The following is a 55,539-nucleotide window of genomic DNA, read 5'->3' on the forward strand; positions in this document are numbered from 1 at the left end:
CGGCCCGCTGGGTGAGGTTGCCGTCCACGCTGAGGGTGTAGGCGTGGTCGTAGGCGTTGGCGCCGGTGCCGGGGGTGCCGGTCGCGCAGGTGCCCTGGACCAGCTTGTCGCCGAGGGGTACCTGGAGTCGAAGCCGAGGTCGGGCATTTGCGTGGCTCTGTGGCCGGCCGCCTCGGCCGCAGAGGTCCCGCAGCCGGAACACCTCACCCTGCCGCCCGTACGGGGGTTCGATCTGAGGTCGGGTTTCCCCGACCTGGCCGCGTTCCCGCGCCAGGAGTGGCTCGCCGCCACCCGGCATGTGCTGCAGCGTGTACCCAACAGCGCGCTGGGCTACCGGGACCGGGCAGGCGCCTTGGAGCTGCGCGAGGCCCTGGCCGGATACCTCGGACGGGTCCGCGGTGTCGTCACCACACCCGGCCACGTCGTCGTGTGCGCCGGCTTTGCTCATGCGCTGCGGTTGGTGTGCCAGATTCTCCATCACCACAGCACTTCGCCGGGCTCGATCGCCTTCGAAGATCCCGCCGAGCCCGACTATCCCGCCATGGTCGAACAGACAGGACTACGGGCGCGCCGCATCCCCGTCGACCGGGACGGGCTGATCGTCGATGAGCTCACCAACGAGTCCGCCGTCGTCGTCACCCCCGCCCACCAGTATCCGCTCGGAGTGACGCTCAGTCCCGTCCGGCGCGTTGGCCTGGTGTCCTGGGCCAGGCGAGCCGGCGGGTTCATCGTGGAGGACGACTACGACGGCGAGTTCCGTTACGACCGCCAGCCGGTCGGTGCGCTGCAGGGGATGGCTCCTGACCGGGTCCTCTATGTGGGCACCGCCAGCAAGATCCTCGCCCCCGGTTTGCGTCTGGCCTGGCTCGTCCTGCCCACCGGCCTCCTCACCTCGCTGTGGGAGGTCACGCGCCAGGACGAGTCATACGTCAGCGTCATCGACCAGCTCATCTTCGCCCGGTTCCTGGAAACTGGTGCTCTTGACCGCCACGTGCGCCGCTGCCGGACCCGCTACCGTCGGCGCCGGGACCTGCTCGGCGAGGCCGTCACCCGGCAACTGCCGCACGCACGGCTCTCCGGCATCGCGGCCGGTCTGCACGCGGTACTCCGTCTTCCCCAGGATTGGGACCAGGAGTCCGCACTGCTCGGCTTCCTGGCCGGACGAGGCATCCACGTCGAGGGCATCTCGCCCTTCTACCACCAGCCCGCACAGGCACCCCTCGCCCTCGTCATCGGCTACGCGACCCCGGCCGATCACGCCTACAGCGGTGCTCTCGGCGCACTGATCACCGCCTTGCGGGAACGCAGCAGACGGCTGCCCGCGGCCAGGACCGAGCGGCCCTAGCCGATCCACTGGTCCCCACAGAGCATCCTTCGGCAGGCCGTATCGGTGACGGTCAACTCCGCGCGGCTGACTTACCCGATCGGGCCCAGGGATCGCTTCAGTGGGACGTGGCCCGCTCCGGAGCCAGCTCGTATCCGCGCCAAAAGTTGGGGGGCTCCGGGTGACATCCGGCCTCGCCGCGACACCTATCGAGTAGGCAGTGCGGCCTCGTACTGCCCGATAGGAGGCGGAGCTTGAGCGACCAGACCGGCTTTACTGGCCTGTTCGAGGAGTATTACGAGGTGGTGCTGCGATATGCATGGCGGCGGGTCGGCCCAGCGGACGCACCGGACATTGCTGCCGAAACGTTCCGCATTGCCTGGGAGAAGTACGACCGGATCCCCCACGACCAACCCTTGCCCTGGCTCTACACGACGACCCGCCATGTGGTTTCGAACCACATCAGGAGTAGCAAACGGCGTGACGGCCTGGTCGCTTCACTAGCAGAGGGGCTTCCCCAACAGGGTGACGAGAGCGACCACGCGGCTATCGTGGCCGCCCGCCATGCCGCATTGAAGGCCCTCGACGATTTAAGCGAGGACGATCGTGAACTCGTGCTTCTTCTGACATGGGAAGGGCTGGACCTTCACCAGGCGGCAAAGGCGGTCGGCTGCTCGTGGCCAACTGCCAGAATGCGGCTCCATCGTGTTCGAAAACGGCTACACCGGCTGCTAGCAGACGATGATCAGGTTACCGCTACCCGTAGCTATCTGGAGGGGCTTACGTGAACAGCGACCTAAGGCAGCTCAAAGCCATGGTCGGAAAGTACGACCCGGCCAGAAGCGTAGTCGCCGATTCGCAGGTGCGATCGGTGACCTTGGAGAAAATCATCGGCACACCTCCTCCCGCACGCGGCCCTGCGCGTCCCGGCCGCCGTTGGAGACTGACTACGGCGCTGAGCGTGTGCGCCGCAGCGGCCGCCATAACCATCGGATTGCCGACGATCACCGGATCCGACGGTCCTCGCGCGAACGCGGTTGAGCGAGATGCGGACGGTTCCATCAAGATCTACGTCAGAGAGTTCAACGACGCCAAGGGGTTGGAGCAGAAGCTACGAGCCCTCGATGTGAACGCGGTGGTGGATTTCCTTCCCGCCAGCATGCGCTGCGCCGAGCCCCGAGCCCGCTACGCGCCCCATGATCCGTATCTGATGACTTCTGAGCCCCCCCGCGACGGCGCGAGCGGATTCATGCGGCTCCGCCCGGATCGCATCAAGCCCGGCCAGACGTTGGTCTACGAGGTGGGCTACTCCACAGGCCCGGAGGCCCACTACAGCTTCGACCATGCCCGGCTGGCCATAGGACCGGTGGCGGCCTGCCGCCCCGTACCGGGTGGCGGATTTCGCGTTGAGCCCAGATCTCAGGACTGAAAAAGGCCTCGCGCGAGGGTTTGTGCGGTGCTGATCGGGCCCACGGACGAGGTGGCCCCCGTGGCTTGCAGGAGGTCAGGCCGCTACGCCTGACCTCCATGCTGCGAAACCCGGCGATAGTGACAGCCTGCACCTTGAGCACCCTGTCCGCCATCCCACCGAGGCTGGCTCTGGCGTTCCGGCTGGTGTCGGACTCCTACATCGCATTGTTCAGCCACTTCATCCCGTGCGGGGTGTGGGAGGCGGTGTACCTGCTGGACTCGCTGCTGTCCAATGTCTCCGACATCCGGCCCGACACCATCCACGCCGACACCCAAGGCGCGTCGCTGCCTGTTTTCGGGCTCGCGGCCATCCTCGGATTCGCTCTTCTTCCGAGGATCAGGAACGGGCACGACCTGAACTTCTACCGTCCTGATCCCAAGGCCAGGTACAAGCACATCGACTCGCTGTCCGACGACAACGTCATCGATTGGGATCTCATAGAAAAGCACTGGAAGGACCTGCTGCGCACCGGGATCTCGATCCGGGAGGGTCGGGTGTCGTCGGTGACGCTGCTGCGTCGTCTGGGCAACCACTCCCGGCGCAACCGGATCTACAAGGCGCTGCGCGAGCTGGGCCGTGTCGTGCGGACCGTGACGCTGCTCCGGTACTTGTCGGAGCCTCAGCTCAGAGACCAGATCACGGCGATCACCAACCGCACCGAGGCGTTTCACGGCTTCGCCGCGCACCTGATGATCGGCGGGCGGCTGATTGGCCACAACGACCCTGACTACCATGAGCGGGTGGTGAAGTTCAACGAGCTGATCGCCCACTGCGCGATCTACTCCACCGCCCTGGACATCACCGATGCCGCCAACGCCCTGGCCGCCGAAGGCCACGTCGTCGACCCCGACGACTTGGCCACCATCTCTCCCCTGATCACGCGCACGAGACGCCGGTTCGGCGACTGGACCGTGGACACCACCCCGCCATAGAACATCGTGGCGACCAGGCTGGACCTCACCCCTCGCGCGCTGTTCCCCGCCGCGCCGGTGTGATACTTCCTCCGCCCCGAGACATGTCGCCGCAGGCCGGCCCACGCCCGCGTGCGATGCTGCCGGTCATGTACGACCCCGAAGACGACGAGGACGATCGTGAGCCCACCGCCGAGGAGGAGATGAACGACCTCGGGTTGATCTTGTAGCGCATGAAGCCAGCTAGGAGCAGTACGAGAGAAAGGGTCAGTCATGTCGCTGACCAGGGCGATCACGCAGCTCCGCCCAGTGTGCCGCACGGCAACGATGGTGTGCTCCGGAGCTGACGATGGCCCGATGCGATGCGCGGGCCATCGTCGTGGTGGTGGGTTGGGGCGCCTCACTCGGTTAATCTCGATGGCCAGCACGCCGAGTGCCTCCCAGTGCCTCCCATCTTTCGAGGCTCGCTCCTCGAACACGTTGCGGCTCGTTTCGACGACCACCGGAGATCGGGCGCGTAGCCGGGCGCATCGCCACAGGCTCGCTCCTGTAGGGAGCAGAAGCACACGTCACCCGGGCGGGAGCTGGTCCGTCCACTCGGCGTCGATCGTCCACATGCCACCGTCCGGGTCATGGGCCATTCCGCCTGTGAGGGGAGCCCATACGGAGGTTTCGCGGATCCGCCCGGTGTCCGGGTCGACGATCATGGTGCCCTTGCCGGAAGCTACAGGGACCTGCAGGCGTCGCCCGCCATCGGTCTCGCCGAGATCGACGACTCCGGGTCGTGAGGCGAGCGCCCGGTAGGCGGCGGCACGGACCTGGGGCGAGACCGGTGCCTCACTGATCAGCGAGAGCAGCGCCTGCATGGCGAGGCCGTCCTGTTCAGCAGCCGTGATCGGTCCCCCGCTGGGGCGGACACCGCTTTCGGGGACAGCGGACCAGAGCCGGGTGTACAGGGCGTTCTCGTCGGCGGCCAGCGACCGCAGCTCTTCGAAGGTCATGCGCAACGGTCCCACCGCGAAAGGCTGTGGCTTCATCGGCCACTCCAGAAGCTTGCCTTCGCCCTTTAGCCCCTTGCCTTTGATCCAGAAATGACCGTCGCGCCGATACCAGTACTCCTGGGTCGCAGCTCCCTCTTTCGTGATGGTGATGTGCCAGTACGTTCCGTCGCCCTCGGGGGTGCGCTCCGCCGTGTCGGCGGCGACGAGCAGGACGTCGCGCGAACTCATGATCGGCGGCCGGGAGTCGCCGACACGGCCCGGCACGATCACGAGCGCGGCAGCGATGGCCGCCGCGACCGCTGGGATCAGGATCCATCGCGCCCGCCGCCAGGGGGTGCGTCGGCGCGCCGTGGGCGACGGGCTGGCGGCGCGTTCCAGCAGGGCCGCGCGGGCGGCCGTATAGGCGGCGTGTGCGGGGGCGTCGGGCTGCGGGCGCACTGCGTGCAGCATCTCGATGTCGTCCATGGTCAACCGTCCTTTCCGATCGTTGTCGGCTCGGCGCCGTTAAGCGAGGCGCGCAGGGTCTTGCGGGCCCGGTGCAGCCGGGTTCGGACGGCGGCGCTGGTGAGGCCGAGTGCCTCGGCCGCCTCCTCGGAGCTCAGCCCGCCCCAGGCGATGAGCAGGAGCACCTCCCGGTGGGAACGAGGGATTTTCGCGAGCGCCGCCATCAGGGGCACCCGTTGCACCTGGGCGTCGACGCGGCCCGCAACCTGGTCGGCGTGGCCGTCGTCGGCCTGCGCGAGAGGTGTCCGGGCAAGCGCCCGATACCGCCTGGCCTCCGCCCGATGATGCCGGGCGATCAGGTTGGCGACGATCCCGTACAGCCAGGGCCGGGCATCCTCACGCGACAGGTCGTAGCCGTCACGCCGGTCGAACGCGACCAGGAACGTCTCTGCGGCCACGTCGTCCGCGAGGCTCGACCCCAACCGCTGTGCGGCGAACCCGTGGATCTGGAAGTAGTAGCGGTCGAAGACCGTGGCGAAGCGTTCCGGGTCTCGCCATGATTGCTCGATGATCGCCGCGTCACTGACCTCCTGGTCCGGAAGCGCTCGGGTCATTGCGGCCATATCCCTATCTTTCGTGTCATCGTCGGCCTTCCGTAGCTTGAACGGGTTGCCCTCCTTCGCCGATGGACGGACAAGTGTTTCACCAGTTGTCGTGGAGGACGTTGCGACATCCCTTCAGACGAAGCGGTGCCAGGAAGGGCAATGGGCCGAACTGCGCGTCGTCAAGCGGGGGGAGCGGCAGGCTGTGGTTGTGATAGCGACCCGAGCGGGCCGTTGAGACCGTCGACAATTGGTCTACGGGGAGCGGGCATCGTCGCAGCTGGGCTCAGCGACGTGTGTGACCGCGCGCCTATCGCGCAAGCGGGCCAACGTAAGGCTCGTACAGACTCTACGGATTGCGCCGTGAGGAGCTGAGCGTTCATAAGCGACCACCTATGAAATGCCGCCTCCAGCCGGATGCGTTCAGGGCGAACGCGGTTTCATAAGTCGGTGCAAACGGGTGACTGTCTGAAACACTCCTATGAAACGATCTCGGGGTGCACGGCGACGACTTCCTCCGCGTGGAGGCTCACGACTGCCCGATGACCTCCTGCGCCGCCCCCGCCGGATCACCCTGCCGCACCGGCCGGGGCAAGGTCGCCGCCCATTACCACACCGCCCGCCGACGGTCTGAGAGAAGGCATCCCCTACGCCTGCAACGGCGGCAGTTACGGCGGTCCACCGCTCGACCGGGATGAACTCCAGAAGCTTGCCAAGTACGGCAACGAGTTCGACAGACTTTTGCCCCCTGTCACAGGGGGAAACTTCCCATCCCCCTGAGGGCTTCCCGGGCAGCGGCAAGAGACCCAGCATATGTGGACACGGACGGGACCGTTCGGGATCACATGAGGGCCTGAGTCAAGCGGAGCGCGCGAGCCCTCCAGTTGCAGGGCCTGTTCGACGTGCCGCTTCGGGAGAAGCCGGCCAGCTTGTGGAGCGTCAACCCGCCGATCGAAGATCAGCCGTGGAACGCCGGCCTGCTGGTCGGCCCGTCCGGTGCGGGCAGGGCCACACTCCAGTCTTGCCGTCGTTCGTGCTGAAGCATCCGGCGGGACCGACCGTGCCGGCCGGCTGCCCGTCGCGTGAGGTGCCGGCGGCCTGAGCGGCGTCCTCGACGACCGCGAGCCCGTGCTCGGATGCGAACGCCGCCAGGGCTGCCGGGTCGCCCATCCGGCCCCACAGGTGCACCGGGATGATTGCCTCGGTGCGCGCGGTGGCCGTGCGGGCCGCAATCGACGAACACCCGGCGTTGCCCAGACGGCGTGAGCGGCGCCGAAGGCCTCGGCCGGCTCACGTTTCAGCTGCCGAGCGACAGGGCCGCCGCTCGGGTCGTCATCTGCCCGGGAAGCGATCTTCTCGACCTCTTGTGAGCCGCAGGCCAGCCTTACTCGTGAACAGCCCCTCGCTGACTGGGCGGTCGAGCGTCATCCCGAGCTCGCCGCGGCCGAGGGATCCTCCTCTGGGACGACGCGGTCGCGACCTCCGGAGGAGCCGGCCGAGACCCGGTGACGATGTGCGGGGCACTCCGGGGCGGCAGATTGGGCCGGGTGAACACCTCTCCTCCAGGAAACCGCCGTACGATCGTGCCGGTCCTGATCATCCTCGTCTGGTCGGTGTGCTATCTGGCCCTCGGCCTGCTCTGGGCTTTCGGCGGGCCCGGATATCCGTTCGACGCCGGCCGTGCGGGCGCGGGCAGCACCCTGCTCGATCCGCTTCCGGCGGCGGTCGGCGGGGGCGTGCTCGAGGTGACGGCGCTGGTGGCCGGCGTCGTCGCCGTGCTCGCCGTCAGGGGTCCGCTCAACCGGGCCCCCGCCGTCGTGGCTGTCGTGGTCGGCATCGGCCTGGCGGTGCTCCTGCCTGACGTGCGCATCATGATGACCGCCGGGTATCTGCCGGTGATGCTGGTAGCCGCGCTCGCCGGCCTGGCCGAGTTCTCGATGATCGCGACCATGCTCACGTGGCCGAGCGTCAACCTGCTCATCCTGATGGCGGCCGGCGTCAGCCTGATGGTCCTGGGGACGCGCGCGCTGGTCGCAGGGGCCGGTCGGTCCGGCGGCGCCGTCGGCGCGCTACGGATCGGAAGGTATGCGACCGCTATCGCGGTCGCCGTCCCCGTCGTCTACGCCGTCACCCGCTTCGGCTGGCTGCTGGGCGTGCCTGTCGGGATCAGCGACCGTTTCCTGGCCTACATCGCCGAGATCACCCCGATCGGCGCCGGTCTCGGCACGCTCGGTCTCGTCGGCGCGGTTCTGACCGTCGGCCTGGTCCGGCCGTGGGGCGAGATCTGGCCGCGCTGGGTGCCGTTCCTGCGCGGGCGGCCGGTTCCGGCGTGGTTGCCGGCCTATTCGGCTCTGGCCGCCTCCCTCCCCATCACCTCCGCCGGACTGATGTACGTCCGTAAGAAGCTCACCGGCGAGCAGGTCGGCCCGCCGGGGGCGGACGACGAGTTGGGCGCCTGGCTGCCGGAGATGTTGTGGCCGCTGTGGGGTGTGGCCCTGGCGGTGGCGGCGCTGGCCTACCTCTCCCGCCGCCGGCATCTCGTTCACGCACGTCGACCATAATGATGGGTGTGCGAGAGTCCCCGTCAGCTTCCGACGCCGCGGTGGACTCGTTTCTCGACCGGCATCAGGTGGGCACCGATGCCCTGCTCGCGGTCCTGCTCGGCCTGCCGCTCGGCCTGGTCTCGTTGAGCCTGCTGCGGGCCTCGGACAGTTCTCTGTCGCTCCGCCTGCTCGCGGGTCTCGCCCTGCTCGTGCTGCACGGGTGCGTCGTTCCGCGCCGGCTGCGCCCGCTGGTGGCGTACGGCCTGGCCGCCGCGGCGATGCTGCTGCTGGTGGCACTGCCGCCCCTGCATGACCCGGGCGGGGCCTACTATCCGGCGGTGCTGCTGCCGAGCACGCTGGTCTTCGGGCTGCTGCTCTACACGGTCTCCGGCCGGCTCGGCCTGCTGCCCAGCCTGGTCTGTCTGGCCGTCGCCCTGACGGGTGTGGCTCTGGTCCTGGCGCGTGTGTGGAATCCGGCCTCGTGGGGCGGCTCGTCGGGCTCCTACGAGGAGGTTGCCTGGCGGATCGGTCTGTCGGTCGGCCTGGTCGCCGCGGCGGCGTGTCTCTGGTCGCTGGGCCGCCTCAGCCGGATCCGGATGTTGTTCCTGTCCGAGCTCAGAGCGAAGGCCGAGCGCGCCGAGGCCGACCGTGCGCGGGAGCGGGACGAGGCGGCGCGGGCGGAGCGCGACCGCATCAGCCGCGAGATGCACGACGTGGTGTCCCACTCGCTGGCCGTCATGGTCAGCCAGGCCGAAGGTGGCAGGCTATCCGACCCTGGCTCGCCCGGCGCGGGCGTGTTCGCCACCATCGCCGAGGTCGGGCGTGAGGCCCTGCGCGACATGCGCGGGCTCCTGGGCGTGCTACGCGCCGACGGCGGCACCACTCCGCAACCGGGCCTCGGTGATCTCTCCGACCTGCTCGACCAGGTGCGCGACACAGGCGTACGGCTCGCCGTACAGGAGGTCGGGGACGCCCGGCCGCTGCGCCCCACCGTCGACCTGACCGCCTACCGCGTCATCCAAGAGGGGCTGACCAACGTGATCAAACACGCGGGGGCGACGGCCGCCGCCGGCATGACGCTGGCCTGGCGCGCGGACAGCCTGCACATCACCATCACGAACGACGGCGCCGGGCCGCCCGCCGGAGAGGCCGGCGTCGGGCTGACCGGGATGCGCGAACGTCTCAGCATGGTGGGAGGCACCCTGGAGGCCGGCAGACGTCCCGGCGCCGGCTTCGAACTGTCGGCCACCCTGCCTTATGAGCCGAGGAGTCTCCCATCATCCGGATCATGATCGTCGACGATCAGGAGCTGCTACGTAACGGCCTGACCATGGTCGTCAGGTCCCAGCCCGACATGGGGGTGGTCGCCGAGGCTGCTGACGGCCTGGCGGCCTTGAAGGCGCTGGAGTCGCGGCGTGTCGACGTGGTGGTGATGGACATCCGTATGCCCCGAATGGACGGTGTCACCGCCACCAGGGAGATCCAGCGGCTGGACGACCCGCCGAAGGTGCTGGTGTTGACCACGTTCGACCTCGACGAGCACGCTCTGGCCGCGCTGCGCGCCGGTGCGAGCGGGTTCATGCTGAAGGACGCGCCAGGTGAGGAGATCATCGCTGCGATCCGGCACGTGCACCGGGGTGACTCGATCATCGCGCCCGCCACGACCCGCCGGCTCATCGGGCGGCTCGTGGCGAAGGCCGACACCGATCCGGACGCCGTGCTCAGGGTGCTCACGGAGCGTGAGCGTGAAGTCTTCCTCGGCCTGGCCCGAGGCGCGTCCAACGCCGAGATCGGGGCCGAGTTGTTCTTGTCGGAGACCACGGTCAAGACCCACGTGGGGCGCATCCTGACCAAGCTCGGGCTGCGCGACCGGGTCCAGGCGGTGGTGCTGGCGTACGAATCCGGCGTTGTCACTCCGGGCGAGCATCAAGGCCACGCTCCCCATCATGGAGCCGCCACCCAGCAAGCAGGGAGGGCGTTCCCCCTCCGGAACGCTAACGACCGTCCAATGAACGACCGTTGCCGGGATGACGGTGACCCCTTCCCCGGCTGATCACCTTCCGTCATGGAAGCGTCATCGGCTGCCTGTTGGGATGCCGGGCATCGGCTCTCACGAGTGCGCGGCCGCGGTTCGCGCTGAACGAAGACGAGTGATCCCGCGTCGCCGGCCCGGTTGCATTGCCGGGGACCTGGAGCGTCTTGTTGGCCCCCTGCCGCTCCAAGGCCGACGGCTTTGTCGAGTCGGCCGGAGTGGAGGGTGTAGATGTTCCGGGTTCGCTCGAGGTCGAAGGCGTCGGAGGTGGCCGGGTTGCGGTTGGCGGTGATCAGGCCGGTCCTCGCCGGCGAAGGCGGACAGCTGCCCTGGGCGGGCTGGGATGGCTACTGATCCGCAGCAGGCCCTCGCCCCGCCACCGCATGCCCGGTGCAGGTCGCCCAGCCGGCGGCCGTCCCCGCACCCGACCGGCCACACTGATCGGTGACAAGGGCCACTCCACCCGCAAGACCCGTCTCGACCTGCGCCGACGCGGCACCAAGGCGACTGTTCCCGAGCGTCGCGACCAGATCGCCAACCGCAAGCCCGGGGCCGCCGCGGGGGCCGTCCCTTCGCCTTCGACGCCCGCACCTGCAAGCAACGCAACCTGGTCGAACGCTGCGTCGACTCCGGCGGGCAGAATTGTCAGACCCTCGAACGCTGCGCCCCCGAAACCCGCGACTAGCTGGCCGCTTCGGCTCACGCCGCCATCCCTGTGCGCCGTGCCCAGCAGGCTTGCGGCGACTCTGAGCTGCTCACCTCCTGCATCACCGGTATCGCCGTTCACAAATGTTGCTGACCGAGGCACCACCTCTACCTACCTTCCGAGGCCTCTGAATAGGTATTTTCCCGGTTACCCGCCGTAGCCCTGGGGGCGACGATGGATGCATGGGGGACATCCATAAAGCTCAGAGGGAGCGAGGTGGGAGCGAGGTGGGCGCCATGTGTCAGCATCGGCCCCGATGCCCGTCAGCGACGAGCCGCAGGCGAGACGCGGCCCGGCTGGTGGCCTTCCAGCCGGAACAGGGCTGGGGACTGCTCTGCAACGGCGTGGTGATCTTCGAGGACTACGGTGAGCTGCTGCCGGACGGACGAATCGTTCCCGCTCACCGTCAGCTTGCAGGGAGGGCGGCATGAACACACTCAGCTGCGCGCCTGGTCGCCGGGTCAAGAGACACCGGCGCCGGCCCACCGCGCCCACGCATCACGCGGACGCCTTCTGCCTGAGCATCTGTGTCAGCGCCGTCTCTGGCGGCCGTGCCAGGCGGGTGTCGTGGATCTTCGACCCGGTCGTCTCCTCCGTGCCCGCGGCACGGCATCGAGTCGGTGCGCAGGCACGGCAGTGGGGGTTCTCCGACGAGACGGACACCGTTGAGCTTCTGGTCACCGAGGTGATCGCCAACGCAGTCGAGCACAGCGAGGAGGCGATCGGCGTGCAGTTGACCGCCGACGACGGGTCGCTGCGGGTGGAGGTCGAAGACCACGGGGCGCGGGCGCCGCTGCCGCCGGCCAGGCTCGCCGGCTCCGACGAGGAGAGCGGCCGTGGGCTGTTCCTGCTGCAATCGCTCGCGCACGAGTGGGGGGCCGACGAAACGGCGACGGGGAAGGTTGTCTGGTTCGAGCTGGCCCGAGATCTCGCCGCGGCGGACAGCGCTGCGTGACGAGACATCACCGGTCCCGGCGGTTCGGCCGGTCCGTGAACACGTACGCGCCCCTGCCGAGGCGCGTCCGAAACGGGCCACGCCACGTCGGCCGACCAGCGAGTTCAGGGAAAGGGACCCTCATGACCACAGTTCGTGACTGCGGCGAGATCGCCACCCTCGTCGCTCGAATGGAACACCTTGTGGAGCATCTGTGCACGCAGCGGCGGCAGCTCGTCGCTGACGCGTCGCATGAGCTCGGTACGCCTCCGGCCGGTCTGCGGCTGCGGCTGGAGGAGGCGCGCATGAATCCCGGCCAGATCACCTCGCGGAGCTCCTCCACCAAGCCCTGCGGGAGGTGGACCGCATCCAGGACATCATCAGTGACCTGCTGAGCCTCGCCTGGTTGGAGACCGGGCACGACGACCGGCTTCTACCTGTCGACGTGGCCGAACTCGTGACGCAGGAGATCGGCGAGCGCGCCCCCGGCCTGCCCATCCATCTGGATCTCCAGGAGGGCCTCGTCGTGGGCGGCGCCACCGGCGCGCTGGCCCGTCTGCTCGGCAATCTGCTGGACAACGCCGAGCGACACGGCAGGTCGGCGGTGCGGGTGACGGTGAGCGGCATGAAGGACGAGGCCGTGCTCACGGTCGACGACGACGGCCAGGGTATCCCGCTCCCGCACCGCGAGCTGGTCTTCGAGCATTTCACCCGCCTCGACAGCGCCCGCGACCGCGGCCACGGGGGAGCCGGGCTCGGCCTACCCATCGCCCGGGCCATCGCTCAGGCTCACGGCGGCACGCTGACCGCAGGGACATCCGACATGGGAGGGGGCCCAGCTCGTCTTGCGGCTGCCGTTGCTGCGACTGGACGTGGCGGACGGCAGGGCGGCTTGAGGCCGTCCGCCGTGCCGTCTTCGCGTGCCGCTCTACGAGTCGCGCCAGCAGGCGTCTGAGCTGCGTTGATAGCATGAAGTGTGGCTCCAGGGGTGGTGTCGAAGCAGGCGGGCGACAACCTTCCGGCCGACAGCAAGGAGATCGTTGGGCGTCGGCGCGAGGCAGCCGACGTCAGGCGGTTGTTGTCGTCCGCGCGAGTGCTGACGCTCACCGGCCCCGGAGGGGTGGGCAAGACGCGCCTTGCCGTCTACGTGGCGGCAACCGTGCGGCGAGCGTTCTCCGACGGCGTATGGCTGGTGCAACTGGCCTCTCTGCAGGACGGGAAGCTGCTGGGCCGCGCGGTGGTCGAAACGCTGGGTGTGCGTGCCGGTGCGTCGCGTTCCTCCATGGAGACACTGATTGACCATCTGAGGGGCAAGCAGGCGCTGCTGGTGCTGGACAACTGCGAGCATCTGATCGACGCCTGCGCCGCCTTCGCCGACGCGCTCATCCGAGCCGTTCCCGAGGTGCGGATCCTGGCCACCAGCCGGGAATCGCTGGGTGTCCAGGCCGAGATCCGGTACGTCGTGCCGCCGTTGTCGCTGCCACCGGCCGGGGTGGACCTGACAGCCGATGACCTGCACCGGCACGAGGCGGTTGCCCTGTTCTTCGAACGGGCCAAGGCCATCGATCCGACGTTCGACCTGGCCGCCAACTACCGCGGCACGGCCGAGCTGTGCCGGCTGGTCGACGGCATTCCGCTGGCCATCGAGCTGGCCGCGGTGTGGTTGCGTGTCCTCTCCCTCGATCAGATCATCGACAGGCTCGGCGATCACCTGCATCTCCTGACACAGGGATACCGCACCGCCACGCCCCGGCATCAGACGTTGCGAGCCCTGGTCGGCTGGAGTTTCAACCTCTGTTCGCCTCAGGAGCAGGTGCTCTGGCAGCGGCTGTCGGTTTTCGCCGGTGGCTTCGACCTGGGCGCGGCCGAGGAGGTGTGCTCTGGCGACGGGCTGACCCGCGAGGATCTCCTGCCGCTGCTCGCGTCACTCATCGACAAATCCGTCCTGATGTTCGATCACAGCGGCGCCCCCGCGCGCTACGGGATGCTGGAGATGCTGCGCCAGTACGGTGCTGAGCGGCTGGCCGACAGCGGTTCGCAGGGCGCCGTACGCGACCGCCACCTCGATCACTTTCGGCGGCTGGCCGAACGGACGCAGGCGGGCTGGTTCACCCCTTCGCAGGCCGACCACTACACCAGCGTGGTCCACGAGATGCCGAACTTCAGGGTGGCGCTCGAGCACGCCCTCGGTGATCCGGCTCGTACCGAGGCGGGCCTGAAGATCATCATCCGGCTGTACGGATACTGGGTGTACTCCGGCGGCTTCAGCGAGGCCCGCTATTGGCTCGATCGTGCGCTTCAACTGGTGCGGAGCAGGAATCCGGTGCGGTTCAGGGCACTGGCGACGGAGTCGCTGTTCGCCCTGATGCAAGGGGAGGTCGACGCGGCGAAGCCGCTCATCGCCGAATGCGCCGCCCTGGCCCGTGACCAGCACGACGGCAGCGCGGAGGCGATGGTCAAGTTCCTGTCCGGCAGGCTCGCCCTGCTGGTCGGCGACTACGGCAGCGCGGTCGACCAGATGGAGGCCGCCGTCGGCTGGTACGAGGCGAACGCAGGCACGCTCACCGAGGACGACGTGCTGCAGGGGCCATTCCTGCCCGCCTTCTACCTGGCGTTGGCGGCCGCGTTCGGCCGTGACCCGCGCGCCGCCGCGTTCGCGGCCCGATGCCGCAAGACGGCCGAGGACGCCGGCGCACAGGGCGAGATCTCCATGGGGGTGTGGGCCAGCGGCATGGAGCATTGGATGGCGGGGGAGACGACGCGATCGGTCGAGCTGTTCCGTACCAGTTTGCGCATCGGCCGCTCCATCGGCTACCGCTACAGCCCGGCCTGGACGATCGAGTCCCTGGCGTGGGCGACGGCCGCGCAAGGGCGGGACGAACGGGCCGCGCGCCTGCTCGGCGCGGCCGCGTCGATCCGGCGGATCCTGGGGCTGTCACTGCCTGGTTTCCAGCCCTACGCCGACGCGCACCGGGACTGCGAGGCACTGTTGCGTGCCAGGCTGGGCGAAGCGGCGTTCGACGAGGCCGTCGAGCAGGGCGCCGGGCTCGACATCGACGAGGCCGTCGCCTACGCCCTGGAGGATCCCGGGCGCCCGGCCGAGGCCGAATCCGCCGCCGAGCCGGAGCAGCGTCCCGAGGCGGCGGAGCTGACCCGGCGCGAGTTGGAGGTGGCCGGCCTCATCGCTCAGGGGGCGCGTAACAAGGAGATCGCCGCCCGGCTCGTCATATCGCAGCGCACGGCCGAGGCGCACGTGGAGCACATCCTGACCAAGCTGGGCTTCACCTCACGCGCGCAGATCGCCGCCTGGTACGTCGACCACGTCGCTCCATCGCCGCAGGAGTAGGCGCGCCGGCGCCGGTGGGGTCGCGGTCGGAACGCCTCGGAGATGTCCAGGAGAGATGGTCGTCCGTGACCTCGACGATTGCGCGGCGGGCGTCGGGCCGGGAGCGCCGACCTCGAGCACGAGGTCGCCCGCGCACAGGATCAGCCGGGACGCCCCGCCGCGCGGGTGTGCAGATCCATCATCTCCTTGTCGAAGGGCGGTTCCGGCCCTACGACAGGGATGTCGGGTGTGACCTCGGGCGTCGGGTTGGGTCGGACCGCGGCGCCCTGCCGTGATTGCTCACAGTGGGTTTCCCCCGTCCCGCCCGCCGCACCCGGCGTGCGTGTCTCCACGCACCGGGCGCTCCACGTGCCTTGCCCGCTGGTCAGCCGCTCGCAGCGGCTGCCAGGTTCGGGGTCCAGGGGGTTGCGATGTTGCCGCCGCGATAGCGGTAGCGCTCCACCTTGACGCTGGATGCGCCGGTGAAGGCAACTCCTTGATGGGCGATCCTCCAGCCCTTGTCGCAGAGGCGGCGTTTGAACTCGGTCATCCCGAGCCGGGCCTTGCCCGCGTATTTCCGGCGGATCCACCGCAGCAACCGGCCCCACGCATGGGAGTCGATCGCGCCGAGCCGTTCTCCCACCGCACGGTGGCCAGCTCTGATGTCAGCCTTGAGGTGTCGACGAGCGCGATCTCGTCGGATGTCTGCCGGCCAGTCAGGAGGCGGTCGCCGTAGGCGAGCAGGTTGGCCAGTTCGGTGATGGCCGGGCCGAACCGGTATTGGGTGGTGAGTGTGACACAGCCGGGCACGGGGCGTTGCCCGTCGATGCCGAGGGTGGTGAAGGCGTCATGGGTGAGCCAGGTCGTGACCGCATCGGGGTGCGGCTCGGGCAGGTCCACGATGGGCAGGCTCTGCATGGGGTCGCCGAGCAGCGTGGCACCGGAGGTGGCCTTGCTGATGGCGTACAGCACTTCGGCCGGATAGCTCGCGGCGGCCTCGTCGATGATCACGTGGTCGTAGGAGCGCTTGTGCAGGGCCGGCCGCATGCGAAGCATGGCATGTGTCGTCGCGACCACCTGTGCCGCATCAATGAGCTCCTGCTCGGCGTCGTGCTGAAGCCGCCGGAGCTTGTCGAGGACCTTCTCGTGCTGCCGCTCCAGATCGGTGAGCTGCCGCATCGGTTCCTGCGGGGCGGCGCGCAGCCTGCTCATGCGGGCATGCACGGTGAGCAGCCCGGCCTCGTCGGCCTGCGCTGTCAGCCGCAAGTCGCTGGCTGAAGGCTCGGGCGCGCGCTGCGTGGTGTGCAGGGCGTGCTCGGCTTGACGGAGTTCCGCCTCCGCCTGGTGAAGCAACTGACGTGCTGCCACGGCCTCGGCACTCAGCAGGGCGAACTCGGCGTCGAGGCGGTCGATGTCGCTCACCGAGCAGGAAGCGGCCTGGTTGTAGGCGGCGATGCGTTGCTGCAGTTCGGGGCCCGTATGTGCCAGGGCTTCGTTAACCTGCTCAAGCCGTCCACGGCTGGCTGCGAGGGTCTCCTGAGCGTCAGCGATGTCACCGCGCAAAGCCGTGAGCCCGGCTCGGCGCAGCCGCTTCTGTGAACGATCTCGATATTCCCCACCCCTGGCTCTGCGTAATTCCCCAGGGTCTGGCCGTGTTCTTTTCTAGATGATTGATGCCAAGGCGTAGCTGCGGAACGAGGGTGCCCAAGCTCGATGTGTGACGAAAGAGTTAGACACCCTCGCAACCGCACTGTGCGTGCGGATCGACGATGTGTTGAAGGCCCAGAAAACCCACAGCTGGCTCCGTGGCGGCCGAAGGTCGGCATCGCGCCCAGGCTCGGCGATGCCGAGCTGGTGACCCTGGCCGTGCTGTCGGCGCTGCTGGGCTTCACCTCCGAGCGCCGCTGGCTGCGGCACGCCCGCGCCGAGCTGGGCGCGATGTTCCCGCACCTGCCGGGCCAGAGCGGCTACAACCGGCGGCTACGCAACGCCTGCGAGCTGGTCAGGCACATGATCCGGATCCTGGCCGCCGACACCTCGCTGTGGAGTGACGACGTCTGGGTGGCCGATTCCACGCCGATCGAGTGCGGCAGCTCCCGGGAGACGGCCCGCCGCTCGGCGCTGGCCGGGTGGGCGGAGTACGGCTACTGCGCCTCCCACTCCCGCTACTTCTCGGGGGCTGCGGCCGCACCTGCTGTGCACGCTGGGCGGGCTCCCGGTGCTGTGCGCCCTCAGCGGCGCCAAGGCCGATGAGCGCGAGGTACTGCCCGGCATGCTGCAGGCCGCACCCGATGTGCTGGCCGCTCATCCGGAGCAGACGATCATCGCCGATCGGCACTCCTACGGTCGCCTCTTCGAGGCCGAGCTCACCGAGCGTGAACTGCACCTGCTGCGCCCGGCCCGCCAGGGCGAGCCCGAACGGCCCGGCGCAGCGCTGTTCAAACCGTTGCGCCAGAGCATCGAGTCGATCAACCAGACCCTCAAGAGCCAGCTGGACCTGGAACGCCACGGCGGCCGCTCCGCCGTCGCTCATCCGCACGGCCCCGCGCCGGGATCGGGCTTTTGGTGGTCAAGGTTTGCTGTTCCCCAGCGTAGAAGCCGCCCGCAGCACCCGCAGAGAGGCGCAGAAACGGTGACGTCCGGCGCGAGATGGCTGAAGAAATTCGCTTGAAGCAAGCAGCATGAGGGGCTCGGGAGCGTCTCTGTTACGTGGAAGCCGAACTACTCACACACCAAGAGGCCTTGATGCGACAACGGGGCATGGACGTGGCCTCGCTTTTCGCCGAGCATCATGTGGGCCTCGTCCGGTTGGCGCTCATCATGGTCGGAGACCACGCCACTGCCGAAGACGTCGTCCAGAACGCCTTCATCCGCGTTCACGCGGGCCGGGCGAAGCTGCGCGACGTCGACAAGGCGCTGGCCTACGTACGGTCGGCGGTGCTCAACTGCTGCCGGTCCGTGCTACGCAAGCGGGCACTAACGTTCCGGCGCGCCACGCCGTACGAGCCGCCGGTCTGGTCTGCCGAGAGCGCGGCGCTTGTGGGAGAGGAGCGGCGCGAGGTGCTGACCGCCCTTCAGGGCCTGCCACGCCGGCAGCGCGAGGCGTTGACGCTGCGCTACTACTGCGATCTGGCCGACCAGGAGATCGCCGACTGTATGGGGATCGGCGCGAGCACAGCCAGATCCACGATCGCACGAGGGCTGGCCGCGCTGGCCCGAACACTTGGGGAGAGTTCATGAACGATGCGACGAGCCAGGTGGAGAGGCGACTGCGTGAGGCGCTCACCGAGGCAGGGGCGACGATCGACACCAGCATGCTTCGGCCGCTGCAGGCCCCGGAGCGGCATCGGCGGTTCCACAGCAAGCCGCGGTTGGTCACCGCGACAGCCGCCGCAGCGGTCGTGGCGCTGGCGACGGCCATCATCCTGAGCGACGGCCGCTTGGGCGGGGCCAAGGACATCGTGGCGAGCAGCCCCGAACTGGCGCAGAGCGACAAGGCCGATTTGCTCCTGTTCTTCTGCTCCAGCACCGCGCAACCGCAGGAACCCAAGTGCCAGGGGCGCGACGCCACGCAGGACGATTTTCGGCGCATCGAAGAAGCCGTGTGGCAGACTCCGGGCGTCGTGGACGTGCTCTTCGTCAGCCAGGCTCTCGCCCTTGACAATTTCCGCAGCGATTTCGCCCGCAACACGGCGCTGCTCAGAAAGATCAAGGTCGCCGACATGCAGCCGATTCTCCGGGTGAAACTCGCCGAGGGCTTCGACCCCATGCAGGTGATACAGCACCTACAGGCGACGCCCGGCGTCGCGGGTCTTCATCCCCCAGCCGCCAAGCAGACCCCTGCGTACAAGCAGGAGTCGTCGCAGGTCAGGGTCTCTGTGTGTGCGCAAGGCTCACCGTTGCCAGCGTGCGGCGGCACGATGCCCTCCGCCGACGGGCCCGTCTCCACCGACGATGAAGGCAAGCATGGCAAGAAGATTACACAGGCGCAGAAGAACGTCCTGCGCAAGATGATCAACTCGATGCCCGAGGTGGAGTCATTCGTCTTCGAGACCCAGCAAGCGGCGTATGAGAAATTCCGGATCGCGTATGCGAAGAACAAGAAGCTGCTTGAGGCGACCAAGGTGTCGGACATGCCGGAGAGCTTTCTAGTGACGCTGAAGGTGGGCGCCAGTGGGGAGGAGGTGGGCAACAGGCTGAGGCAGCAGCCGGGAGTTGCCCAAGTCGTCAACCAGTCATGTATGTTCGAACAGCTCAAGCTGCTCATCGACTACAGGCTGTCCATACCTGACGGCCAGGCATGCGCGCACCTGTAGTTGTCCGATGGCATGGCAGCAGCGCCCACCTCCGGCATCCTTGCGGCGGGATCCCGAAGGCCATCCTCGGTGTGCCTTTACGGCGAACGTTGCAAGCAATGGGGACTGATCCGTGGAGAAACCTCTGCGCGGGCGTCACATGCAGCGTCTGACGGAGGTCTCATGCCCTCCGTAAGGCCAGGCTTGCCCTGCTCGGGTAGCGTCTGCTGCTTCATCGCGTCCCGCCGGGGCACACCATGGCGGTCGATCCGTCGGTCCAGACGTGATCGTCTTTGATCGCCGCGTGGGGCCGCCGTCCTGGCGATGTCGTGGCCAGCAAGCGAACGCTGCGGAGGGACACGAGGTGGGTGTCCGGCGGAGAGGGCGCCGAGCAGGTGTGCATTGTCCACCGCCGGCAGCACGCCGCCGCTCGGGTGTCAGCGGCCATCGGTCCCTCCCCCGGCCGACGCTACGAGCCGTCTGGGTAAGCGAGGGCGATGTCACAGCGCCGTCTGGTTCACGCCGTCAGGTCAACCACGTACTCGAACGCGGCGGCGTACGAAGGTTCGTTCCTCCTGGTCGCATCCAAGGGAGAACGCCTTGCGCTGTCAGGGGAGAACTGAACTTCCACACGACCGCTCTGCGTCTCATCCTGTTCGCTCCGGCAGCTGGCACGAGTGCAGCGCCCGAGGCCAGCACCAACGCCTTGAGACCCGTCCTCATCACTCAGCCCCATCAACGAAGATGTTTTCGTTCAGGACGTCGCCCCGGAGTCGGTGGAGACGGTGGTGTGCCTGTCTTGCTAGAACACTTGGCATGGCGGATCGCAACATCGTCGTGGTTGGCGCTGGCATCATCGGGGCGTCACTGGCGTACCACCTGGCCGGGCGCGGCCGGCCTGTCACGTTGATCGATGCAGGCATGCCTGCATCGGGCGCCACACGCGCTTCTTTCGCCTGGATCAGACGATCGGTCGTCAGCGACTTGCCCTCAGCGCCGCTGCGTTACCTCGCCCTGGAGGAGTACCGGCGGCTGGAAAGGGAGCTCCCCGAATTGTCGATCCGCTGGTCAGGTTCGCTGAGCTGGGACGGCTTCGACGAGGCCCCTGGGCCGCGTACAGACGATGTCGGAGCGCTGGAACCGCGACTGCTCGATCCCCCGGCCGTGGCCATCCATCGCCAGGAAGATGCAGCGTTCGACCCGGTCGCGGCGACCGATCTGCTGGTCGCCGCCGCGCGCGATCGCGGCGCGCGGTTGCTGACGGGGGTGCTGGCGACTGCCCTCTGCCACCAGGCGGGTACGGTGAGCGGTGTCCAGACGACCGCCGGGGTTATTCCTGCTGAGACCGTCGTCTTGGCCGCCGGTACCGGCACGGTGGCGTTGTGCTCTGGGATCGGCATCACCCTGCCCGTCGAGCCGTCGCCCGCTGTCCTTGTCCGGTTGCGCGCAGCGCCGGGCCTGGTCCGAACGATCATCGCGACGCCGTCGCTGGAGGCCCGACAGCTCGACGACGGTACTGTCCTGGCCCCCACGGCCTACACCGGTGAGACGGACCAGGCCGCGCTGCTCAGGACTGCCCGGAGGGTCCGCGATCGGTTCGCTGCTTCCTTCATCGGAGCCAGCGACACGAAGATTGTCTCCGTCGAGATCGGCTGGCGCCCGATGCCTACCGACGGGGAACCGATCATAGGTCGGCCTGCCGGCACCCGGGGACTGTACGTCGCCGTCATGCACTCGGCGATCACCCTGGCCGCCGCCGCTGGCCGCCTTGCCGCTACCGAGGTCCTCACCGGGTCACCAGCCCCCGAACTCAGCGGTTGCCGTCCGGACCGGTTCCACTGATTCCCTTGGCGACGACCTGACCGTGCGAACGTTGCACTTGGCTGCCACCTGACACGCTGAGGATCCGGAGTCTGAGGCACATCGATGCTCTGAACCGGCTGGTCGCCGAAACGCGGCTTCCACGTCGTGGTCGTCAGTAGCCGGGGAACCTGCGGATCGGGAGGGACGCTCACCCCCTTCGTCTCCGAGCGCGACGACGGTCTGGCCGTCCTGGAGTGGCTGCGCCGGCAGCCGTGGTTCACCGGCGAGCTGGGCACTGTGGGACAGAGTTACAACGGCTACACGCAGTGGGCGATCGCCGCCGGCGCCGGGCCCGAGCTGCGGGCCATGAGCACCTCGCTGATCGGATCCAACGCCTACGACCTGGTCTACCCGGGCGGCGCACTGGCTCTCGAGCTCTTCCTCGGCTGGATCAGCATGGTCGCCAACCAGGAGAAGCCGCTGCCCGTCTACCTGTCCACCGTGGCGTTAGGCGGCAAGAGGCGGGCACGGGCCGCTCGCCTTCTCCCGCTCACCGAGGCCGACTCCATCGCCATCGGCGCCGTGGCCCCGCACTGGCGGGACTGGCTCGCACACCCCAACGCCGATGACCCGTGGTGGTCGCCCGGCGACCACAGCCAGGCGGCCCCGGCGGTGACCGCCCCCAACCACCTGGCCAGCGGCTGGGACGACTTCGCGCTGCCCGGCCTGGTCCGCGATTACCAGGCACTGCGCAAGGCGGGGCGCCAGCCGTACCTCACCATCGGGCCGTGGCGGCACTGGGACGCCGAGCTGTCGATGACCGCCCTGCGCGAAAGCCTCACCTGGCTCCGCGCCCACCTGCTCAAAGAGCGGAACGGGCTGCGCACAACACCGGTGCGCATCTACGTCAGGGGTGCCGAGGAGTGGCGCGACCTGCCGGCCTACCCGCCCGACGAGGTACGGCCGCAGCGCTTCTACCTGCACATGAACGGCGGTCTGGGAGGCGATCTGCCGACTGACTCCGCACCCGGCCGCTACCGCTGCCTATCCGCGCTGGGACCGCAACCTCGGTACCGGTGAGCCGCCCGCCACCGCGAGCGCGATGCGCGTGGCCGACCAGCAGGTTCATCACGACCCCCGCCGGCCCTCCGCCCTCATCCTGCCGGTCTGCTGAGCGGAAAGGCGCCATCGTGTCGCACCACCGGCCGCTGCCGCGAGCGTGCGCCCCCTGTCCGCCTCGTTACTGCTCCGGGCGGGTGAGGCCGGTGGCGACGATGTCGATGAGCCTGTCCAAAACCTTCGGGTACAGGTCCGGACGGGCCAGCCGGTCACGGTGCAGCGGCATCATGAGGACGGACTGCAGCACGCCGACGATCACCTCCGGGTCGTCGCCGGCGAGGTCGTCGCTGTGTTCGGCCAGGTAGGCCGCCAGCGCGGTGACCGGGTTGTCCGGTGCGGAGGTCACCCGCTCGGGATCCAGCTTCGTGACCACGGCCTCCATCTCCTCGGGGTGGGTCATCAGCCTGCCGTAGAGGGGGTTGCCGTCCAGCTCGGCCAGCGTGGCGTGCAGGAAGGCGCGCAGCCCGGCGCGGGTGCCGCTCTCCTTACGCAGCGCTCCGTCGATGACCCTGCTCTTGACCTCGGCCATCTGGGCGAGCATCAGCTCCAGGTAGAGCGCTTCCTTGGAGTCGAAGAAGACGTAGAAGGTGCTCTTGGCGATGCCGGTCCCGGCGGTTAGGTCCTCCAGGGAGGTCTTGCGCAGGCCCTGCGTGGTGAACAACTTCAGGCCGTTGTCCAGGAGCAGCCGCGTGATACGCGTCTTCTCCGCGGCCGAGAAGGCGGGAGGCATGAGGTGCACCTTCCGATGGTCGAAACATGTTGATCGAATGTTTTCACGTGGTGCGGCGAGCCCGGACCAGCTCCAGGATGTGCTGTTCCTGCGCCGGGTCGAACCATTGGGCCGGGGACGGGGTATCGGGGCGAGGGGCGGGATCGCCTTCGCGCTGCAGCCAGGCCCAGGTGTCGGCCAGGGTCTCGCGCAGGGGCCGGAGGCTGATCCCGGCCGCCAGGGCGGCGGAGACGTCGGCGTCGTGCAGGCCCGTCGGGCAGGGGTTGCCGGGGTAGCGCAGCCCGAACTCCATGCCGAGCGGGAAGTTCTCCCGCTCCAGCAGCTCGGCGGGCGCCCACACCAGCTCGGCATTTGAGCCGATCACCTGCGAGGCCGTGGTGAGCAGGTCGCCGATCGTGGTGTGCCCGGCCGGTCCGGCGACGTTGAACGCCCCGCCGGTGCCGCGTTCGGCCGCCGCCAGCATCCAGGCCGCCAGGTCGATCGCGTCGATGTACTGCAGGGCCGCGCCGGCCGGTCCCGGGGCGAGCACGGGGCCGCCCCGTTCGAGCCGCCGCAGCCACCAGGGGACCCGCCCGACGTCCTCGTACGGGCCGAGGATCATGCCCGCCCTGGCCAGCAGCGCACGCTCGCCGAACGCCTCCAGCACGGCCAGCTCGCCACCGCGCTTGGCCGCGGCGTAGTCGGTGCCGTCCTGGCTGCCGGGATCACCGACTACGAGCGGCGCGCTCTCGTCGGCTCCGGCCGGCCAGGGCCAGGCGTAGACGGCGCGGCTGGAGACGTAACCGTAGTGCCCCGTCCGGCCGGCCAGCAGCCCGGCACTGTCCCGGACCACGCTCGGCGCCCACGCCCAGGTGTCGATCACGGCGTCCCAGGAACGGCCGCCCAGCGCCTGTCGCACCGCACCTGGGACGGTGCGATCGGCGACCAGCGCTTCCACGCTCGGCGCGGGCGGGCGCGACAGCCCGCGATTGAGCGTGGTGACGGTGTCGCCGCGCCGAAGCGCGACCTCCACCACGGCACGCCCGACGTGGTGGGTGCCGCCCATCACCAGTACGTGCATCGTCAATCCCCTCAATCGGCCAGCTGGAACTTGCGCTCGATCAGCCGGCGCACCGGCCCCCACGACGACAGTCGCAGCGGAAGCTGGGTCAGCTCCAGTACCAGTGGGTTGCGCGGGGCGTAGACCCCTTTCACGCGGCGGCCGAGCTGCTGCTTCTTCTCCGCCTCCGGCCGCAGCTCGGCCTCCCATTCCGCCAGCGCGGTCAGGACGTCGTCGCCGTGGCGTTCCAACGCCGCGCCGAGCCGGTCGGCGCCACCGACGGCCAGCGAGGAGCCGTAGCCGGCGAACAGCGTCACGCACCACGCGGCGTCGCCGAGCAGCACGACCCTGCCCGTGCTCCACCGGTCCACCACCATCTGGCTGATGGTGTCGAAGTAGACCGAGTCGGCCGTCTTGAGCCCTTCCAGAGCCTGAGGGACCAGCCAGCCCATGTCGCCGTAGAGCTCGCCCAGCTCGTCCAGCGACGCCTGCGCCCGGCCGCCGTCGGTGCGGTAGCCGAAGAAGGCGGCCGTGCGGCCGTCGCCGACACTCATCATCGCGAACGTGCGCCCACGCGAGCTGATCGAGCCGGTCGTCTCCGCGGGCAGCCCCTCCGGCCGCTGCTTCAGCATGTAGACCGCCACCCGGTGTCCCAGGTCGAGCCGGTAGGCCTCTTCCGGGCCGAACACCAGCGCCCGCGTCGCCGAGTGCAGCCCGTCGGCGCCGATGAGCAGGTCGGCGTGCTCGGTGGTGCCATCGGCGAGGGTGACGCGCACCGCGTCCGCGTCCTGTTCAACGGCGGTGATCGTGGTGCCGAAGCGGATCATCGCGTGCTCCTTGACGGCCTCGTACAGCACCGCCTCGATGTCGCCGCGCAGGATGTTGAACGCCTTCCTGCCCATGGTGGCGGAGATCGTCTCGCCGCTGAGCGCGAAACGGCGCTCGCCGCTGGGCTTGCGGTAGACCAGCTCGCGCGTCACGAAGGCGCGCCGCCTCAGCTCCGGCAGGACTCCCATCCGCTCGGCCCCGTCATGGCCGATGCCGCCGAACGTCACCCCGTAGCCGCCGCCGCGGCGCTGCGGAGCCCGCTCGACCACCAGCGTCTCCCATCCCGACTGGTGTAGCCGCAGCGCCGCAGCCAGTCCGGCGATTCCCGCTCCGATGATGATGGCCCGCATGTCCGAGCCTCCCTTCCGAAGTATGTGTGTCCATAAAAACATACTGTAAATTTGTTTTCAAGGCGATCGACGGTTCTCTGTGAAGGGGCCGGCCCTGCGGCGGGCGGCTGGCTCGCCCGGTTTTTCATCGCGGTCAGCGGTCGAACCAGCCTGTTGCTGCCGGAAGCAGCAACGCGACCATGACGACCAGCGGAAGATGCAGCCAGATCCAGCGGATGACCGTCGGGTCGCCATCTGCTCGTCCGGCTCCTGGAGGCCATCAGGAACATCCCGTGTGAGCGGCGCGGCGAAGTTGTGCCGAGGCGCGGTGGTGCGGCCCTGCTCTGGTGCGCGAGCTTCGGCGGTGCTAGCGTCCGGAATGGAGCGCCGGGAAGCCTGGTCGGCATTGTTGCGCATGATGCTGGCCTTGGGAAAGCAGGCGCGATGGACCTGATCCGGCTGCCTGACATCGATGGCTCCATGCTCGGCCTCGCGGGCGGTAAGGCCGCCGGACTCGGGGAGATGATCAAGGCGGGGGAGCGAGTTCCCGACGGCTTCTGCCTGACCGTCGAGTCCTGCCGGTCGGGGCGTCTGCCAGAGAAGGAGCTGGTCGAGGCGTACGAGCGGCTCGGCGGCGGCCGGGTCGCGGTTCGCTCCAGCGCCACCGCAGAAGACCTGCCGGAGGCCAGCTTCGCCGGCCAGCAGGACACCTGTCTCAACGTCGAAGGCCCAGGTGAGCTGATCGACGCGGTTCGCCGCTGCTGGGACTCACTGTTCACCGAGCGCGCCGTCGCCTACCGCGCCGCCGCAGGCGTCGATGACGCGGCCATGGCCGTGGTGGTCCAGCGGATGATCGACCCGGTCGCGGCCGGTGTGATGCTCACCGCGGGCTGCCGCCGAATTCGTAAGGCTTGTGAAGAACATGTGATAACCAAACAGAACCTGAATACTGATGTGTATCGGACTCGAAGCTCGCAAATCAGTCAGGGTGGCTCGTGCCCCTCATCGGGTCTTAGGGACGTTCAGCTGGCGCCGCAACAACAGGTTCTCGCCGTGCGCCTGCTCCAACGCTCGGCGTAGCTCACCCACCTGCTGCCGGTGGGCGGTCTTCAGTCGTGCGATCTCCGCGGTCAAGGCAAGCACCACGCTGTCCATCGCGCCGTCCGCGGCGGCTCGCTCGGTCCTGCTGCTGTGGACGGCCGACGACGCCGAGCGTTGGCGCAGTTACTCGATGCGTCGCCGCAGGACAGAATGGCCGTACGGGAACGAATGCGACACGCCGGCCTCTCGCTGCACGGCCTGAAAGTGACCACGGAGCCCTTTTGATCAGATGCCTGATGGCCGCTTCCGCGGCCTTCACCTTGGTCTCCGACTTACGGCGCGCTGCCGTGCTGAGCGTAGCGATGCGGCGCTGCCGCCGCTGCTCGGCGGCCTCGCTAGTGGTCATGGCGTCTTCCTGCAGTGCCGGGTGGTGTCGATCGTGACCGGGGCGGGCCGACCGGTGGGTGCCCCGCCACCCTGAACCGCGCGTCCGGGCGCGGCGGACATCGAGGCCAGAAGCTTGATCAGGGCGTCGCGCTCGGCGGTTCGCTGGGCGAGCCGGACGTTGTCGGCCGGTATGGTCCCGCCGTGACGCGCTTCGAACGCCGTGGTCGTGCGGTCGATGAGCGCGGTGGTCTCGGCCGGTTGCTGCTGCAGGGAAGTGGGTGTGACTGTCGTCGGTGACGAAGACGCCGCAGGTCAAGCAGGCGTTGCCCTTGTCGCACTGCTGGAGCGGCGGCAGGAGGCAAAACCGTTGGGAAGGAAGCGGTCGGCCCGGTTGAACAGGTGCATGCCGTCGTAGTCTTCGCGGGTGAAGGTGGTCAGTGTGCCGTCGGCCTTGAACTTGCGGGTGGCGATCAGCGCCTGTTCAGCGTGCTCGTCGCGCTGGGCAACGTAGTACATCGACATTCCGGGACTGGCGTGGCCGGCGTAGCGTTGCAGCACGTGCACGGGCAGGCCGAGTTCGGCCGGCCGGGTCAGCCGGGTGTGCCGCAAGCGGCGCGCATGGCTCAGATGCACGCGCCGCCCGGTGCTGTCGGTGATCTCGGCCAGATCGCTGAAGGTCGCAAGCGCCTGGCTGTAGGAACCTCGGGAAAGGCCTTGGCGTCTGTCTCGTTGGCCTTGTGCTTGGGAAGCAGGTACTCGGTCGGCTCGCCGAACTGCTCGCGCACCCACTGCTGCTGCTCATGGATGACCACGACGACGTCAGCATCGACAGGATGGTGTCGGGCGCCTTCTCGATCTTGCTCTGGGCGTAAGGAAGGCGCGACCCGCTCTCCCCCGGCCGCCTGGACCGCGCGCCCGGTGGCGGGCGAGAGACAGTCGAACGTGCAGCGCAGGATTTCGCTCGCGCGTCGGCCGGTCAGAATCTGCAGCAGCAGCATCCGTATGACCTGGGGTTCGCCCTGCCCGGACAGGGCGCGCCGCTGACCGTTGGCGATGACGGCCACGGTTTCGGCTGGGGCGACGGCCAGTACAGGCAGGCGGTGATCTCGGCAAGAGCGTGGTCGTCGACGTAGTGGGCCTTGTTGAGGATGGGTGGCCTGGCCGGCCTGCGCTGAACCTAGTGGGCCCAGGCCGAGGGCTGACCCGGGTCGAGATGGCCCCAGGGGCTGGGGCCGAGCAGGCGGTGAGCTTCCTCGCGTTGTCGAGAGGACGGTCATGAACGCCGCGATGGCGAGCAGGTCGTTGTTCACCTTCAGGGGTCCACGCGGTCGGTTCGTATCACGGCAGCGGTTTTCCGGGGACACTGTCCCGCCGACGGAAGGCGGCTGCCGAGCGTGCGGCCTGGCTCAGGTCGGTGGCCACCCCGGTAGGACCAGGCAGAGTCTGTACCAGTGTTCGAGCCGGAGCGGCGCGGACATGCGAGGTAGATGCGTCGTGGTTGGAACGCCCGGTCTCAGCCAGCAGAACGAACAGCATGCGGTCGCGGGGCGTGTATCGAGCATGGAGTCTCAAATCAGATTGAACGCCTTAAACGTTTCATCCCGGCCTCCGTGGGGAAGCTGGCGACGCAGTTCCAGGGTCTCCATGGCCGTTGGCGGTGGCGGGAACCAGTCAGATGACAGATCCGGCGAAAGGCGGTGTCCCTTAGCGTGGCCAGCGAGTGATCAGCCCACTCTCCTGGGAGTAATCATGCAGAGAATCAAGCTGTTCGTCATGGTTTTCGTCATGGGCTTCGCTGTTGCCGTATCCGGCTTGATGGCGTCATCTGCCCACGCCGCTTCCGTCTTGTCTGCCTCCACGGCGTCCTCTCACTCGGCTACGTCCGGTTGGCACTATGCCGCCCAATACGGAACCGCAGATACGTGTGTTGAGGCGGGAAGGTCTTCGGGGCAGAAATGGAAATGTGTCCCGGTGATCTGTGCCTGCCAATATCTGTATCACCTGTATCTCTGGTATTGAGTCAGGTGCTGAACGATGCTGGGCGCGTCCAGGAGAAGGGGCGGGAGGATTCAAGGTCGCGCTTCTCTCAACGCGAGAGTAACGGCTTTGATTCATGCCCCAGCGGTGGCTCTTGGCGCCGCGACAGTCATCCACGCCGCTCGGCCAGTCCCGTGTCCGTCCCGGGGCAGCGATCACCCTCTTGCCGAAGAGTAAGTGCTCAGAACACGGATCGCAGCGGCATCCCGGTGGGTGCAGGATGCGGGAGCTGGAAGCGGGCGGCCGAATTGATTCGGAGGCTAGTGGCGTGAATTTCGCAGCGCCAATCGCCGTAGTATTCGCTCAGGCCGATCTGTTCGTCGCCGAGTTCAACTGGATCGACTGGTTGAGCGAGGGCCGGCTGCAGTAACGAACGTGTCGACCGCTACCGTTTTTCACGACCTGATCGGATCGGGCCTGGCCCATCCCGTGGTGGTCGGCGGTATCCATGAACGTGATCCTGGCGTCAAGCGCGCTGCGAAGCGTGGCGATGTTGCTCGTCGGCGCTGCGTCCGTACGCGCTGGACATGCCTGCACTACCGAGCCCGAATCCGCGCGCACCCGTTGCCGAGGACGGTCACGCGGTCGTTCAGCCCCGCGAAGCCGCCCTGCTTGCGCAGTTCCACGAGCACCCGCTTCGGGGCGACCTCCGCCTGCGCCGGAGCCATGGACGTGCTCAGCAGCGGCAGGAGCACGGGCAGGAGCACGATGCGCCAGATCCTCATGTCCTGTTGGATGTATCCGGGCCCCGATCGGCTCACCTGAGCGCGTTCACCGGCTCCATCCTGGCCCGCGCGCAGCGCCGGGTAGAGCCCGGCCAGCAGCCCGACCAGGGCTCCCGCGACCGGTGCGGCGATCGCCAGCCGCACGTCCAGCAGTGGCGTCCACTGCTGGAGGGCCGAGACCGCGACCACCGCGACCATGCCCAGGCTCGCCCCGATCACGCCGCCGGTCAGGCCGATCAGCGTGGACTCCAGCGGGAACTGCGCGGCGATGTGCCGCCTGGCCGCGCCGAGCGAGCGGCGCAGGCCGACGGCGTCGGCGACCAGCGAGAGCAGGCCGAGGATGAGGAGCGGCGCGTCGACGTCGTCTCCCGCCCTGGTGGGCGGGGGACGATCTGCAGCAGGTCGCCGTTGCCGGGGCTGAGTGCCGCCGGAGCCTGGCCTGCGATCAGGTCCGCGGCGCCCAGGCTGGTGTTGACCAGCAGCCTGGTGACGTCGCGCAGGCCGAACTGCCGGTTCACGGTGGGTGGCACGACCACGGCGGTGCTCAGGTTCTTCTCCTGGCGCAGGCCGCTGTGCACGCCGATCACCGTGTGCGCGTGCTCGCTGATGAAGATCGTCGCCGCGCAGCCTGGTCAGCCGCTTGACCGCGTGCCAGCCCGCCAGCGGCGTGCCGGTCGTGGACCTGGGCACCTCCACGGTGACGGCCGTGGCGGCCAGCTTGTCGGAGTGGCCGACGATCTGGTTGCCCGCGGTAGCGGCCACGCCGAGCGTGACGACCAGCGTGGTGATGCCGAGCACGGTGCCGAGCCGTCCACCACAGGTCCGTGAGATCGGGATCGTCGTCGTCCCTGGTGGCGGTGACCAGCTCCACCGTGCCCGTCCTGTCGACCACGGCGACCTCCACCGCGTACAGGTAGTCGACGGTGAGCCCGTGCTGCCGCGACAGCAGGCCGAAGCCGCCACCGGTCACGTGCCCGCCGAGCGCGACCGTGGACCACGAGCCGCCGGGCAGCGTCTTGCCGGTTCTCTGATACATCTTCTTGTAGAACTGGCCGAGGGTGAGGCCGGCCTCCATGCAGAAGGCCCCCATGCCATCGTCGACGTGGGCGCCGTTTCGCCGAGTGAGTGCGCGGTGAGGGCGTCCTTGGCCTCGCGCGGGGTGGTCTTCCGCTCTCGGACAAGGCCCTGCCGCATCAACGGCAGGGTCGAAATCGTCGGCCAAGGCTAACGGCGGGGCGGCTACCGTACTCGATGATCACAACTTGCCGTCCTGCATCGGGACCAGAACACCCGTCCGGAATGTCATCTGCGCATCACCGATTGAGCTTCTCCAGCGGCACAGCACTGACGGTGAATGGTAGATCGGGATTTTGGGCGTGATAATGGTCGAACTGGGCATTGACCACGAGGAGTCGATCTCCCAGCGCTGCTGAGCTGGCGGCATAGTGGAAGGTCGGGTCGGTGTATGAACGGGTGACAATGGCGCGACTCCCGGCTACATCCAGGATGTCGAGCTGGTCGGGGCTGTAGCGGGTGACGAGCAGCCGACCGCCGAGAAACGTCAGTCCATCCCCACCGTAGAGCGGCCCCTGCTCCACCGGGAGCTCGCTCACCCGACCAGTGCCCAAGTCGATCCTGAACAACTTGCCGGTATTGGACTGGACGGTGAGCAGGGAGCGGCCATGGCGCTCCAGCGCAATCCCGTTGAGGTTGAAACCGTCCTGGTATCGCACGGCTGTGCCGGTCAGATCGACGAAACGCTGAGCATGCCCGGCCACGGCGGAGGGCTTGAGCTCGGTCGCAGGAAGCCTCCAGAGTACGGGCGTGTAGGAATCGGTGAAGTAGGCGTTGCCTTCTCGGTCCAGCGCCACATCATTGATGAAGACGTTGTTGGTGAGCCCGGTGTCGAAACGGCGCACCAGTGAGCGCGTGCGGGTGTCGTACACCCACATCCGCCCGGTCACTCCCCCGGCCACGTAGAGGCGGCCCTTCGCATCGAGGCGCAGGCCCTGGGCCGTGGTCCGGCCATCGCCCGCCGACGGCAGAAAGACCTCCAGTTCGCGCCGGCCTTTCCGGCCCCGATAGATGGCCCCGTCAAAGGCGCTGCTGACGTAGAAGACCTCACGCTCGTGGTCAACGGCCACACTCTCGGGAAACACCCGGTCACCCGGGAGCTCATACAGAAGGGTCGGCCGGTCTGTCGCGGCGGACGCTGGACCGCCGGCGACAGCGGAGAGCGTCAGCAGAGGGATGCACCACCATGCGACCCCGGCTCTCATCACCATCAGCACCTTGTCTTTCGCCTGCCGTGTAGAGAATCTTGCGGGGTCGACGGTACAAAGGCGTGCATTGCGTGGAATCCGTCGAATGACCAGTGCGCAGACGGGACCAAGTCCACGCCAGTCCTATCGGCTGACTTCCCTGAAAAGAACGGCTGTGGCTCACCGGCCAGGGCGCGCGGCGATCACCGAGTCAGACGGCCGGGCAGGTGTCCGGCCGTCAGCGGCCCTGGTCGTTACGATCTCCAAATCTGCAGCGCTGCGCCTGCTGATGCGGCTGCCATCCCTGTGGATCCCGCGCGTCCTGGTGTCAATGACTTCGCGCTCAAGCACCGTCACCGCCGCCGTCACCGCCGCCCTTGACCGACCTGACCCCGCCGGATCAAAACCCACGACCCGGCTCGACATCGAACCCCGCGTGCTGTCTCCGACCTGACCCAGGAGGACGAACACAGAGTGCCCGAGACTGCACCCCTAACCCAAGAGGAGCCAATTGCCTAGAATTCGAGGTGATAAGGACGGTCAGGGCCAGACCGCGGCCACCGTGGGGCTTGGGGTTGCGGGTAGAATGCAAGGTCCTGCTGCGTTCTACGAAGTATCTCCAGGACGTGATCTAACGGACATAATCAATCCGTTGATCACTGAAGAGGAGAGGAATGCTTCATGGCGGATCAGCCGAGCTTCTTGCGGACCGGCCGGGCGATGAACTGGTGATGGGCGGAGCGGCCGCAAGTGTGCTGGTCCCGCTGCCGGTCCGTGTCGCAGCTGACGACCACATCGACACCGACCTGTTCACACAGCGGCTGCTGTCCCTGGTGCTCTACGGGCTCTCTGCGGTCGTCATTATGACGATCATCGCTGCCCCGCTCATCGTGGATCTGACCGTTCCCGGGTTCAGCTCCGTACAGCGAGGTCTGGCCGTCGACTTCACCCGAATCTTCTTGCCCCAGATACTTTTCTACGGCATCAGCGCGACACTGGCCGCAATCTTAAACGCCCGTGGCTGCTTCGCCGCTCCGATGTGGGCCCCGGTGGCCAACAACCTGATCGTCACCGCCACCGCCGGGACATTCCTACTGGTCGGCAGAACCGGCCAGATGGAGACGCTGACCCAGGGCCAGATGCTGCTGCTGTCGATCGGCACCAGCGCCGGAGTCGGCGTCCAGATGGTCGTCCTGGCGGTGGTGACCCGCCGGGCCGGCTTCCCACTTCGGCTACGCGCCAACCCGCGAGGCGTCGCGGTGCGCAGAATCGCGGCGATGGCCGGATGGACCATCGCTTCAGTGACCGCCACACAGATCGCGCTGATCGTGGTCACCCGTCTCGCATCGCAGGCCGGGCCCGGCGCGGTCAGTGTCTTCTCTAACGCGTACACCTTGTTCCAACTGCCGTACGCGGTCATCGCGGTGACCGTGATCACCGGCTTGCTGCCTCGCATGAGCCGGGCGCCAAGCGTACGCGATCTGTCTCAAGTCACCGCCGACCTCTCCCAGAGCCTGCGGCTGACCGGCGTGGCGCTGATTCCCGTAGCCGCCGCACTCGTCGTGCTCGGCCCTCATCTGACCAGCGTGAACACCGCGTACAGCTACGCCAGGCTGTCCACCCGCGACCACGCCAGGACGGCGGCGGTGCCGAGCAGGGACTCGGCGGTCATCAGGGCACGCCCGCCATGGGCGTCCAGCCAGCGGCCGACCAGCGGCGTGCACACGGCGGCGATCAGGATGGACACGGTGAGGGCGGCGACGATCTGCGCGTTGGTGGCGTGCAGGTCACGGGCCATGGTGGCGAGGTAGACGGAGAAGGCGTAGTAGAGCACGCCGTAGCCGATGGTCTGGGTGATGGCCAGTGCGGCCACGACCCGCCATCCATGGCCGGAACGGGCGGACCGCCGCCCCAACGTCGGGCGCGACATCCGGGGGCGGCGGTGTCGGGGCAGGATCTCGTACCGGGCATGCGATCAGTGCGCGGCCGTCGGCAGTGATCACCCACTCACCCGCGCGGGTCTCGGCGATGAGGCCCTGGGCCTGCAGCCGCCAGGCGAGCGTGCCTGCCATCCGGGCGATCGCGCGCGTAGCCGGGGTTGGTGCTGGGCCTGCGGGCGGCGACCAGTTCATCGGCCAGCCGGTAGGCAGGCATCGGCTCATGGCCGCAGATGAGGCGCAGCGCCTCCTTCTGCGCGGCGGTCGGGTAGCCGTCGGACATCGGGGGTTGTTCCTTTTCGGCGGCAGCCGCCGCCATCGCCGGCGGAGACCGTGGCGAGAGGGAGCGGGGTGGACAGCAGGCCGCCGCTGATGCCGGTGGCCAGGCCGACCCGCTGCTCCCGGGCCTCGGCGGAATTGGACGAGCACACGCCGGTCTCGGGCAGGTCGAGCTGCACGTTGCGAGCGGCCTCCCAGTCCCCGGCGATCGCGGCCACGACCTGGTCACGGTCACAAGAAGGACGCCGACGCCCAGATCCGGCTCCTCCTCGCCTATGGCCGCGCCTACGTCACCCCCACACCCTGGAAACCCTGGGACAGGCCGCCGACCTCAGCCCCTCCGGCGCCAGCCGCGCCTTCGAAGCCGACGAGATTGTCGAGGTCGGCGACCGTACCGGCCTGCGCCCGCCCGCCGCCAAGATCGAGGATTACGACCCCCGCGATCCCCGGCTCGGCCAGGCCAGCCGCACTCGCTGCACCTGGGGTGGCGGCGACCGCAACAACCCGTGCCCCGACGCCCCCAAGTACACCGTCACCGACAAGTCCGGCACCCGCTGGTCCTGCTGTAAGGGCCACCTCCCCCGCTACCTCGCTTCTCGGCCCTCGCGCTGAGTCACTGCCTGGGTGGCAGCTGCGGATGGCCGGGGTGGAAGCAAGGACGGCGTGGCCGACCGTCACAAGGTGACCACAACCGTGCTCAGAAAAGGGGCAGCAGCTGCGTTGGGCTGCCTATCGCGGCACGCGCGTGCGCCTGTGCCTCAGACACACAAAGATCTTTTAGGCTGTAGACACCCTCTCACCAGGGGACGGGGCCAGGGCGCCACGATCGCCTGATCGCGTGTCGTCCGACGCGACTCGATCACTTCGCAGTGCTCACCGTCCTGGGCGTCCGGAGCCACAATCGTTCCCCTGACAGTAGCCGTTGCTGACGATCAGCTGACCGCGCAGAACCGTGAAAGCTCCCGCGTCGACGCCAACGATCACTCCCCGGCAAGTGGGGCAGACCAGGGACTCGGCTCCCGGAGGAAGGCTCTTGATCCGGTCATCCTGCGTCAGGCTCGCTCCAGCAGGTGTCCCTTCGGCAGGCGCGATGGAAGGCGTGGGAGTGCCGGGGACCTCGGAGACGATGCTGAGGGCAGGGGAATCGCTCATGGGATCACTGTGCCGCACGGTACCGACAAAATCCTCTGAAACTGCACAAGAAGAGGTGCCTGCGCCGGCTCACGTCAGGTGGGACCCCGACTGGACGTACGGTCCTGCCCCTGCGAAGAAGGCACTGACCCGGGCGGCGAAGTCGTCCGGACCGATGATCTCCACCCGAGCGTCTCGGCCGCGCCTCAGGCGAGCGGCCGCACCTGGCGGCCACCAGCACCGGCCACGGCAACGGGACCGTCGTGGCTGTCAGGGCGATCCGGAAAAGTGCGGGACATGTTCGACGGACTGTACGACATCGACTGGTCGTCCATGGAGCACGCCTACGGCTCGGCCGGCGAGGTGCCGGAGCTGCTGCTGGCGCTGCGTTCGGCGGACGGGCGGGAACGGCATCGGGCGCTGGAGCGGTTCTACAACGCCGTCCACCATCAGGGAAGCGTGTATCCCTGTACGACGGCGAGTCTGCCGTTCCTGTTCGAGCTGGCCGGCGATCCCGCCACCCCTGATCGGGCCGCGGTCGTCGGACTGCTGGTCAGTATCGGCAGGGTGGCCGTGGAGGAAGCCGAGCAGGAGTATGCCGACCTGGTGGACTTCGCCGGCGCCGCGGTGGTGATGCGCGCGCGGGCGCAGGCGTTCGTCGCCTTGGCCGCTGATGCTGACCCTCTGGTGCGCCGGCGCGCGGTGGCGGGGCTGGCCCTGTTCCTCGACGACGCGGACCGAACCCTGGCGCTGCTGCGCGAGCGGCTGACGGCCGAGCCCGACCTCGCCGAGCGGCTGCAGGTCCTGGACGCGGCGGCGCTGCTGGCCACGCGCCTGCCGGCGGCGCGGGCCGCCACGCTGGCGTGGCTGGCCGGCCTGGCCGCCGACCCCGCCACCAACTCCGCCACCGATCCCGGAACCCGCCTCGCCGCCGTGGTGCAACGTGCCCGCTGTGCCCCCGAGCAGATCGGCGAAGACACCGTCCCGGCCGCGATCGAGCTGCTGCGCGAACTGGAACACGAGCTCACGCCGGACGAGACCTGGTGGACAGAACCACCCAGCCGGACGAGCCCGGCGGACGGGACACCGCCGCAGGTCCTGGCCGCCTTCGACGACCTCGACCGGCGCGAGAGCGTGCACGCCCTGACCACGGATCTGCTGCGGACGTTTCACCAGGCACTGGACTCCCGGGTGCCCGAACGGACGGAACTGCTCGCGCAGCGGTTACGCAGCCCCGACCCGGGCGCCTGCCTGGACGCGATCCGGATGAGCGGCGAACTGGTCGACGCCTGGCGCGGCGACCACAGCCGTCTCATCGAGCTGATCATGCCCCACCTCGGACCAGCCGGCCAGGAAGGACCCTGGCTGGAGGTCGCCGCAGAGGCGGCAGCCGTCCTGCAACTGTGCCATCCGATCGCCGAACCCGCCCGAGAGGCGCTGGCCGCCTACGTCCTGGAGCAGCGCACGGCGCACGGGCCGCAGGTGTGAGCCACACCGCGGCCGCGGCTGGCCCGCGCGCACCAGCAGGCGGTTCTCGCGCTCGCCCGGCTCGGCGACGCACGTGCCGCGCCCAGCCTGCTGGCCGCGCTGGACAGCGGCGTCGACGACTGGCGCGTGGTGCAGGTGGCCGGCTGCCTTCCGGCGGCCGCCGGCCAGCTTGTGCCCCGGCTGTGTGAGCGGCTGCGCCGCCGCGATCCCGGCCAGAACGAGCTGCGGATGCACGCAGGACCGGTGCTGTCGGCCCTGGCCGCGCTCGGCGACCCGTTAGCGCTGACGCTGATCACCGACACCCTCGCCGCGATCGTCCGTCATGCACAGTGGCCGACCACCTGCGCGGCCCTGCACGCCCTGGCGGCGTTCGGCCCCGCGGCGGCCCCCGCCCTGAGCCAGATCCGCACACACTCACCACCGCCGCCAACCCTGACGTACGATCCGCCGCGGTGGCCGCGCTGTGGGCCGTCGGCCGCGACACGGCCGAGGTACTGCCCCGGCTGCGTGATCTGCTCGACGGCGATCGCGTCTCCTGGCTGTCGAAGGCCGCGGACGTGCTCGCCCAGATCGGCCCGCCCGCCGCCGCCGCGCTGCCCCGTCTGCGCGAGCTTCTGGATCACGGCGAGTGGGTGGGCGTCCACTGCGCGTCGGCGCTGTGGCAGATCGGCGGTGAGACCGAAGCGCCGGCCGCCCTGGCCGCCCTGCTGCGGGCGTGGCAGCACAACCCGTCGACGGGCACCCACGTGGTGGCCTGCCCGGATCTGATGGGGCAAGCGGCCGAACCGGCTCTGCCGATGCTGCGCATGCAGCTGGCGCTGCCCCGGCGCATCGGCACGTGGAAAGCATCGCCGAGGACGAGGAGCTCTAGCGTGCCGGTCGCGCCATCATCGCACGCTGTACCTAAGCCGAGTACCTGAGCCGAGCACGGGAGCGGGGCGTTCGCGGGCGTTCGGTCACCTCGCAGCGCTCACCGCGGCGACGCTGCCGGCCAGGCGCGGTGTCGGCAGATCCGCCGGTGGCCGCCACGCGGACGCCGTGACCTCCTCCCTCTGCAGCGTGATGGTCGGCTCCCGTGCCCGGACGGCGAATCGGAGTCGGCGTGCAGATGCGCCAGTTCGCCCTTGGCCGGATGCGCGGGGATGGCGTCGACGTCGACGTCTATGGCGATCGCGTCGAGCTCCTGCGGCCCGACCGCGGGCTGCCTGGGCAGTCCGGTCTCCTCCGCCAGTTCACGCAAGGCCGCGCCGTACAGGCTGTGATCCTCAGGCTTCAGGTGCCCGCCCGGCAGCGGCCACCGGCGCAGCGTGCGATGGCGGATCATCAGCACGCGGCCGAGGTCGTCGATCGCCGCGGCGCTCGCAGTCACATGCAGCGGCAGAGTCTGGCGGGAGACGAGGTCCTGCCCGCCGCCGTCGGCCAGGGCCTGGGCCAGCGGCTCGACATCGCCGGCGCGTTCAGGGTGGGCGTCGAGGTAGTGCCCGAGGGCGGCGGCGATCTGCGAGCGGGTGACGGTCATGCCACCCCATGCAAGTGCTTCGGTCACGTTGTCGCAAGGGAGTGCCGGAGTTCGGCGCAAACCTCCCCCATGCGCGGGCTGAACCCACCGCGCACACCGGCCCCGTCGCTTCGAGCTCCTCAAGGGAACGGGCTCCACCGAATTGTCCGGGCGCGGCCTGCGCCTGGCCGCCCAATCTCGTCCGGTGTGTCATCGAACGAACCGAGCCCGCCCATCGCCTCGGCCGGCCGACCTGACCGCCAGCCGGGCCGCTGATGAGGCGGGGCCGGCCCTCACGACCGGCGGCACCGCGAGCGGCAACACCGAACCGAAGCGTCAAGCGCGATCACCGCACCAGATGCGGACGGTCCACTCCCGAGGTTGCATCAGAGGCGGTTCCGCAGGCTGGGGGCATCCGGCCATCCTCCAGGACGGGCGATCCGATGTCACGGCAGATCCGCTGGATCGTCTCCTCCAGCGATGACTCTTGGGGGATCAGGGCTTCCCCGGGCAGGCCGAGCCAGTCGTCTTGGACGTACCACCCGGCCATGTCCTCGGGCGTGAATTCGGCGGCCTGCGGTCGCGTGGCATGCCGGTGGAGGGTCTCGGCGAACTCGACGTCGAGCCAGTAGACCAGGGCGCGCCCGGGGTGCTGGTCGATGAGCCTCTGCAGGGCGGCCTTGTAGCGCGCGCTGGCCATGATGCCCTCGACCAGGACGACGGGCATCTTGTCCAGAAGGTAGGAGGCCATGTGACAGATGAAGTCGGGGGCGATCCCTCCAGGAACGTCCCATTCCTTCAGGATGTCCCTTCTGAGTTGATCTTGGCCGATCCTGGCGACGACTCCCCTTCCCAGCCGGGCCTGGACGGCCTTGGCGATGGTCGTCTTGCCGCTTGCGGAGTTCCCCCGCAGGATGACAAGGGTCGCCGAGTTCGCCTTCGTGTTCGCCACATAGCCGATCCAACCATGCAGCAGTGGCTGGACGGCAACGGGTACGACGTCCAACGCCCCGACGTCCGCGTCCTCGTCACACCGCCCGAGCAGGCGGCCGGGCGGTCAACGTGATCGACTCGCGCGGTGTCACCATCTGACGTAGCAGGCCCCCTGCGGTCCACGCCGCTCACCCCTTGGCGCCTTCGACTCTGAGAAGACATGCCGACGACGTCCTCTGGGCCGCGCCTGACCTCTGGCATGCACCAGCCCTGGATCGGTCCGTATCGCGTGCCTGACGAGACGGAACGATCCGGTACGCAGAAGAAGGACTCCTGCAGGCGCGCTGCTCAGCGTCGGCCTGCACACCCCGGCCTCAGGCGAAGAACGGTGGAAGCTTCTGTTACCACGGCGATCCCCGCTATGCCGTGGCGGTCTTTCCTCGACGGCGATCACGTTGGTGACTGCATGGGCCCCCACCAGTGGAGGATCACATATTGGGTGATCGGCACCGTGGATATGCCGTGATCTTGCTGGATTTCGTCGAAGGCGGCGTCCCACTCCTTCCTGGAGTACCGCAAGATGGTCGTCTGCGGCCCCACCAGGTCCTGCTGCGGGCGAGCACCAGGACGTCATCGGACCCATCGATGTTGATCTCGGTGTCGTCGGGGAAACGCTGTGCTGCCTGAACTACTTCGGCCGCTGCCATCCGCTCTGGCAGCGGCACGACGATGAGGAAGGCGATCATGCTCACGAGCCCCAGGGCCAGGCCCATCCACAGCCAGAACCGAACGCCCGTCACCAGGCAACCGATCAGCGCGCCTGCCGGGATTCCGACGATCGTGCAGGGGAACCTGGTCGCCACCCGCGTCCGGACCGCGATAGATAACCGCATGCGCTACTCCCGTGACCTTACGTAACGCTGCTATCGCAGGAGGAACGCCCACCGCGGATGAGACGCTACGTGCTCTCGACGCCCTGCAAGCAGAGGTCGCCCGCGCTCGAACCCTCGTTCAGCGGCTGGCGGGGCAGGACTGACACACAGCACAGGCGAGCGTTGCCCGGCCACACATCCGCTGCGCCGCCGCCCTGGCCAGGCCGACTTGTCGAGACGGCATCCCGGCGCCGCCACGTCCTGGACCGGCATGGCCGATGACGTTTCTGTGGTCCTGTTGAGCCGACGGTGCCAGCCGAGCAGCTGAAGGACCCGGCCGGCTTGAGGCTGCAGAGTACCGGCGGGGTTGTGCGGTGCGGCCGGGTCCGGCGATATCGAATCGTAACCTGCCGGAGACGCCCGCCAGCGCCGAGGTGTCGTCACCCTCACTCGGTGAGGTGAACCTGCACGGTTCACTGCTTGTTGTGCACCTCGTCAACCTTTCCACTGTTCAGCACCGCCCGGGCGTACGTGTCGTCGCCGTCCTCGGCCAGGAAGACTTGCGCGGTCCACTGCTTGGCTTCCACGCGAAGGCGATGCGGTTGAGGAGACGAGGGCCATGCGACGAGCCCAGGTGATCTCACGGCTCTGGCCGCCGAAGCGATCGTCTCCGCCTCGTCAAGGACACGCGGGACGGCGCCGCGCAGCAGTCGCGGGGAGGTGGGGGGCGGCGGCGAGGGCCGGTAGCGCCTGCCCGATGAGCTCGGGCGGCAGGGCTTGGCGGAGCATGGGGAGATCGAGTCCATCCAGGGGGGGACCGTTACCTGTCACTGGCGTGTCTTCGCAGTTCAAGGGGTAGCTGTCCCGAGTCCGCGCCACCGGCGGAGGTACAGGGAGTGAGCATGATGGGGGCGAGCGGGTCCGGAGACCTCGACGAGGCAGTGGCTGTCTTCGACGAGGTGCGGCCGCGGCTGTTCGGGATCGCGTACCGGATGCTGGGCAGCGCGTCCGAGGCGGAGGACCTCGTACAGGATGTCTGGTTGCGCTGGCAGGCCTACGACCGAGACAAGGTGGACAATCCGGCGCCGTTCCTGGCGACGGTGACCACACGGCTGGCCATCAACGAGGTCAAGTCCGCCCGCGTGCGCCGGGAGACGTACGTCGGGCCGTGGTTGCCCGAACCGGTGGACACCAGCGCGGACCCGTATTTGGGGGCCGAGCGCGGGGAGGCGCTCGAGTTCGCGGTGCTGCTGCTCCTGGAACGGCTCGGGCCCACCGAGCGCGCCGCGTACGTGCTGCGCGAGGCCTTCGACTACCCCTACGCGCAGATCGCCGAGATCATCGGGCACAACGAGGCGTCGGCGCGCCAGCTCGTCAGCCGCGCCCGCAAGCGCGTGCTCGACGGACGACGCACCCCCGTGCCCGCGGCCGATCAGCGCCGGTTGCTCACGGCGTTCGTGGCGGCCGCCCGCTCCGGCGACCTGGCCGCGCTGGAGCAGCTGCTCGCCGAGGACGCGACCAGCTACTCTGACGGCGGCGGCGCCGTACGGGCCGCGAAGTTCCCGGTCGAGGGCGCGGTCCGCGTGGCGAAGTTCATGCGTGCGTTCGCCGGTCATTTCTGGACGGGCGTGGAAGTGACCTGGGCGGACGTCAACGGCCAGGCTGCCGCGTTGCTGAGCCGCGACGGCGTGGTGTTCACGGTCCTCGCGCTCAACACCTCCGATCGTGGCATCGACCAGGTGTTGTGGATGATGAACCCGGCCAAGCTCAGCGCGGTGTCCATCGGCCAGGACCCGCCACCGGATGATCTGTGACGAAGGCTGCTGTCACAGGGTGTAGAAGCCTGCTGTCCTAGCTGGTTGTTCGCCCGCCCATGACCCGCAGCGGAAGGAGTACGAACTGTGACAGCACATCCTGCGCCTCTGTACGACGACGAGGCCGTACGCCCGTCCGGAGCCGGCTCGGCCGTGCCGGCGTTCCGGACGACCGGCGACACGGTCCGCGACCTGAGACGCGAGCTGCGGAAAAGGCGCAGATTCGCGTCCGACGCCTCCCACGAGCTGCGCACGGCGGTCGCGGGGCTGCGCGTTGAGCTGGAGGAGGCAGGCCTGCACCCCGACGAGACCGACCTCGGCGGCCTGCTGGTCCGCGCGCTGCGCGGCATCGACCGGCTGGACGCGATCCTCACCGATCTGCGCGTCCTCGCCGAGATGGAGGGCGGCGCTCCCGTCCGGCCTGAGCAGGTCGACCTCGCCGGCCTGGTTCGTGAGGAGATCGGCCGCAGGACCGATCGCACCGCCGTACGGCTCCGGCTGGAGCCCGGGGTGCACGTCGAGGCCGTCCCGATCCGGATCATCCGGGTGCTCAACAATCTGCTGGACAACGCGCAGCGGCACTGCCGCCGGCTGGTCGAGGTCCGGGTGTGCCGCGAGGACGGCCACGCGGTGCTGACGGTCACCGACGACGGTGAGGGGGTCGCGGAGCCGGACCGGGAGGAGATCTTCCAGCGCTTCACCAGGCTCGAAGCTGCACGCCACCTGGACCGTAGCGGCACCGGGCTGGGGCTGGCGATCGCCCGCGACATCGCCCAGGCTCACGGGGGCAGCCTGCACGCCGCGGTGGCCGAGACCGGCGGCGCCAGCTTCGTCCTCCGCCTGCCCCTCGTCGGCCGCAATGGGGGCCACCGCGGGCCGGAGGCGATGAGCCCATGAACCGCGCCGCCGCCGGCGCGGCCCACGGCGCGAGCGACACCGCCGCTGCCGCCGCTGCCGCGGCCGAGGCCCTGATCGCGGCCGTCGCCCTTCCCTGCCTCGCCATGGTGCCGGAGCTGACGATCGTGGCCGTCAACCAGGCATACCTGACCGCGTCCGGACGGCGGCGCGAGGAATTGCTCGGCTGCCGCGTGGTCGCCGACCCGGTCGCGGAGCCGCTGACGGACCGGCAACGGCAGTTCACCGCCGACGCCTCCCATGAGTTGCGTACCCCGCTCGCCGCGCTCCGCGTCCGGGTCGAGGAAGCGCAATTGCACCCCGGCGACATCGACCTGCCCGACCTGCTGGAGCACGTGTCCGGCGATCTGGACCGGCTGGAGACCGTCGTCGACGACCTGCTCCTGCTGAGGTCTCTCGACGCCGGCCAGGGGCTGGAGCTGCTCGACCTGACGAGCCTGGCTGCCGAGACGGTGGCCGCCCAGCCGCCCGGCGGCCGACGTGACGTACGCCTCGACCTCGAACGCGGGGTGACGGTCAGGGCCGCTCCCAGGCACCTCACGAGGCTGCTGGCGGACCTGCTGGACAACGCCCGGCGGCACGCCGCGCGCGAGGTGACCGTGACCCTGCACCGTACGGCCGGCCACGCCGAGCTGGCCGTCGCCGACGACGGGCTCGCCGTCCCGTCAGGAGAGCGCGAACGTGTCTTCCAGCGCGTCGCCCGCCTGGACACCGTCCGCCGCCGCGACCGCGGAGGTGCCGGTCTCGGCCTGGCCACTGCCCGCGAGATCGCCGCGGCCCACCGCGGCACCCTGGAGGTCGAGGTCCCGCCCGGCGGCGGCGCACGCTTCGTGCTCCGTCTCCCGCTCGCCGGTTGAGTCCCGTTCCCCGGCCACCGGACAGAGGGCCGCGTGAGCACACCCCCGCGGGACCCCGTCGCGATCGGCTACGCCTGGGCCGGCATCGAGCGGCCCTGACCGAGCTGCCCCTGCTCATCAGCGAGCATCCACTGCGGGGACGGCCGGTCCACCTCCTCATGATGGCGCTGCACCGTGACGGCAGGCGCGCCGAGGCGCCGGCCGCCTATCGGGACCCTGCGCCACCGGCTCTTAGCTTGACTCTGTCGGGAATCTTGAAAACATCCGGCATGTCCCGAAGGGCGACTGATCAGTAACTGTGAGGCTTCTGGGGGTCGGCGAGGTCGGTCATGCCCCGAGGTGGTCAGATGTCTCTACCGGTTCGTCCCCGGTCCGCGCTGGAGGTCCCGGAGCTCACCGCCCAGGTGGCACGAGGGAGTAATCCTCGTGGCGCCCCGGCCATGTGGATCCGCGACCGGCTGGACGGGTTATGGAGCGATGAGGACTTCGCGCAGGGGTATCCCCGCGACGGCCGGCCGGGACTCTCACCCGCCCACCTGGCCACGGTGAGCGTGCTGCAATTCGTGCTGGACCTTCCCCGGCCGCGATGCCGCTGAGGCCGTGCGCTGTGGCATCGGCTTCACGTACGCGCTCGGCCTCGAACTGGACGACCCCGGCTTCCACCACAGCGTGCTCGGTGGCTTCCGTGACCGCCTGCTGCGAGGATGGGCGGGCGGACCGGCTTCTCGATCTGGCCCTGGCCCGTCTGAAGGAGGCCGGCCTGGTTCGCGAGCGCACCACCCAGCGCACCGATTCCACTCATGTCCTGGCCACCGTGCGCGACCTGACCCGCCTGGAGCTGGTCACCGAGGCCATGCGCGCGGCCCTGGAGGAACTGGCCCGCACTGCCGCTCACGCGCTGAACGGCTTGGTGGATGAGGACTGGGGACGCCGCTACGGTCGGCAGGCCGCCTGGGCAAGAACCCCACCCGGCCCAAGACCAGGATCAACACCATCGGGGCAGATGCACGCGGCCTGCTGGAACACCTGAGCCGAAACCATCCCGGCCTGCTGGGTGGCCCCCAGGTGCAGGCCCTGCGACAGATGCTGGTGCAGAACTACTCCTGCGACTCCACCGGGCGGCTGCGCTGGCGTGACGATGACGACGATAGCGGTCTGCCGCCCTCGGCCAAGCGGATCATCTCGCCCTACGACCTGACGGCCCGCTATGCGCGTCGGGGCAGGTCACCCGTTGGCAGGGGTTCCTCGCGCACGTGACCGAGACCTGCTCCGGCGACGGCCCCAATGTGATCACGGACGTGGTCACCATGCCCGCGACCAGCGCTGACACTGAGGTCCTGCCCGGCATCCACACCCGGCTGGAACGCCGGGGCCTACGGCCCGAGCAGCACCTGGTCGACGGTGGCTACACCTGCCTGGTCCACCTCGAACAGGCCGAACGTGACCACCAGATCACCGTGGTCGGACCGCTTCCAGGTAACCCCACCCACCAAAACCGCCAGGGTGAGGGTTTCGCCCGCGACGACTTTCGCATCGACTTCGACCGCCAGGAAGTCACCTGCCCGCAGGGCCAGGTCGGCAAGGGCTGGCATGGCCCTTATCCGACATCCTCGCTGACCGCCGCCCCGTTGATCGTGGCCCGCTTCACCAAGAGCCAGGGCCAACCCTGCCCGGTCCGAGCCAAGGGCACCACCTGTCGCGACGGTGCGCGCAACGTGGGCTTTCCTCCGCGAGAACTACACGAACTGCAGCTGCGCACCCGCGCGGAGCGGCGAGAACCGGACTGGCACAAGCGCTACGCGGTGCGTTCCGGCATCGAGGGCACCATCTGCGAGTTCGCCCACGGCCATGGCATGCGCCGCTGCCGCTACCGCGGGCAAGCCAAGGCCCATCTGCAACACGTGCTCACCGCCATCGCCGTCAACGTCGAACGCCTCAGCCGGCACCCTCCTGGAGAAAGGCGCGCCCCCACGACCGCCGACAGCCTTCCAGGACTACCTCGACCAGCAAGGCATCCCGCGCTTGCTTCCTGGCGAGCCGCCAGCTGACCCGACAGCGAACAAGATCCCCGACAGAGTCAAGCTTAATCGTCGAGCTGGGACACCTCGACCACGGTCAGATGCCCGGCCATCTCCCGCACGGCGTCCCGCCACCGGGCCGCGTCCGTGGTCAAAACCGGGCAGTTCCGCAGCAGCGCGTGCAGCGCCGTCTGCGCATCCCACAGCTCGCCCAGCGCCTCGACCTCCACCCGCATCCGGGCCAGGTGGGTGGCATCGTCGAACGCGGTGATCCCGGCGAACCCGGCCGCGTCCAGCCGGCCGACACCCCGGACGACGGCCAGCTGCGCGTCCGTGGCAGCGGCCTCGACGGCGGCGCCGGTGACGGCCAGAGCGGGTACGATCATGCTGATGTTGTCGGCGTCGAACTGCTGCAGCAGCGCGATCACATCGTTGTCGCCGCGGCCGACCTCGGCCAGAACTGTGGCGTCGAGCACATAGCCTGGTTCAGCGAGCATGCAGGATCTCGCGCGCTTTACGCGCCCGGCGCTGGGCGCGCTCGACGACGGCAGGGTCCTCGTGCGCCTTCTCCACGGCTGCTCGCCAAGCCTGATCGGCGTGCCGCTCGGTTTCCATACGATGCAGGGCGGCCTCGTTGAAGAAGGCCGACACTGACCGGGCCCGGCCCTGATCGACCTGCTGGAGGGCGTATTCGTGCACGTGGGGGTCCACCGTGATGGTGATCGGCTTGGTGCTCATATGTTCATCATAGGTTCGCTGTGGCCGCTCGTCGTCAACGATCACACCGTAGGGTGAACTACCTCTCGGCTCACTCCCCCGATCGATATCGCTGCATGCGTGAGCTCTTTCATCCTGACGGCGCTGGTCACGATGGGTGTGCGCGGAGCGGTGGCAGGTGACAGGAGTCTCCCGGTAAGACAATCTGACGCCAGCCCGGCGGAACGCTGACGGGCAGGTCCCAGACGAACGTCTGCCCGTCATGATCACATGGCGACCGGATCGTCAGATGGGAACCCGCGTCCAGTTCCACACGCCAGGACGTGAGCCTCGTCAGCGGGACGGTGAGCAGGTCGCGGAAGTCTGGCAGTAGCTGTAGCCCGCCCTTCAAGGCCAAGGCAAGGGCGATGTTCACCGGGTCGCCGCCGGGTTCGGTCACGTAGGCAGGCGCTGAGTCATCGACTCACAGGAATGCGGCGCGCCCTTGCGGTCGCTGGACGACAGATGCCAGGGCCGAGAGCGCGCGGGGGCGCATCCGGATGGGTCATGGCCTCCTCATGGACCCTGTCACGAACCAGGAGCGCGGCTTTGGCGCGGATCAGTGCCGACAGGCGAGGTGGCTCGGCCTATCAACTGACCAGCGTGGCGTTCCAGGCCAGGCGAGAAGGCGGCTGCATGAGACGGTCGGCCGGAACGGCCTGCGAGCCGGCAAGGGGTCATGGGGAACTGTGCGGGCTACTGCCCGCCGGAGGCGTCCACGAAGTGCACGTCGTAGCGTTCCTGCTCGGGCAGCAAGCTGTCGAAGGGCTCCAGACCATGCTGGATGCGCCCAAGCTGTCGGAAATAGCCGTAACGGTCGACGCCCGGCGTCAAGACGGCCAGCAGGTCGGCCCCTGTGCCCGGTGCCGCGCCGAACGCGTGCGGCAGGTGCGGCGGCACCACGACCAGCCCGCCCTTGGTGAGCGTCACCCTCTCCTCGCCGAGGACGAAGTCCAGCGCCCCGTCCAGTACGTAGAACAGCTCGGTGGAACGCGCGTGGTAGTGCAGCGTGGCGCCGTCGCGGCCCGCCCCCAGCGTGAGCCGGTTGGCGCCGAGCGCGCCCGCGGTGTCGCTGGCGTCGGCGAGCAGGCTGAACGCCCCGCCCGCGGGCAGAGCGACCCTCTCCGCGGACTCGCCGGGGACGACAAAGGCCTTCAACACAGTCATGTTCCGCTCCTTTCGGGTTCGCGGTCCATTCGATCGCAGGAACAAGGTGGGTACCAGAAGCGGTTATGACCTGCAGTCATCACCGATCGAGATGAATCGAGGGCGACGGGTGGAGCTGCGCCAGCTCGCCTACTTCGTGGCGGTCGCAGAAGAGGGCGGTTTCAGCCGCGCAGCCGAGCGGCTCAGCATCGTGCAGTCAGCGGTGAGCCAGCAGGTCCGCCGGCTCGAACGCGAACTCGGCGTGCCGCTGTTCGACCGTTCGACCCGCCATGTGAGGCTGTCCGGCGCGGGAGAACGCCTGCTGCCCGAGGCAAGGGCCGTGCTGGCCGCCGCGCACCGCACCCGGCAGGTCGCCGCCGACATCCGCGCGGGCGCGGATGGTGTCCTGCGCCTCGGCATCGTGCAGGGTCCGGGCAACCGGATCTACCGGGTCCTCAACGAGCTGGCCGCCGTCGCGCCACACCTTCAGGTCCGTCCGCGCCGTCTTCCGTTGCTCGATCGTCTTTCCGCCGTACGCTCCGGCGAACTCGACGCGGCGTTGGTCCGGGCGCTCTCCGGCGCGCCGGGCCTGGAACTCCTGCCGATCTGGACGGACCCGCTGTACGTGGCCCTGCCCGCCGGACACCCGCTGACGGGTTCGGCCGAGCTCAAGCTCGAAGACCTGGCTAGCCTGCCCCTCCGGCTCGCCGCGCGCGAGAACAACCCGCCCTTCCACGACCTGGTCACCGACGCCTGCCGGGCGGCGGGGATCGCCCCGCCGCCCGGGCCGCCGTTCACCACGTTCCAGGAGACCCTCGCGGATATCGGTGCCGGCCCGCCGTCCTGGACGATCTTCTATGAGGTCACCGGCCTGCCGGAGATACCCCGGGTCGCCATCCGCCCGCTCGCCGAGCCCGCGTTGACCACGTCGATGGCCGTCCTTCCAGGCCCGCCCATCCCCGCCGTCCGCCAGCTTCTGCAGGTTCTGGCCCGCGTCCCGGCTCACGTCGGGTGAACCGGGCCGTTGCGGACGATGGCCGACGGGTTCCAGGGCCAGGCTGTCGTGGAGGTGTCCATCGGCATCAAGGCCGGCCGCGTCCACGCGATCGGCCGGACCGGGAATCCGTGCTGTTCCTGGCCAACCCACCGCTCGACCGGCCCGTGCCACCCTTCGTGCACCGCGAAGGACAATCCATCGACATCGCCCATCTCGCGCGCACGTCCGGGGTCATGTTCGGGCTTCTCGAAGTGCCCACGCGCCCGGCCACGCACACCAGCGGCTGAGCCGACCAGCCAGCAGTCAGACCAGTGCCCGGTCGAATATCTCACGGTGCGCATAGACGAAGTGGTGTTCCCGCTTGCTCCACGCAATCCGGTCAGCCAGGACCTGTGGTGCAGCCGGGGCCGTCTCCGGATACACCGCGAGCTCCGCCCAGAAGCGGACATTGCGCGATTGCCGCTCCAGGACGCAGTCGGTCAGCGCGTGGCGCTCCACCTCGTGCAGACCGTAGGTGTCGGCGAGGAGGCGCACCTGCGCCGCCTGGTCCGCCAGCGCCATCGTCTGTTTCGACGAGATCGACCAGGTCCACGCCATGTAGGCGACATCTTCAAGGCGGCCACCCGGGGCCGCCTGCTCGAAGTCGATGAACGCAACCGGCATGTCGTTCTGGAAGACAACGTTGTTGGGGCCGGGGTCATGGTGGCACACCACATCGAAGCGACCAGCCAAGTCACTTCCGCGCGTAGCGTCATGCATCTGGCGCAAAAGGCGGGCCGCTGCGCCCACCTGGTCATCGGACCAGGGCCGGAATTTAGCGGGCACGTCACCCGGGATATAGGTGAATATATCCTTGTCGTCCACCTGGCCCAAATACTTCGGGGCGCCAGCGAAATTCTGCTGTTCGAAAGTTTTGAGAAGTGCAGCCATGAATTCGGAGGAATTCGAGGTCGGCCGCAGAACCGTGTCGTTCCTTCGGAGGACTTCCGACGCCATGCGCCCTCCAGTCAGTGCGACCGCGCCATCAGACACATCAGTCATTAATCGTCGCTCCCACACCTTGATCGCCGATCGGTTCACGTGCACTGTCGGGCCTGGCCAGCAGGGATGCCACCCGCGGGCCAGATCGGCCAGGATGGACCAGTTCCTCCGCACGGTCATGGACCTGCAGCGCACGGCGCGCCAGCAGTACTACCGGATCCAGAACCTGGAAAGGCCCTGACGAGGCAGGCTCTCGATGACGCCGAACACCTGGTGGTGAGCTGACGCAGACAGCAACAGCCCCGCTGAGGAGCCGATCGCAGCCCGTTCCCTCCCATGCAGCGGGCTGCGCCGGGCTGAACCTGTGTACGTGCAACGTCGCAGCCGCTGCCCACAGGCTGGAGGCGATGGTTCGTCCGCAGAAATCGTCGGCGTGTGGTGCCGTTTCATCGGTGGTCTGGTGTAGATTCCGGTGTTGCTGACGCATCCGGCCCCCGCGTATGAGTGCGGGGATCCCGAGCCGTCCTGTACGACAGCGCGCGCCTACCTCGGCTACGGCGCCGACGGCCTCACCTTCCCCACCCCCGGGCAGCACCGGGCCCGACCAGCTCGGCACCGCCGTCCCGTCCTGGTGTGCGGCGGCTCCCTCACGCTCGGGCTGGGCCCGGTCACCGAGGTGGGCTTCAACGGCCTGCACACCCGCATGGGCATCGCGATGACGAACACGCAGACGCTCACGGAACGGCAGCGGCCCGCGGGCACCATCAACCTGCCGGAAGGTTCGTATTGTTCCCGACGTCCACGTCCAGGAGAGCGGCGCTTCAGGAAGGTGCGCGCGTCCAACACCGCGCGTCGGCAGCAGTTCGCCCCGTTGCTGCCCGCCCCGCCCGCGGCCCGTGCTCGCAGCCCCGCCGTCTACAGATGAGGTCGCTTCCTTAGCGCGAGTGATCTACTCACATCACGCTGACGTGCGGCGCGCCAGTGTCCTGGTCGGCCCACCAGCCCCGGACGACTCCCCTGCTGGTCACCTGAGCTCTTGCAGCCGTCCCTATTTCAGGCGCGAATCTTCCTCAGAGATCACGAAAAGATCACGACTATCAGGAAGCGTCTAGAACCACCAAACCGCGTTCCACCTGCGGTGATCACCGAAGTAAGGTCACTCATACACACATCGTTGACGGCGTCGTACGGCTGGCCTCCGATATGGCTGTGCCCCGGGCTGCGTGCTGGCAGAGGCAATCCCGGGGCTTATGTCATCCACGCTAGCACGAGCCGCCTGCCGAGAGAGCGAGCGCCTGTGGAGCAGCACGACGCCGAGCACCTGCACCGTATGCTCAGCCAGGCCCGCCTGCCCGAATATGAGGCGTTCTGCGCCGGCGACAAGGTGGCCGCGCTCCGGTTGTTCTGCTGGAACACCGAGGTCTCCGCCGCGTTCTACGGACCCTTGCAGCACCTCGAACTCGCCCTGCGCAGCGTCCTTGACCAGCACCTGTTCCAGCTGTTCGGCCAAGACGACTGGTGGAACCACCCCCAGGCCAACCTGCACCACGGCGCGCGCGCCAAGATCGATGAGGCGGTCCGCCAGCTGAGCCGGCGAGGCCCGGTGCCCGCCCCGGCGCACGTGGTCGCCGAATTGCCGCTCGGGTTCTGGGTCAGCCTCCTCGGCAGTGGCAACTCCTACGACCAGCGGCTGTGGCGGACAGCCCTGTACCGCGCCTTTCCCGGCTACCACGGAGGCCGCCACGCCCTGCACCGCAAACTGGACTTCCTGCGAGTACTCCGTAACAAGATCGCCCATCATGCTCCCATCCACCACCGGCACCTCGATGCCGACCACGAGGCCATCATGACCGTGCTCGGCTACATCGACGCGCCGTTGGCGGCACTCGTGGCCCGCTACAGCCCGGTGCCCGCCGTCCTGGCCAGCCGGCCAACCCCGCGCTGAGACAGTCCCGCAGTGGCGTCCGGACGCCATCGTCGATCTGGACGCTGAACCTGGACAGTCAGGCAAGCTTGTGACTACGCCTCGGGCCCCAGCGCTTCCTCCCTGTGCGGGTCAGGCGACGGCGCGCGCACCAGCGCGGTTGCGGTGGCCGCGGCGGCCGAGGTGACGCCCGGGCTGCTCCGGTGAGCCGGCCGGCGTACGAGCCGGCCGGGGTGCGCTCGGCCGCGCCGCGGCCGGGGCTGGTGCGGGCGGGTGTGACGGCCGCCGGGCCGGTGAAACAACCGCAGGTGCACCGGCTTGACGGCGATGCTCCAGCGGCGGCGCAGACGGGCGACCAGGGTCGACGACGGCTGGCACGGTGAGCAGCGTCCAGGCCGCCGATCCCCATCCTTGGGACTGCAGCACCTGGTGCAGCGCGGCCACCATGGCCGGGATGAGCGCGCCCCAGGTGCGTATCTCGCTGGCCAGCATCCAGCAGGTGGCGCGCCAGCCCAGGTGGGTGACGTCGGCCAGGCGCATGCGCAGGGCCGCGCTCACCAGCGACAGGGCGTAGCTCAGTGGCTTGGGGCATTCGTGCAGGTCGGCGTGCCATTCGAGGGCGCGGTCGCGGCGGTCGCGGCCGGCCAGGCCGATGGCGAGCTCATACAGTCCGTGCGCGAGCACGTGCTGGGGCGGGTAGCGCTGCAACAGCGTGCGTGGTTCGACCTGGCCGGTGGCGAGGGGCCACGGGTGGGTGCCGGCGTGGATCAGGGCGAGTATCGCCACGATGGCGGTGGTCAGGCCGCCAGTGATGGCCAGCTGGGCCGCGACGACCCAGGGTGTGGCCGCTGGGTGGCCAGCAGGAGCAGGGTGCCGCCGGCGGCCAGGGCGGCGCCGCAGCACAAGGCCGCGGTGGCGCGCCGTCGCTGGCGGTGTGTCTGCTCGGCGAACAGGCAAGACGTGGTGGCCACTCATCCTCTATGGGGGGGAGCCCGCCGAGCCGAGCCAGGCGGGACGGGTCAGGGCGCCGCGGCGCCCGGTGCGTGCCCGTGCCTCGGCGTACAGCTGCCGCCCGGTCGCACTGATGCTGTGCAGCCGGCGGGCGGGTCGTGCCTGCGGCGCGTCCGGCTCCCAGTGCCCGCTGATCCAGTCCGCCTGTTCCAGGCGCTCCAGGATCGGGTACACCGTGCCGGGGCCAGGTCGGTCTCGGCGCAGATCCGGTAGCCCCACAGCGGGTCCTCCGGCGGGGCGGCCAGTAAAGCGTCGAGCACGAGCCGTACCGGCGTGGTCAGCCGGATGGGGCGCACAGGTGTCGTCACACCGGGTCGCCTCCTTGTTGTGGGGACCCTGCATCGAGAACGACAGTCACCTTGAGTGCCCCATAACAACTCTCAGTGACAATTTGAGGGAAAGATGCCGAACATCACCTTCGCCCTCGACAGACCCAGCCACCCGCACCCATTGCCGACGTGAGCGCCGGGCCGCCGGCCGCCCTCCCGCGACGTCACGGGCCTGCGAATCTGGCCGTGCGACGACGGCGAACGGGGCCTGCAGGGCCCTCGGCGTGATCGACGTGGACGGGCTCGGCTTCTCCACCGCGATCACCGCACGCAACGTGCGCGGCATCGCCCGGCGCCCGACGCCACCGAGGAGGCGCCGACGGGCATGCGCTGAAGGAAGAGGGCCTCGATTGCGGTTCCATGGCAGAGGAAGCCGGCCCCGCAGCCCCCCTCCAACGTCTGCAGGGTCGGCCTCCCTCCGCTCACCACCCTCACCGAAAGCGCGCTGAGCAGGAAGGACCCGGGGTTCCAGGGAATGATTTTCTCCGGAAGTATGAGCGCAGGAGTGCCATCATGACCGGACATGGACGGCCCCCGGATCTCCTCCCCGCGCGGACCGCTGGCCGACTTCCTGTCCGCCCGGCGCGCCGCGGTCACCGCCGCCGACCACGGCCTGCCCGAACCGGCCTACCCCCGCCGGGTCCCCGGCCTGCGCCGCGAGGAAGTGGCCCAGCTCGCCGGGATCAGCACCGACTACTACAGCCGCCTCGAACAAGGCCGCGTCCGCACCGCCTCCCGCGCCGTCCTGAACGCCATCGCCCGCGCCCTGCTGCTCAACGACGAACAGCAACGGCACCTGTTCCTGCTGGCCCACCCCGAGGCGAACGAGCAGCCCGGCGAGACCGAACAGCGCATCACCCCGCAAACGGTGCGGCTGCTGGCCAACCTCATCGACACCGCGGCCCTGGTGCTCGGCCGCTACCTGGACATCCTGGCCTGGAACCGGCTCGGCGCCGCCCTGCTCGGCGACCTCGCCATCCTGGCGCCGCAGCACCGTAACTATGTCCGCATGCTCTTCCTCGACCCGCATGTCCGAGCCATGCAGGACGACTGGTCCGCCCGCGCCCGCGAAGCCGTCTCCAGCCTGCGCATGGCCGCCGGCGCCTACCCCGACCAGCCCCGCCTACAAGAAATCGTCGGCAACTCTCCGTCCGCGACGCCGACTTCCGCACCTGGTGGAGCCAGCACCTGGTGACCGTGCACCCGTTCGGCCACAGCCGGGTCCACCACCCCATCGCCGGCACCTTCGACCTCGACTGGCAAGCCCTGGCCAACGTCGACGATCACGAACAGATCATCGTCCTCATCACCACCCACCCCGACAGCCCCGACCACGCCGCCATCCGCCGACTCGCCTCATGGGCCGGCAAACAGAGCCTGCAACCGAGCCACCCAGGCAGCTGCTGAGAATGCCGCCCGACACCTTAAATGATGTTGATGCGGGTCGAGGAGACCCTCTGAACGGTCATGCCCTCCGACAGCAGGGTGCTGGTCGGGGACTCTCCCGCTGAAGAACCGTTCATGATCATCGGAATCAAGACTGTCGGCGCGACCCGCACCGGGGCGAGGGCTGGCGGCTCTCCGGAGCCCTGGTGAGCGAAGGCCGGCTTACACGCCTGCCAGGACCGATGAGTTTGGTCGCCGACGTCCGTCAGTAGAGGCGACGACCCACCCCGAAGGAGATTTCAATGACCAACGACCCGGCACTGCAGGCCCTGGACAGGCTCGTCGGCACCTGGAAGATCACCGGAGGGCATGAGGGAACGGTGACCTATCGCTGCTGAACGACTTCTTCCTGCAGCAGGACGTCCAGCTGGGCGACACGCACGACTTCGAGATCATCGGCCGGGAGCGGAGGTTGATGGCCGAGCCCAGCGCCGACATCAAGTCCCGCTACTACGGCGATGACGGCAGCACCCTCGGCTACACCTATGAACTCGAGGGCGACACCCTCACCATCTGTGCGGGTGAGCGGGGTTCTCCCGCCTACTTCCAGGGCGTCTTCAGCGCCGACGGCCGCGCCCTCACCGGAGCCTGGGTGTACCCGGGCGGGGGCGGCTACGACTCCAACGCCGAACGCGTCGACTAGCGCTGTCTCGGGTGGCCAGACCCCGTCGCACGAAGCGCCCGCGCCTCGGAGGTCCCGCGCTGAGACAGCCCCGCAGTGGCGTCCGGACGCCATCGTTTATCTGGACGCTGAACCTGGAAAGGGCACCGTTGCTGGAGGGGGAGGGTGCAAGATGGGTGCCGCACCACTGTCCTCAATAAAGGAGCCCGGCATGAGCAGCGTAGATGGAGAGTACGGCGGCTGGCTCCTCGACGTGAGCGGCTGGAACTTGCGCGACCTTGACGCGCTGCCCTCCTCTCCCCTGACGCAAGCCCTGCGTCGGCTCGTTGACGAGGCGGGCAGCGGGCCGGTGGCGGGTTTCCAGTCGGCGCTCTAAGTCATTTCCTCGCCCGCCGCCGTGGACGCGGTGAAGGTGCGGCGTGTCCGCCGCGTCGCACTGGAGCGCAGCATGGCCGGATCGGTCATGTACGCAGTATCGCCTCGTGCGCGCTGGGAAATCGGACGACCCGGTTGCCACGTCCATGCCGTGGGACAGGATGAGGGCCGCCAGGCCGATGGGGTGGATCTGGCGGCCCTGCGGGCGACAGTATCGCCATGGCTGGTCCCCCATCCACATCCTCCGCACTGGCTAGCACAAAGTTTACTTTGTAAAGTCGTCCGGGGCGCACAACGATCTCGAACTTTCCCCCCGAACGGCA

58 protein-coding genes and 6 pseudogenes are annotated in these 55,539 nt (G+C 68.8%); 39 read left to right on the forward strand and 25 right to left on the reverse strand.

Annotation, left to right across the window (positions count from 1 at the left end; all coding sequences use genetic code 11):
• Positions 1-298 (reverse strand): hypothetical protein (locus AB0I79_RS58705; RefSeq protein WP_357894085.1); only part of this gene is annotated, 298 nt, incomplete at its 3' end.
• On the opposite strand from AB0I79_RS58705, the gene AB0I79_RS58710 reads away from it, so the two are divergent.
• From AB0I79_RS58710 to AB0I79_RS58725, 4 genes are all read left to right on the forward strand, one after another.
• Positions 254-1,345, forward strand: a complete 1,092-nt coding sequence (locus AB0I79_RS58710) for a PLP-dependent aminotransferase family protein (RefSeq protein WP_357894076.1) — start codon at positions 254-256, stop codon at positions 1,343-1,345. The two genes, AB0I79_RS58705 and AB0I79_RS58710, sit on opposite strands and share 45 nt — an antisense overlap.
• A 233-nt stretch (positions 1,346-1,578) precedes the next feature.
• Positions 1,579-2,112, forward strand: a complete 534-nt coding sequence (locus AB0I79_RS58715) for a sigma-70 family RNA polymerase sigma factor (RefSeq protein ID WP_357893944.1) — start codon at positions 1,579-1,581, stop codon at positions 2,110-2,112.
• Complete coding sequence (locus tag AB0I79_RS58720) at positions 2,109-2,753, forward strand: hypothetical protein (protein WP_357893946.1); 645 nt, start codon at positions 2,109-2,111, stop codon at positions 2,751-2,753. The genes AB0I79_RS58715 and AB0I79_RS58720 overlap by 4 nt, the downstream gene beginning before the upstream one ends.
• Positions 2,754-2,887: 134 nt before the next feature.
• A complete protein-coding gene (locus AB0I79_RS58725) occupies positions 2,888-3,727 on the forward strand; it encodes a Tn3 family transposase (RefSeq protein ID WP_357893948.1) in 840 nt (279 codons plus the stop codon).
• A gap of 548 nt (positions 3,728-4,275) precedes the next feature.
• Here the strand turns inward: AB0I79_RS58725 and AB0I79_RS58730 are convergent.
• From AB0I79_RS58730 to AB0I79_RS58740, 3 genes are all read right to left on the reverse strand, one after another.
• Complete coding sequence (locus tag AB0I79_RS58730) at positions 4,276-5,172, reverse strand: CU044_5270 family protein (protein WP_357893950.1); 897 nt, start codon at positions 5,170-5,172, stop codon at positions 4,276-4,278.
• Between the two features lie 2 nt (positions 5,173-5,174).
• Positions 5,175-5,765, reverse strand: coding sequence for an RNA polymerase sigma factor (locus tag AB0I79_RS58735; RefSeq protein ID WP_357893952.1), 591 nt, complete (start codon positions 5,763-5,765; stop codon positions 5,175-5,177).
• Between the two features lie 927 nt (positions 5,766-6,692).
• Positions 6,693-6,923: a DegT/DnrJ/EryC1/StrS family aminotransferase gene (locus AB0I79_RS58740; protein WP_357894079.1), complete on the reverse strand. Its 231-nt coding sequence runs from the start codon at positions 6,921-6,923 to the stop codon at positions 6,693-6,695.
• 377 nt (positions 6,924-7,300) lie between these two features.
• Here AB0I79_RS58740 and AB0I79_RS58745 point away from each other — a divergent pair, with 377 nt between their 5' ends.
• The 8 genes and pseudogenes from AB0I79_RS58745 to AB0I79_RS58780 all read left to right on the forward strand — a co-directional run bounded on the left by AB0I79_RS58745 (position 7,301) and on the right by AB0I79_RS58780 (position 15,314).
• Positions 7,301-8,314, forward strand: coding sequence for a hypothetical protein (locus AB0I79_RS58745; RefSeq protein WP_357893954.1), 1,014 nt, complete (start codon positions 7,301-7,303; stop codon positions 8,312-8,314).
• 8 nt (positions 8,315-8,322) lie between these two features.
• Positions 8,323-9,588 carry a histidine kinase gene (locus AB0I79_RS58750; RefSeq protein WP_357893956.1) on the forward strand — a complete coding sequence of 422 codons (1,266 nt, stop codon included), beginning with the start codon at positions 8,323-8,325 and terminating at the stop codon, positions 9,586-9,588.
• The gene (locus AB0I79_RS58755; RefSeq protein ID WP_357893958.1) at positions 9,585-10,349 is read left to right on the forward strand and encodes a response regulator transcription factor; all 765 of its coding nucleotides are present in this window, start codon (positions 9,585-9,587) and stop codon (positions 10,347-10,349) included. Before AB0I79_RS58750 ends, AB0I79_RS58755 begins: the two co-directional genes overlap by 4 nt.
• A gap of 389 nt (positions 10,350-10,738) precedes the next feature.
• Positions 10,739-10,861: pseudogene (locus AB0I79_RS58760) on the forward strand (IS5/IS1182 family transposase); the annotation flags it as partial.
• Positions 10,862-11,270: 409 nt separating this feature from the next.
• Entirely contained in the window at positions 11,271-11,465 is a 195-nt protein-coding gene (locus tag AB0I79_RS58765) for a DUF5999 family protein (protein WP_357893960.1), read from the forward strand.
• On the forward strand, positions 11,462-11,989 hold the full coding sequence (locus AB0I79_RS58770; protein ID WP_357893962.1) for an ATP-binding protein: 528 nt from the start codon (positions 11,462-11,464) through the stop codon (positions 11,987-11,989). Before AB0I79_RS58765 ends, AB0I79_RS58770 begins: the two co-directional genes overlap by 4 nt.
• A gap of 337 nt (positions 11,990-12,326) precedes the next feature.
• Positions 12,327-12,923 (forward strand): ATP-binding protein, encoded by a 597-nt coding sequence (locus AB0I79_RS58775; protein ID WP_357893964.1) that lies wholly within the window; start codon positions 12,327-12,329, stop codon positions 12,921-12,923.
• A 21-nt stretch (positions 12,924-12,944) separates the two neighbouring features.
• On the forward strand, positions 12,945-15,314 hold the full coding sequence (locus AB0I79_RS58780) for a LuxR C-terminal-related transcriptional regulator (protein WP_357893966.1): 2,370 nt from the start codon (positions 12,945-12,947) through the stop codon (positions 15,312-15,314).
• A 364-nt stretch (positions 15,315-15,678) separates the two neighbouring features.
• Here the strand turns inward: AB0I79_RS58780 and AB0I79_RS58785 are convergent, their stop codons facing one another.
• A complete protein-coding gene (locus tag AB0I79_RS58785; protein WP_357893968.1) occupies positions 15,679-15,843 on the reverse strand; it encodes a hypothetical protein in 165 nt (54 codons plus the stop codon).
• Positions 15,840-16,856, reverse strand: coding sequence for an AAA domain-containing protein (locus tag AB0I79_RS58790; protein ID WP_357893970.1), 1,017 nt, complete (start codon positions 16,854-16,856; stop codon positions 15,840-15,842). The genes AB0I79_RS58785 and AB0I79_RS58790 overlap by 4 nt, the downstream gene beginning before the upstream one ends.
• 291 nt (positions 16,857-17,147) lie before the next feature.
• On the opposite strand from AB0I79_RS58790, the gene AB0I79_RS58795 reads away from it, so the two are divergent.
• The 6 genes and pseudogenes from AB0I79_RS58795 to AB0I79_RS58820 all read left to right on the forward strand — a co-directional run.
• Entirely contained in the window at positions 17,148-17,546 is a 399-nt protein-coding gene (locus tag AB0I79_RS58795) for a hypothetical protein (RefSeq protein ID WP_357893972.1), read from the forward strand.
• On the forward strand, positions 17,512-17,964 hold the full coding sequence (locus AB0I79_RS58800) for a hypothetical protein (protein ID WP_357893974.1): 453 nt from the start codon (positions 17,512-17,514) through the stop codon (positions 17,962-17,964). Before AB0I79_RS58795 ends, AB0I79_RS58800 begins: the two co-directional genes overlap by 35 nt.
• 38 nt (positions 17,965-18,002) lie before the next feature.
• Positions 18,003-18,533: a SigE family RNA polymerase sigma factor gene (locus AB0I79_RS58805; RefSeq protein WP_357893976.1), complete on the forward strand. Its 531-nt coding sequence runs from the start codon at positions 18,003-18,005 to the stop codon at positions 18,531-18,533.
• Entirely contained in the window at positions 18,530-19,609 is a 1,080-nt protein-coding gene (locus AB0I79_RS58810; RefSeq protein WP_357893978.1) for a permease-like cell division protein FtsX, read from the forward strand. Before AB0I79_RS58805 ends, AB0I79_RS58810 begins: the two co-directional genes overlap by 4 nt.
• Positions 19,610-20,404: 795 nt before the next feature.
• Positions 20,405-21,430: an FAD-binding oxidoreductase gene (locus AB0I79_RS58815; protein WP_357893980.1), complete on the forward strand. Its 1,026-nt coding sequence runs from the start codon at positions 20,405-20,407 to the stop codon at positions 21,428-21,430.
• A 120-nt stretch (positions 21,431-21,550) separates the two neighbouring features.
• Positions 21,551-22,471 (forward strand): annotated as a pseudogene (locus tag AB0I79_RS58820) (CocE/NonD family hydrolase); the annotation flags it as partial.
• A gap of 160 nt (positions 22,472-22,631) precedes the next feature.
• Here the strand turns inward: AB0I79_RS58820 and AB0I79_RS58825 are convergent.
• Genes AB0I79_RS58825 through AB0I79_RS58835 form a run of 3 tightly spaced genes read right to left on the reverse strand, consistent with a single transcriptional unit; the run spans position 22,632 to position 25,457 of the window.
• Positions 22,632-23,240 carry a TetR/AcrR family transcriptional regulator gene (locus AB0I79_RS58825; RefSeq protein ID WP_357893982.1) on the reverse strand — a complete coding sequence of 203 codons (609 nt, stop codon included), beginning with the start codon at positions 23,238-23,240 and terminating at the stop codon, positions 22,632-22,634.
• A gap of 43 nt (positions 23,241-23,283) precedes the next feature.
• Complete coding sequence (locus tag AB0I79_RS58830; protein WP_357893984.1) at positions 23,284-24,300, reverse strand: NAD-dependent epimerase/dehydratase family protein; 1,017 nt, start codon at positions 24,298-24,300, stop codon at positions 23,284-23,286.
• Between the two features lie 11 nt (positions 24,301-24,311).
• Complete coding sequence (locus AB0I79_RS58835) at positions 24,312-25,457, reverse strand: FAD-dependent oxidoreductase (RefSeq protein ID WP_357893986.1); 1,146 nt, start codon at positions 25,455-25,457, stop codon at positions 24,312-24,314.
• A 423-nt stretch (positions 25,458-25,880) separates the two neighbouring features.
• Between AB0I79_RS58835 and AB0I79_RS58840 the strand changes: the two are divergent.
• Positions 25,881-26,324 (forward strand): annotated as a pseudogene (locus AB0I79_RS58840) (PEP/pyruvate-binding domain-containing protein); the annotation flags it as partial.
• 852 nt (positions 26,325-27,176) lie between these two features.
• On the opposite strand, the gene AB0I79_RS58845 reads toward AB0I79_RS58840, so the two are convergent.
• Positions 27,177-27,530, reverse strand: coding sequence for a hypothetical protein (locus AB0I79_RS58845; protein WP_357894082.1), 354 nt, complete (start codon positions 27,528-27,530; stop codon positions 27,177-27,179).
• A complete protein-coding gene (locus tag AB0I79_RS58850) occupies positions 27,488-27,928 on the reverse strand; it encodes a hypothetical protein (protein WP_357894088.1) in 441 nt (146 codons plus the stop codon). Before AB0I79_RS58850 ends, AB0I79_RS58845 begins: the two co-directional genes overlap by 43 nt.
• A 1,193-nt stretch (positions 27,929-29,121) precedes the next feature.
• Between AB0I79_RS58850 and AB0I79_RS58855 the strand changes: the two genes are divergently transcribed.
• Complete coding sequence (locus AB0I79_RS58855) at positions 29,122-29,271, forward strand: hypothetical protein (protein WP_357893989.1); 150 nt, start codon at positions 29,122-29,124, stop codon at positions 29,269-29,271.
• 166 nt (positions 29,272-29,437) lie between these two features.
• On the opposite strand, the gene AB0I79_RS58860 is transcribed toward AB0I79_RS58855, so the two are convergent.
• The 3 genes and pseudogenes from AB0I79_RS58860 to AB0I79_RS58870 form a co-directional block, all read right to left on the reverse strand.
• Positions 29,438-30,424, reverse strand: coding sequence for an FtsX-like permease family protein (locus tag AB0I79_RS58860; RefSeq protein ID WP_357893992.1), 987 nt, complete (start codon positions 30,422-30,424; stop codon positions 29,438-29,440).
• Between the two features lie 130 nt (positions 30,425-30,554).
• Positions 30,555-30,716, reverse strand: a pseudogene (locus AB0I79_RS58865) (isoquinoline biosynthesis protein); the annotation flags it as partial.
• Between the two features lie 223 nt (positions 30,717-30,939).
• Positions 30,940-31,905, reverse strand: a complete 966-nt coding sequence (locus AB0I79_RS58870) for a hypothetical protein (protein WP_357893995.1) — start codon at positions 31,903-31,905, stop codon at positions 30,940-30,942.
• Between the two features lie 656 nt (positions 31,906-32,561).
• Between AB0I79_RS58870 and AB0I79_RS58875 the strand changes: the two genes are divergently transcribed.
• Complete coding sequence (locus AB0I79_RS58875; RefSeq protein WP_357893997.1) at positions 32,562-33,698, forward strand: lipid II flippase MurJ; 1,137 nt, start codon at positions 32,562-32,564, stop codon at positions 33,696-33,698.
• A gap of 196 nt (positions 33,699-33,894) precedes the next feature.
• Here AB0I79_RS58875 and AB0I79_RS58880 read toward each other — a convergent pair whose 3' ends face one another.
• The gene (locus AB0I79_RS58880; RefSeq protein WP_357894000.1) at positions 33,895-34,107 is read right to left on the reverse strand and encodes a hypothetical protein; all 213 of its coding nucleotides are present in this window, start codon (positions 34,105-34,107) and stop codon (positions 33,895-33,897) included.
• A 68-nt stretch (positions 34,108-34,175) separates the two neighbouring features.
• Here AB0I79_RS58880 and AB0I79_RS58885 point away from each other — a divergent pair, with 68 nt between their 5' ends.
• From AB0I79_RS58885 to AB0I79_RS58895, 3 genes are all read left to right on the forward strand, one after another.
• A complete protein-coding gene (locus AB0I79_RS58885; protein ID WP_357894003.1) occupies positions 34,176-34,715 on the forward strand; it encodes a hypothetical protein in 540 nt (179 codons plus the stop codon).
• An 816-nt stretch (positions 34,716-35,531) separates the two neighbouring features.
• On the forward strand, positions 35,532-36,722 hold the full coding sequence (locus AB0I79_RS58890) for a hypothetical protein (RefSeq protein WP_357894005.1): 1,191 nt from the start codon (positions 35,532-35,534) through the stop codon (positions 36,720-36,722).
• 452 nt (positions 36,723-37,174) lie between these two features.
• A complete protein-coding gene (locus AB0I79_RS58895; RefSeq protein ID WP_357894008.1) occupies positions 37,175-37,642 on the forward strand; it encodes a hypothetical protein in 468 nt (155 codons plus the stop codon).
• Between the two features lie 50 nt (positions 37,643-37,692).
• On the opposite strand, the gene AB0I79_RS58900 is transcribed toward AB0I79_RS58895, so the two are convergent.
• The 3 genes from AB0I79_RS58900 to AB0I79_RS58910 all read right to left on the reverse strand — a co-directional run bounded on the left by AB0I79_RS58900 (position 37,693) and on the right by AB0I79_RS58910 (position 40,046).
• Positions 37,693-38,241 carry an NUDIX domain-containing protein gene (locus AB0I79_RS58900; protein WP_357894011.1) on the reverse strand — a complete coding sequence of 183 codons (549 nt, stop codon included), beginning with the start codon at positions 38,239-38,241 and terminating at the stop codon, positions 37,693-37,695.
• 325 nt (positions 38,242-38,566) lie between these two features.
• Positions 38,567-39,226, reverse strand: a complete 660-nt coding sequence (locus tag AB0I79_RS58905) for a kinase (protein ID WP_357894014.1) — start codon at positions 39,224-39,226, stop codon at positions 38,567-38,569.
• Positions 39,227-39,641: 415 nt separating this feature from the next.
• Positions 39,642-40,046: a hypothetical protein gene (locus AB0I79_RS58910; RefSeq protein WP_357894017.1), complete on the reverse strand. Its 405-nt coding sequence runs from the start codon at positions 40,044-40,046 to the stop codon at positions 39,642-39,644.
• 881 nt (positions 40,047-40,927) lie between these two features.
• Here AB0I79_RS58910 and AB0I79_RS58915 point away from each other — a divergent pair.
• The 8 genes and pseudogenes from AB0I79_RS58915 to AB0I79_RS58950 all read left to right on the forward strand — a co-directional run bounded on the left by AB0I79_RS58915 (position 40,928) and on the right by AB0I79_RS58950 (position 45,659).
• Positions 40,928-41,839, forward strand: coding sequence for an RNA polymerase sigma-70 factor (locus AB0I79_RS58915; RefSeq protein WP_357894020.1), 912 nt, complete (start codon positions 40,928-40,930; stop codon positions 41,837-41,839).
• A gap of 87 nt (positions 41,840-41,926) precedes the next feature.
• A complete protein-coding gene (locus AB0I79_RS58920) occupies positions 41,927-42,736 on the forward strand; it encodes a HAMP domain-containing sensor histidine kinase (RefSeq protein ID WP_357894023.1) in 810 nt (269 codons plus the stop codon).
• Entirely contained in the window at positions 42,733-43,611 is an 879-nt protein-coding gene (locus AB0I79_RS58925; RefSeq protein ID WP_357894026.1) for a HAMP domain-containing sensor histidine kinase, read from the forward strand. Before AB0I79_RS58920 ends, AB0I79_RS58925 begins: the two co-directional genes overlap by 4 nt.
• Positions 43,608-43,907: a BTAD domain-containing putative transcriptional regulator gene (locus AB0I79_RS58930; RefSeq protein ID WP_357894029.1), complete on the forward strand. Its 300-nt coding sequence runs from the start codon at positions 43,608-43,610 to the stop codon at positions 43,905-43,907. Before AB0I79_RS58925 ends, AB0I79_RS58930 begins: the two co-directional genes overlap by 4 nt.
• A gap of 51 nt (positions 43,908-43,958) precedes the next feature.
• Positions 43,959-44,207, forward strand: a complete 249-nt coding sequence (locus AB0I79_RS58935) for a hypothetical protein (protein ID WP_357894032.1) — start codon at positions 43,959-43,961, stop codon at positions 44,205-44,207.
• A gap of 4 nt (positions 44,208-44,211) precedes the next feature.
• Positions 44,212-44,256: pseudogene (locus AB0I79_RS58940) on the forward strand (hypothetical protein); the annotation flags it as partial.
• A gap of 31 nt (positions 44,257-44,287) precedes the next feature.
• Positions 44,288-44,641, forward strand: coding sequence for a hypothetical protein (locus tag AB0I79_RS58945; RefSeq protein ID WP_357894090.1), 354 nt, complete (start codon positions 44,288-44,290; stop codon positions 44,639-44,641).
• Between the two features lie 223 nt (positions 44,642-44,864).
• On the forward strand, positions 44,865-45,659 hold the full coding sequence (locus AB0I79_RS58950) for a transposase (protein WP_357894035.1): 795 nt from the start codon (positions 44,865-44,867) through the stop codon (positions 45,657-45,659).
• Positions 45,660-45,694: 35 nt separating this feature from the next.
• On the opposite strand, the gene AB0I79_RS58955 is transcribed toward AB0I79_RS58950, so the two are convergent.
• The 3 genes from AB0I79_RS58955 to AB0I79_RS58965 all read right to left on the reverse strand — a co-directional run bounded on the left by AB0I79_RS58955 (position 45,695) and on the right by AB0I79_RS58965 (position 47,552).
• Positions 45,695-46,126 carry a hypothetical protein gene (locus AB0I79_RS58955; RefSeq protein WP_357894038.1) on the reverse strand — a complete coding sequence of 144 codons (432 nt, stop codon included), beginning with the start codon at positions 46,124-46,126 and terminating at the stop codon, positions 45,695-45,697.
• Positions 46,116-46,367, reverse strand: a complete 252-nt coding sequence (locus AB0I79_RS58960; protein WP_357894041.1) for a hypothetical protein — start codon at positions 46,365-46,367, stop codon at positions 46,116-46,118. Before AB0I79_RS58960 ends, AB0I79_RS58955 begins: the two co-directional genes overlap by 11 nt.
• 714 nt (positions 46,368-47,081) lie before the next feature.
• Positions 47,082-47,552, reverse strand: a complete 471-nt coding sequence (locus AB0I79_RS58965) for a cupin domain-containing protein (RefSeq protein WP_357894044.1) — start codon at positions 47,550-47,552, stop codon at positions 47,082-47,084.
• Positions 47,553-47,643: 91 nt separating this feature from the next.
• On the opposite strand from AB0I79_RS58965, the gene AB0I79_RS58970 reads away from it, so the two are divergent.
• The gene (locus AB0I79_RS58970) at positions 47,644-48,546 is read left to right on the forward strand and encodes a LysR family transcriptional regulator (RefSeq protein WP_357894047.1); all 903 of its coding nucleotides are present in this window, start codon (positions 47,644-47,646) and stop codon (positions 48,544-48,546) included.
• A 110-nt stretch (positions 48,547-48,656) separates the two neighbouring features.
• Positions 48,657-48,815 (forward strand): hypothetical protein, encoded by a 159-nt coding sequence (locus AB0I79_RS58975; protein WP_357894050.1) that lies wholly within the window; start codon positions 48,657-48,659, stop codon positions 48,813-48,815.
• 16 nt (positions 48,816-48,831) lie between these two features.
• Here AB0I79_RS58975 and AB0I79_RS58980 read toward each other — a convergent pair whose 3' ends face one another.
• On the reverse strand, positions 48,832-49,524 hold the full coding sequence (locus tag AB0I79_RS58980) for a phosphotransferase (protein ID WP_357894053.1): 693 nt from the start codon (positions 49,522-49,524) through the stop codon (positions 48,832-48,834).
• 460 nt (positions 49,525-49,984) lie between these two features.
• Here AB0I79_RS58980 and AB0I79_RS58985 point away from each other — a divergent pair, with 460 nt between their 5' ends.
• Together AB0I79_RS58985 and AB0I79_RS58990 are read left to right on the forward strand one after the other, a co-directional pair.
• Entirely contained in the window at positions 49,985-50,434 is a 450-nt protein-coding gene (locus tag AB0I79_RS58985; RefSeq protein WP_357894056.1) for a hypothetical protein, read from the forward strand.
• Positions 50,435-50,806: 372 nt separating this feature from the next.
• Complete coding sequence (locus AB0I79_RS58990; protein WP_357894058.1) at positions 50,807-51,454, forward strand: hypothetical protein; 648 nt, start codon at positions 50,807-50,809, stop codon at positions 51,452-51,454.
• A 111-nt stretch (positions 51,455-51,565) separates the two neighbouring features.
• On the opposite strand, the gene AB0I79_RS58995 is transcribed toward AB0I79_RS58990, so the two are convergent.
• Genes AB0I79_RS58995 through AB0I79_RS59005 form a run of 3 tightly spaced genes read right to left on the reverse strand, consistent with a single transcriptional unit; the run spans position 51,566 to position 52,663 of the window.
• Complete coding sequence (locus AB0I79_RS58995; protein ID WP_357894061.1) at positions 51,566-52,219, reverse strand: hypothetical protein; 654 nt, start codon at positions 52,217-52,219, stop codon at positions 51,566-51,568.
• Between the two features lie 11 nt (positions 52,220-52,230).
• The gene (locus AB0I79_RS59000; protein WP_357894064.1) at positions 52,231-52,404 is read right to left on the reverse strand and encodes a hypothetical protein; all 174 of its coding nucleotides are present in this window, start codon (positions 52,402-52,404) and stop codon (positions 52,231-52,233) included.
• A gap of 7 nt (positions 52,405-52,411) precedes the next feature.
• On the reverse strand, positions 52,412-52,663 hold the full coding sequence (locus tag AB0I79_RS59005) for a helix-turn-helix transcriptional regulator (RefSeq protein ID WP_357894067.1): 252 nt from the start codon (positions 52,661-52,663) through the stop codon (positions 52,412-52,414).
• A gap of 633 nt (positions 52,664-53,296) precedes the next feature.
• On the opposite strand from AB0I79_RS59005, the pseudogene AB0I79_RS59010 reads away from it, so the two are divergent.
• The 3 genes and pseudogenes from AB0I79_RS59010 (at position 53,297) to fxsA (ending at position 55,217) form a co-directional block, all read left to right on the forward strand.
• Positions 53,297-54,180 (forward strand): annotated as a pseudogene (locus tag AB0I79_RS59010) (helix-turn-helix transcriptional regulator).
• A gap of 454 nt (positions 54,181-54,634) precedes the next feature.
• Entirely contained in the window at positions 54,635-54,862 is a 228-nt protein-coding gene (locus tag AB0I79_RS59015; RefSeq protein ID WP_357894070.1) for a hypothetical protein, read from the forward strand.
• Between the two features lie 190 nt (positions 54,863-55,052).
• Complete coding sequence (fxsA, locus tag AB0I79_RS59020; RefSeq protein WP_357894073.1) at positions 55,053-55,217, forward strand: FxSxx-COOH cyclophane-containing RiPP peptide; 165 nt, start codon at positions 55,053-55,055, stop codon at positions 55,215-55,217.
• Positions 55,218-55,539: the final 322 nt, after the last annotated feature.

This window comes from Nonomuraea sp. NPDC050202 (genome assembly GCF_040656115.1).
In the GTDB taxonomy this organism is placed as follows: domain Bacteria; phylum Actinomycetota; class Actinomycetes; order Streptosporangiales; family Streptosporangiaceae; genus Nonomuraea.

What these genes read in the sequence shown, in the direction of transcription:
- AB0I79_RS58730 (WP_357893950.1), bottom strand. Translation starts at nt 5,172, where the DNA reads ATGGACGACATCGAGATGCTGCACGCAGTGCGCCCGCAGCCCGACGCC.
- AB0I79_RS58735 (WP_357893952.1), bottom strand. Translation starts at nt 5,765, where the DNA reads ATGACCCGAGCGCTTCCGGACCAGGAGGTCAGTGACGCGGCGATCATC.
- AB0I79_RS58740 (WP_357894079.1), bottom strand. Translation starts at nt 6,923, where the DNA reads ATGGGCGACCCGGCAGCCCTGGCGGCGTTCGCATCCGAGCACGGGCTC.
- AB0I79_RS58755 (WP_357893958.1), top strand. Translation starts at nt 9,585, where the DNA reads ATGATCGTCGACGATCAGGAGCTGCTACGTAACGGCCTGACCATGGTC.
- AB0I79_RS58765 (WP_357893960.1), top strand. Translation starts at nt 11,271, where the DNA reads ATGTGTCAGCATCGGCCCCGATGCCCGTCAGCGACGAGCCGCAGGCGA.
- AB0I79_RS58770 (WP_357893962.1), top strand. Translation starts at nt 11,462, where the DNA reads ATGAACACACTCAGCTGCGCGCCTGGTCGCCGGGTCAAGAGACACCGG.
- AB0I79_RS58785 (WP_357893968.1), bottom strand. Translation starts at nt 15,843, where the DNA reads ATGACCGAGTTCAAACGCCGCCTCTGCGACAAGGGCTGGAGGATCGCC.
- AB0I79_RS58810 (WP_357893978.1), top strand. Translation starts at nt 18,530, where the DNA reads ATGAACGATGCGACGAGCCAGGTGGAGAGGCGACTGCGTGAGGCGCTC.
- AB0I79_RS58815 (WP_357893980.1), top strand. Translation starts at nt 20,405, where the DNA reads ATGGCGGATCGCAACATCGTCGTGGTTGGCGCTGGCATCATCGGGGCG.
- AB0I79_RS58825 (WP_357893982.1), bottom strand. Translation starts at nt 23,240, where the DNA reads ATGCCTCCCGCCTTCTCGGCCGCGGAGAAGACGCGTATCACGCGGCTG.
- AB0I79_RS58830 (WP_357893984.1), bottom strand. Translation starts at nt 24,300, where the DNA reads ATGCACGTACTGGTGATGGGCGGCACCCACCACGTCGGGCGTGCCGTG.
- AB0I79_RS58835 (WP_357893986.1), bottom strand. Translation starts at nt 25,457, where the DNA reads ATGCGGGCCATCATCATCGGAGCGGGAATCGCCGGACTGGCTGCGGCG.
- AB0I79_RS58855 (WP_357893989.1), top strand. Translation starts at nt 29,122, where the DNA reads ATGCGGGAGCTGGAAGCGGGCGGCCGAATTGATTCGGAGGCTAGTGGC.
- AB0I79_RS58870 (WP_357893995.1), bottom strand. Translation starts at nt 31,905, where the DNA reads ATGAGAGCCGGGGTCGCATGGTGGTGCATCCCTCTGCTGACGCTCTCC.
- AB0I79_RS58875 (WP_357893997.1), top strand. Translation starts at nt 32,562, where the DNA reads ATGCTTCATGGCGGATCAGCCGAGCTTCTTGCGGACCGGCCGGGCGAT.
- AB0I79_RS58880 (WP_357894000.1), bottom strand. Translation starts at nt 34,107, where the DNA reads ATGTCCGACGGCTACCCGACCGCCGCGCAGAAGGAGGCGCTGCGCCTC.
- AB0I79_RS58890 (WP_357894005.1), top strand. Translation starts at nt 35,532, where the DNA reads ATGTTCGACGGACTGTACGACATCGACTGGTCGTCCATGGAGCACGCC.
- AB0I79_RS58900 (WP_357894011.1), bottom strand. Translation starts at nt 38,241, where the DNA reads ATGACCGTCACCCGCTCGCAGATCGCCGCCGCCCTCGGGCACTACCTC.
- AB0I79_RS58910 (WP_357894017.1), bottom strand. Translation starts at nt 40,046, where the DNA reads ATGCGGTTATCTATCGCGGTCCGGACGCGGGTGGCGACCAGGTTCCCC.
- AB0I79_RS58915 (WP_357894020.1), top strand. Translation starts at nt 40,928, where the DNA reads ATGATGGGGGCGAGCGGGTCCGGAGACCTCGACGAGGCAGTGGCTGTC.
- AB0I79_RS58925 (WP_357894026.1), top strand. Translation starts at nt 42,733, where the DNA reads ATGAACCGCGCCGCCGCCGGCGCGGCCCACGGCGCGAGCGACACCGCC.
- AB0I79_RS58935 (WP_357894032.1), top strand. Translation starts at nt 43,959, where the DNA reads ATGTCTCTACCGGTTCGTCCCCGGTCCGCGCTGGAGGTCCCGGAGCTC.
- AB0I79_RS58955 (WP_357894038.1), bottom strand. Translation starts at nt 46,126, where the DNA reads ATGCTCGCTGAACCAGGCTATGTGCTCGACGCCACAGTTCTGGCCGAG.
- AB0I79_RS58960 (WP_357894041.1), bottom strand. Translation starts at nt 46,367, where the DNA reads ATGAGCACCAAGCCGATCACCATCACGGTGGACCCCCACGTGCACGAA.
- AB0I79_RS58965 (WP_357894044.1), bottom strand. Translation starts at nt 47,552, where the DNA reads ATGACTGTGTTGAAGGCCTTTGTCGTCCCCGGCGAGTCCGCGGAGAGG.
- AB0I79_RS58970 (WP_357894047.1), top strand. Translation starts at nt 47,644, where the DNA reads ATGAATCGAGGGCGACGGGTGGAGCTGCGCCAGCTCGCCTACTTCGTG.
- AB0I79_RS58980 (WP_357894053.1), bottom strand. Translation starts at nt 49,524, where the DNA reads ATGGCGTCGGAAGTCCTCCGAAGGAACGACACGGTTCTGCGGCCGACC.
- AB0I79_RS59015 (WP_357894070.1), top strand. Translation starts at nt 54,635, where the DNA reads ATGGCCGAGCCCAGCGCCGACATCAAGTCCCGCTACTACGGCGATGAC.
- fxsA (WP_357894073.1), top strand. Translation starts at nt 55,053, where the DNA reads ATGAGCAGCGTAGATGGAGAGTACGGCGGCTGGCTCCTCGACGTGAGC.